At 72.1% G+C, this 56,625-nt stretch carries 55 protein-coding genes and 1 pseudogene (1 of these 56 only partly in view); 29 read left to right on the top strand and 27 right to left on the bottom strand.

The genetic code is table 11. The features are described 5' to 3' along the window. Together ACLQ2X_RS05535 and ACLQ2X_RS05530 are read left to right on the top strand one after the other, a co-directional pair. A protein-coding gene (locus ACLQ2X_RS05535) for an SCO6745 family protein (RefSeq protein WP_425679835.1) crosses the window boundary here: on the top strand, positions 1–80 show its 3' portion. Its footprint begins 661 nt before the window's first position; 80 of the gene's 741 nt are visible here — the last part of the coding sequence; the start codon falls outside the window, past its left edge; it ends in the stop codon at positions 78–80. Between the two features lie 41 nt (positions 81–121). Further along, complete coding sequence (locus ACLQ2X_RS05530; RefSeq protein ID WP_425679834.1) at positions 122–1,084, top strand: GNAT family N-acetyltransferase; 963 nt, start codon at positions 122–124, stop codon at positions 1,082–1,084. Positions 1,085–1,158: 74 nt separating this feature from the next. On the opposite strand, the gene ACLQ2X_RS05525 is transcribed toward ACLQ2X_RS05530, so the two are convergent. Beyond that, positions 1,159–1,614 (bottom strand): gamma-glutamylcyclotransferase, encoded by a 456-nt coding sequence (locus ACLQ2X_RS05525; protein ID WP_425679833.1) that lies wholly within the window; start codon positions 1,612–1,614, stop codon positions 1,159–1,161. Between the two features lie 103 nt (positions 1,615–1,717). On the opposite strand from ACLQ2X_RS05525, the gene ACLQ2X_RS05520 reads away from it, so the two are divergent. Further along, positions 1,718–3,121, top strand: coding sequence for an NAD(P)H-quinone dehydrogenase (locus ACLQ2X_RS05520; protein ID WP_425679832.1), 1,404 nt, complete (start codon positions 1,718–1,720; stop codon positions 3,119–3,121). Positions 3,122–3,130: 9 nt separating this feature from the next. Here ACLQ2X_RS05520 and ACLQ2X_RS05515 read toward each other — a convergent pair. The 3 genes and pseudogenes from ACLQ2X_RS05515 to ACLQ2X_RS05505 form a co-directional block, all read right to left on the bottom strand. Beyond that, positions 3,131–3,963 (bottom strand): annotated as a pseudogene (locus ACLQ2X_RS05515) (SDR family oxidoreductase). A gap of 138 nt (positions 3,964–4,101) precedes the next feature. Beyond that, entirely contained in the window at positions 4,102–4,293 is a 192-nt protein-coding gene (locus tag ACLQ2X_RS05510) for a hypothetical protein (RefSeq protein WP_425679831.1), read from the bottom strand. A 30-nt stretch (positions 4,294–4,323) separates the two neighbouring features. Beyond that, positions 4,324–4,944 carry a DedA family protein gene (locus tag ACLQ2X_RS05505; protein ID WP_425679830.1) on the bottom strand — a complete coding sequence of 207 codons (621 nt, stop codon included), beginning with the start codon at positions 4,942–4,944 and terminating at the stop codon, positions 4,324–4,326. Positions 4,945–5,407: 463 nt separating this feature from the next. Here ACLQ2X_RS05505 and thrS point away from each other — a divergent pair, with 463 nt between their 5' ends. Continuing rightward, entirely contained in the window at positions 5,408–6,664 is a 1,257-nt protein-coding gene (gene thrS, locus ACLQ2X_RS05500) for a threonine--tRNA ligase (RefSeq protein WP_425680021.1), read from the top strand. A gap of 70 nt (positions 6,665–6,734) precedes the next feature. On the opposite strand, the gene ACLQ2X_RS05495 is transcribed toward thrS, so the two are convergent. From ACLQ2X_RS05495 to ACLQ2X_RS05480, 4 genes are all read right to left on the bottom strand, one after another. Further along, the gene (locus ACLQ2X_RS05495; RefSeq protein ID WP_425680020.1) at positions 6,735–8,693 is read right to left on the bottom strand and encodes an ABC transporter ATP-binding protein; all 1,959 of its coding nucleotides are present in this window, start codon (positions 8,691–8,693) and stop codon (positions 6,735–6,737) included. A 205-nt stretch (positions 8,694–8,898) separates the two neighbouring features. Next, positions 8,899–10,632 (bottom strand): ABC transporter ATP-binding protein, encoded by a 1,734-nt coding sequence (locus tag ACLQ2X_RS05490; RefSeq protein WP_425679829.1) that lies wholly within the window; start codon positions 10,630–10,632, stop codon positions 8,899–8,901. Further along, entirely contained in the window at positions 10,626–11,153 is a 528-nt protein-coding gene (locus ACLQ2X_RS05485) for a MarR family winged helix-turn-helix transcriptional regulator (RefSeq protein ID WP_425679828.1), read from the bottom strand. The genes ACLQ2X_RS05490 and ACLQ2X_RS05485 overlap by 7 nt, the downstream gene beginning before the upstream one ends. 55 nt (positions 11,154–11,208) lie before the next feature. Next, positions 11,209–11,715, bottom strand: a complete 507-nt coding sequence (locus ACLQ2X_RS05480) for a MarR family winged helix-turn-helix transcriptional regulator (protein ID WP_425679827.1) — start codon at positions 11,713–11,715, stop codon at positions 11,209–11,211. A gap of 55 nt (positions 11,716–11,770) precedes the next feature. Between ACLQ2X_RS05480 and ACLQ2X_RS05475 the strand changes: the two genes are divergently transcribed. After that, positions 11,771–13,393 (top strand): DHA2 family efflux MFS transporter permease subunit, encoded by a 1,623-nt coding sequence (locus tag ACLQ2X_RS05475; RefSeq protein ID WP_425679826.1) that lies wholly within the window; start codon positions 11,771–11,773, stop codon positions 13,391–13,393. A gap of 45 nt (positions 13,394–13,438) precedes the next feature. On the opposite strand, the gene ACLQ2X_RS05470 is transcribed toward ACLQ2X_RS05475, so the two are convergent. Next, positions 13,439–14,878 carry a GuaB1 family IMP dehydrogenase-related protein gene (locus ACLQ2X_RS05470; protein ID WP_425679825.1) on the bottom strand — a complete coding sequence of 480 codons (1,440 nt, stop codon included), beginning with the start codon at positions 14,876–14,878 and terminating at the stop codon, positions 13,439–13,441. A 125-nt stretch (positions 14,879–15,003) separates the two neighbouring features. Then, positions 15,004–16,755 (bottom strand): acetyl/propionyl/methylcrotonyl-CoA carboxylase subunit alpha, encoded by a 1,752-nt coding sequence (locus ACLQ2X_RS05465; protein ID WP_425679824.1) that lies wholly within the window; start codon positions 16,753–16,755, stop codon positions 15,004–15,006. A gap of 133 nt (positions 16,756–16,888) precedes the next feature. On the opposite strand from ACLQ2X_RS05465, the gene ACLQ2X_RS05460 reads away from it, so the two are divergent. From ACLQ2X_RS05460 to ACLQ2X_RS05445, 4 genes are all read left to right on the top strand, one after another. Continuing rightward, positions 16,889–17,491: a PadR family transcriptional regulator gene (locus ACLQ2X_RS05460; RefSeq protein ID WP_425680019.1), complete on the top strand. Its 603-nt coding sequence runs from the start codon at positions 16,889–16,891 to the stop codon at positions 17,489–17,491. Positions 17,492–17,608: 117 nt separating this feature from the next. Beyond that, on the top strand, positions 17,609–18,568 hold the full coding sequence (locus ACLQ2X_RS05455) for an ATP-binding cassette domain-containing protein (protein ID WP_425679823.1): 960 nt from the start codon (positions 17,609–17,611) through the stop codon (positions 18,566–18,568). Positions 18,569–18,585: 17 nt separating this feature from the next. Further along, complete coding sequence (locus tag ACLQ2X_RS05450) at positions 18,586–19,341, top strand: ABC transporter permease (RefSeq protein WP_425679822.1); 756 nt, start codon at positions 18,586–18,588, stop codon at positions 19,339–19,341. Positions 19,342–19,405: 64 nt separating this feature from the next. Beyond that, on the top strand, positions 19,406–20,692 hold the full coding sequence (locus ACLQ2X_RS05445) for an MFS transporter (RefSeq protein WP_425679821.1): 1,287 nt from the start codon (positions 19,406–19,408) through the stop codon (positions 20,690–20,692). An 18-nt stretch (positions 20,693–20,710) separates the two neighbouring features. Here ACLQ2X_RS05445 and ACLQ2X_RS05440 read toward each other — a convergent pair whose 3' ends face one another. The 5 genes from ACLQ2X_RS05440 to ACLQ2X_RS05420 form a co-directional block, all read right to left on the bottom strand. Beyond that, entirely contained in the window at positions 20,711–21,364 is a 654-nt protein-coding gene (locus tag ACLQ2X_RS05440; protein WP_425679820.1) for an O-methyltransferase, read from the bottom strand. 9 nt (positions 21,365–21,373) lie between these two features. After that, complete coding sequence (locus tag ACLQ2X_RS05435) at positions 21,374–22,030, bottom strand: Maf family protein (protein WP_425679819.1); 657 nt, start codon at positions 22,028–22,030, stop codon at positions 21,374–21,376. A 10-nt stretch (positions 22,031–22,040) separates the two neighbouring features. Further along, positions 22,041–23,180 (bottom strand): S8 family serine peptidase, encoded by a 1,140-nt coding sequence (locus ACLQ2X_RS05430; RefSeq protein WP_425680018.1) that lies wholly within the window; start codon positions 23,178–23,180, stop codon positions 22,041–22,043. A 1,360-nt stretch (positions 23,181–24,540) separates the two neighbouring features. After that, a complete protein-coding gene (locus ACLQ2X_RS05425) occupies positions 24,541–24,996 on the bottom strand; it encodes a hypothetical protein (RefSeq protein ID WP_425679818.1) in 456 nt (151 codons plus the stop codon). A 96-nt stretch (positions 24,997–25,092) separates the two neighbouring features. After that, entirely contained in the window at positions 25,093–25,305 is a 213-nt protein-coding gene (locus ACLQ2X_RS05420; RefSeq protein WP_425679817.1) for an acyl-CoA carboxylase subunit epsilon, read from the bottom strand. 91 nt (positions 25,306–25,396) lie between these two features. On the opposite strand from ACLQ2X_RS05420, the gene ACLQ2X_RS05415 reads away from it, so the two are divergent. Beyond that, entirely contained in the window at positions 25,397–27,403 is a 2,007-nt protein-coding gene (locus ACLQ2X_RS05415) for a protein kinase domain-containing protein (RefSeq protein WP_425679816.1), read from the top strand. A gap of 88 nt (positions 27,404–27,491) precedes the next feature. Beyond that, positions 27,492–27,704: a hypothetical protein gene (locus ACLQ2X_RS05410; RefSeq protein ID WP_425679815.1), complete on the top strand. Its 213-nt coding sequence runs from the start codon at positions 27,492–27,494 to the stop codon at positions 27,702–27,704. 61 nt (positions 27,705–27,765) lie between these two features. On the opposite strand, the gene ACLQ2X_RS05405 is transcribed toward ACLQ2X_RS05410, so the two are convergent. Beyond that, positions 27,766–28,518 (bottom strand): GH25 family lysozyme, encoded by a 753-nt coding sequence (locus ACLQ2X_RS05405; protein WP_425679814.1) that lies wholly within the window; start codon positions 28,516–28,518, stop codon positions 27,766–27,768. Between the two features lie 147 nt (positions 28,519–28,665). Here ACLQ2X_RS05405 and ACLQ2X_RS05400 point away from each other — a divergent pair, with 147 nt between their 5' ends. Both ACLQ2X_RS05400 and ACLQ2X_RS05395 read left to right on the top strand, forming a co-directional pair. Further along, positions 28,666–29,409, top strand: a complete 744-nt coding sequence (locus ACLQ2X_RS05400; protein WP_425679813.1) for a M50 family metallopeptidase — start codon at positions 28,666–28,668, stop codon at positions 29,407–29,409. Positions 29,410–29,472: 63 nt separating this feature from the next. Then, positions 29,473–30,456 (top strand): ketopantoate reductase family protein, encoded by a 984-nt coding sequence (locus ACLQ2X_RS05395; protein ID WP_425679812.1) that lies wholly within the window; start codon positions 29,473–29,475, stop codon positions 30,454–30,456. Between the two features lie 10 nt (positions 30,457–30,466). Here the strand turns inward: ACLQ2X_RS05395 and ACLQ2X_RS05390 are convergent, their stop codons facing one another. Continuing rightward, positions 30,467–32,050 (bottom strand): acyl-CoA carboxylase subunit beta, encoded by a 1,584-nt coding sequence (locus ACLQ2X_RS05390; protein WP_425679811.1) that lies wholly within the window; start codon positions 32,048–32,050, stop codon positions 30,467–30,469. A gap of 97 nt (positions 32,051–32,147) precedes the next feature. Between ACLQ2X_RS05390 and ACLQ2X_RS05385 the strand changes: the two genes are divergently transcribed. Next, positions 32,148–33,020 carry a biotin--[acetyl-CoA-carboxylase] ligase gene (locus ACLQ2X_RS05385; RefSeq protein ID WP_425679810.1) on the top strand — a complete coding sequence of 291 codons (873 nt, stop codon included), beginning with the start codon at positions 32,148–32,150 and terminating at the stop codon, positions 33,018–33,020. Positions 33,021–33,159: 139 nt separating this feature from the next. Then, positions 33,160–33,729, top strand: a complete 570-nt coding sequence (locus tag ACLQ2X_RS05380) for a PH domain-containing protein (protein ID WP_425679809.1) — start codon at positions 33,160–33,162, stop codon at positions 33,727–33,729. 72 nt (positions 33,730–33,801) lie between these two features. Here ACLQ2X_RS05380 and ACLQ2X_RS05375 read toward each other — a convergent pair whose 3' ends face one another. Next, complete coding sequence (locus tag ACLQ2X_RS05375) at positions 33,802–34,497, bottom strand: GtrA family protein (protein WP_425679808.1); 696 nt, start codon at positions 34,495–34,497, stop codon at positions 33,802–33,804. Positions 34,498–34,557: 60 nt separating this feature from the next. Next, the gene (locus ACLQ2X_RS05370; RefSeq protein WP_425680017.1) at positions 34,558–35,094 is read right to left on the bottom strand and encodes a GtrA family protein; all 537 of its coding nucleotides are present in this window, start codon (positions 35,092–35,094) and stop codon (positions 34,558–34,560) included. Positions 35,095–35,582: 488 nt separating this feature from the next. Here ACLQ2X_RS05370 and ACLQ2X_RS05365 point away from each other — a divergent pair, with 488 nt between their 5' ends. The 4 genes from ACLQ2X_RS05365 (at position 35,583) to ACLQ2X_RS05350 (ending at position 40,383) form a co-directional block, all read left to right on the top strand. Next, a complete protein-coding gene (locus ACLQ2X_RS05365) occupies positions 35,583–37,424 on the top strand; it encodes a phosphoenolpyruvate carboxykinase (GTP) (RefSeq protein ID WP_425679807.1) in 1,842 nt (613 codons plus the stop codon). 40 nt (positions 37,425–37,464) lie between these two features. Next, a complete protein-coding gene (locus tag ACLQ2X_RS05360) occupies positions 37,465–38,331 on the top strand; it encodes a hypothetical protein (RefSeq protein ID WP_425679806.1) in 867 nt (288 codons plus the stop codon). Positions 38,332–38,420: 89 nt separating this feature from the next. Then, complete coding sequence (locus ACLQ2X_RS05355; protein WP_425679805.1) at positions 38,421–39,581, top strand: geranylgeranyl reductase family protein; 1,161 nt, start codon at positions 38,421–38,423, stop codon at positions 39,579–39,581. Between the two features lie 31 nt (positions 39,582–39,612). Further along, positions 39,613–40,383 carry an isoprenyl transferase gene (locus tag ACLQ2X_RS05350; protein WP_425679804.1) on the top strand — a complete coding sequence of 257 codons (771 nt, stop codon included), beginning with the start codon at positions 39,613–39,615 and terminating at the stop codon, positions 40,381–40,383. 33 nt (positions 40,384–40,416) lie between these two features. On the opposite strand, the gene otsB is transcribed toward ACLQ2X_RS05350, so the two are convergent. From otsB to ACLQ2X_RS05335, 3 genes are all read right to left on the bottom strand, one after another. After that, positions 40,417–41,241: a trehalose-phosphatase gene (gene otsB, locus ACLQ2X_RS05345; protein ID WP_425679803.1), complete on the bottom strand. Its 825-nt coding sequence runs from the start codon at positions 41,239–41,241 to the stop codon at positions 40,417–40,419. Between the two features lie 67 nt (positions 41,242–41,308). Next, positions 41,309–41,662 (bottom strand): hypothetical protein, encoded by a 354-nt coding sequence (locus ACLQ2X_RS05340; protein WP_425679802.1) that lies wholly within the window; start codon positions 41,660–41,662, stop codon positions 41,309–41,311. 162 nt (positions 41,663–41,824) lie between these two features. Beyond that, the gene (locus tag ACLQ2X_RS05335; RefSeq protein ID WP_425679801.1) at positions 41,825–42,265 is read right to left on the bottom strand and encodes a helix-turn-helix domain-containing protein; all 441 of its coding nucleotides are present in this window, start codon (positions 42,263–42,265) and stop codon (positions 41,825–41,827) included. 264 nt (positions 42,266–42,529) lie between these two features. On the opposite strand from ACLQ2X_RS05335, the gene ACLQ2X_RS05330 reads away from it, so the two are divergent. From ACLQ2X_RS05330 to ACLQ2X_RS05300, 7 genes are all read left to right on the top strand, one after another. Continuing rightward, positions 42,530–42,871: a hypothetical protein gene (locus ACLQ2X_RS05330; protein WP_425679800.1), complete on the top strand. Its 342-nt coding sequence runs from the start codon at positions 42,530–42,532 to the stop codon at positions 42,869–42,871. Positions 42,872–42,908: 37 nt separating this feature from the next. Next, on the top strand, positions 42,909–43,340 hold the full coding sequence (locus tag ACLQ2X_RS05325; protein ID WP_425679799.1) for a hypothetical protein: 432 nt from the start codon (positions 42,909–42,911) through the stop codon (positions 43,338–43,340). Between the two features lie 354 nt (positions 43,341–43,694). Next, positions 43,695–45,101, top strand: a complete 1,407-nt coding sequence (locus ACLQ2X_RS05320) for a PhoH family protein (RefSeq protein WP_425679798.1) — start codon at positions 43,695–43,697, stop codon at positions 45,099–45,101. Between the two features lie 199 nt (positions 45,102–45,300). After that, positions 45,301–45,999, top strand: a complete 699-nt coding sequence (locus ACLQ2X_RS05315) for a lytic transglycosylase domain-containing protein (RefSeq protein ID WP_425679797.1) — start codon at positions 45,301–45,303, stop codon at positions 45,997–45,999. 103 nt (positions 46,000–46,102) lie between these two features. Beyond that, complete coding sequence (locus tag ACLQ2X_RS05310) at positions 46,103–46,759, top strand: rhomboid family intramembrane serine protease (protein ID WP_425679796.1); 657 nt, start codon at positions 46,103–46,105, stop codon at positions 46,757–46,759. 107 nt (positions 46,760–46,866) lie between these two features. Then, the gene (locus ACLQ2X_RS05305; protein WP_425679795.1) at positions 46,867–47,835 is read left to right on the top strand and encodes an NAD(P)/FAD-dependent oxidoreductase; all 969 of its coding nucleotides are present in this window, start codon (positions 46,867–46,869) and stop codon (positions 47,833–47,835) included. Between the two features lie 58 nt (positions 47,836–47,893). Then, complete coding sequence (locus ACLQ2X_RS05300) at positions 47,894–49,471, top strand: hypothetical protein (protein WP_425679794.1); 1,578 nt, start codon at positions 47,894–47,896, stop codon at positions 49,469–49,471. 36 nt (positions 49,472–49,507) lie between these two features. Here ACLQ2X_RS05300 and ACLQ2X_RS05295 read toward each other — a convergent pair whose 3' ends face one another. Then, on the bottom strand, positions 49,508–50,194 hold the full coding sequence (locus tag ACLQ2X_RS05295) for a TetR/AcrR family transcriptional regulator (protein ID WP_425679793.1): 687 nt from the start codon (positions 50,192–50,194) through the stop codon (positions 49,508–49,510). Between the two features lie 141 nt (positions 50,195–50,335). On the opposite strand from ACLQ2X_RS05295, the gene ACLQ2X_RS05290 reads away from it, so the two are divergent. Beyond that, positions 50,336–51,271, top strand: coding sequence for an NAD-dependent epimerase/dehydratase family protein (locus ACLQ2X_RS05290; protein ID WP_425679792.1), 936 nt, complete (start codon positions 50,336–50,338; stop codon positions 51,269–51,271). Here the strand turns inward: ACLQ2X_RS05290 and ACLQ2X_RS05285 are convergent. Together ACLQ2X_RS05285 and glpX are read right to left on the bottom strand one after the other, a co-directional pair. After that, positions 51,268–52,263: a DMT family transporter gene (locus ACLQ2X_RS05285; RefSeq protein ID WP_425679791.1), complete on the bottom strand. Its 996-nt coding sequence runs from the start codon at positions 52,261–52,263 to the stop codon at positions 51,268–51,270. The genes ACLQ2X_RS05290 and ACLQ2X_RS05285 overlap by 4 nt on opposite strands. Then, positions 52,260–53,291, bottom strand: a complete 1,032-nt coding sequence (gene glpX, locus ACLQ2X_RS05280) for a class II fructose-bisphosphatase (protein WP_425679790.1) — start codon at positions 53,289–53,291, stop codon at positions 52,260–52,262. The genes ACLQ2X_RS05285 and glpX overlap by 4 nt, the downstream gene beginning before the upstream one ends. Before the next feature lie 162 nt (positions 53,292–53,453). On the opposite strand from glpX, the gene ACLQ2X_RS05275 reads away from it, so the two are divergent. Together ACLQ2X_RS05275 and ACLQ2X_RS05270 are read left to right on the top strand one after the other, a co-directional pair. Further along, positions 53,454–54,140, top strand: a complete 687-nt coding sequence (locus ACLQ2X_RS05275) for a DUF4245 family protein (protein WP_425679789.1) — start codon at positions 53,454–53,456, stop codon at positions 54,138–54,140. An 89-nt stretch (positions 54,141–54,229) separates the two neighbouring features. Continuing rightward, on the top strand, positions 54,230–55,069 hold the full coding sequence (locus ACLQ2X_RS05270; RefSeq protein ID WP_425679788.1) for a hypothetical protein: 840 nt from the start codon (positions 54,230–54,232) through the stop codon (positions 55,067–55,069). A 137-nt stretch (positions 55,070–55,206) separates the two neighbouring features. Here the strand turns inward: ACLQ2X_RS05270 and ACLQ2X_RS05265 are convergent, their stop codons facing one another. Further along, positions 55,207–55,419, bottom strand: coding sequence for an exodeoxyribonuclease VII small subunit (locus ACLQ2X_RS05265; RefSeq protein WP_425679787.1), 213 nt, complete (start codon positions 55,417–55,419; stop codon positions 55,207–55,209). A gap of 12 nt (positions 55,420–55,431) precedes the next feature. Beyond that, on the bottom strand, positions 55,432–56,625 hold a 1,194-nt coding region (gene xseA / locus ACLQ2X_RS05260; protein WP_425679786.1), incomplete at its 5' end, for an exodeoxyribonuclease VII large subunit.

Below are 56,625 nucleotides of genomic sequence, written 5' to 3'. Positions count from 1 at the left end.
TCCGCGCCCTCGACGCGGCCGAGGGTGCGGAGATGCTCGGTCTGCTCGGCGCCGCCCGGCCGCGGGCCCGCGGCGGATAAATGGGAGGCGGGTCACCGGTCCGGCTGCCAGGATCGGCGGCGTGACGCTCCCCGTCGGGTGGACCGCCCGCCGCCCCACCGTCGACGACGTGCCCGCGATCCTGGCGGTGGTGCACGCCGCCGACAGGTTCGCCATCGGCTACCCCGACTTCGACGAGGAGGACGTACGGTCCGCGCTGACCGCCCCGTTCGTCGACCCGGCCCGCGACTCCTGGCTGGTGACCGACCCGGACGGCGAGGCGGTGGCCTGGTCGATCCTGGCCAACCCGAGCGGGGTGGGCCGGGAGTGGGTGGACGTCCTCGTCGACCCCGACCGCGGCGCCGACCTGCGCGCCCCACTGCTGGCCCGGCTGCTGGACCGGGTGGCCGAACGGGCCGCCGAGCGTGGCCTGCCCGCGCTGACCGCCCGCACCGGGGCGTACGCGCCGGAGACCCGGTGGGCGGGCGAGCTGGTGGCGGCCGGGTTCACCCGGGTCAAGCGCTACATCCGGATGAGCCGGCCGCTGGACGACCTGCCCGCCGAGCCGCCGCCCCCGCCCGGCGTGACGGTCCGGGCGTTGCACGCCGACGACGAGCAGGACCTGCGGCTGTTCCACCGCATCCACGACACGGCGTTCCGGGACACGCTCGACCACGATCCGCTCGACTTCGACAGGTGGCGGGAGCTGCTCCCGTCGTACGGCAAGGTCTGGGACGAGTGGTTCCTCGCCGAGGTCGACGGCGAGCCGGCCGGCGCGTTGCAGTCCTCCGACCAGGCGGTGGAGCAGGGCACGGGGTGGGTGCGGACGCTGTCGGTGCTGCCCGCCCACCGGCGGCGGGGGGTGGGCGCGGCGCTGCTGCGCCGGGCCTTCTCGGTGTACGCGGCGAAGGGCCGCTCCCGGGCCGGGCTGGGCGTGGACCTGGCCAACCCGACCGCGCCGGTCACGCTCTACCGCTCGGTCGGGCTGGCGGAGGAGCGCTGGACCGACATGTACGAGCGCAGCGTGCCCGCCACGGCGGTGTGACCCGGGACCCCCGGGCCGGGGCCGCCCGGCGCGCGCGGGTGCGCGCGGCGCACACTGTCCGGGTGGGAGACGCGCTATGCGGACGCGGTGCCGGTGGGGCGGGACCGCAGGTCGGTGACGTAGTCGTCCGGCGCGCCCGCCTTCTCGGCCGCGTTGGCGATCTCCGACAGGTACCACGACGTGGGCAGACCGCCCTCGTAGCCGTCGAAGACGTACACCCACGCGGTCACGTCGCCGTCCAGCGTCGAGACGCGGACGGTCAGCTTGCGGTAGGTCTCGGCGGTCACGCCCTCGATCTCGTCGAGCTGCGCGGCGTCGTAGGGGTGGATGTCGTAGAGGGCCACGAAGACCCGGTCACCGGGGGACTCGACAACGGTGCTGACCGAGCCTTCCCACCCGATGATGTCCTCGCCCGCGAAGGTGAGCCGCCAACCCTCCAGCCAGCCGGTGCCCACCATCGGCGAATGCGGGCAGTAGGCGCGCATGCGGGCGGGATCCAGGTTTGAGCCGTAAGCGGCGTAGAGACCCACGGCGACGACGATAGCCCGCCGGACCGGTGGGGGAGAATACGACAGAGCGTGTCGGACGCGACGGGGAGAAGAAAGTCACTGTGAGCGTGGAGAGGACGGCTCAGTGAGCCAGATCGTGATCATCGGCGGCGGACCGGCCGGCTACGAGGCGGCCCTGGTCGCCGCCCAGCTCGATGCCGGGGTCACCGTGGTCGAGGCGGAGGGCGCCGGCGGTGCCTGCGTGCTCTCCGACTGCGTACCCTCCAAGACCTTCATCGCCAGCTCGGAGGTGGTCACCGGCTATCGCGGCACCGAGGAGTTCGGGGTGCACTCCGACGGCCTGGAAGCGGTCACGGTCGACGCCCGGGCGGTGCACGAGCGGGTCAAGCGGCTCGCCCTGGCCCAGTCCGCGGACATCCACACCAAGCTGGTGAAGGCCGGGGTGGAGTTCGTCTCCGGCACCGCCCGGCTCGGTGAGGACACGCTCGGCCACACCCACCGGGTGCTCGTCACCCCCGCCGACGGCGGGCCCGAGTACTCGATCGCCGCGTCGACGGTCCTGGTCGCCACCGGCGCGACCCCGCGCCAGCTCCCCACCGCCGTGCCTGACGGCGAGCGCATCCTGACCTGGCGTCAGGTGTACGACCTGCCCGAGCTGCCCGAGCACCTGATCGTGGTCGGCTCCGGCGTCACCGGCGCCGAGTTCGCCAGCGCCTACCTGGCCATGGGCGTCCAGGTCACGCTCGTCTCCAGCCGCGACCGGGTGATGCCGCACGAGGACGCCGACGCCGCGATGGCGATCGAGCGGGTGTTCCGCAGCCGGGGCATGACCATCCTCAACAACTCCCGGGCCGAGGCGGTGCGGCGCACCGGCGACGGGGTGGAGGTGCTGCTGTCCGACGGCCGCCAGGTCAGCGGCTCGCACGCGCTGATCGCGGTCGGCTCGATCCCGAACACCGCCGACCTGGGCCTGGCCGAGTACGGCGTCGACCTGGCCCGGGGCGGTTACGTCACGGTCGACCGGGTCTCCCGCACCAACGTCCCGGGCATCTACGCGGCCGGCGACTGCACCGGCGTGCTGCCGCTGGCCAGCGTCGCGGCCATGCAGGGGCGGATCGCCATGTGGCACGCGCTGGGCGAGGCGGTGCGCCCGCTGCGGCTGCGTACCGTGTCGGCAAACGTCTTCACCGACCCGGAGCTGGCCACTGTCGGCGTCTCGCAGGACGAGGTGGACGCCGGCAAGACCCCGGCCCGCCAGGTGATGCTGCCGTTGTCCGGCAACGCCCGGGCGAAGATGGACGACCTGGCCGACGGCTTCATCAAGCTGTTCTGCCGGCCGGCGAGCGGCCAGGTGGTCGGCGGCGTGGTGGTGGCGCCCAAGGCGAGCGAGCTGATCCTGCCGATCACCATGGCGGTGGAGAACAACCTCACCGTGAACGAGCTGGCCCACACCATCACGATCTACCCGAGCCTGTCCGGTTCGATCACCGAGGCCGCCCGGCAGCTCATGCTGCACGAGCTGGAGTGACCCGGCCGGTCAGCGGAACGCGTCGGCGTGGTCGGCGACCCACTGCGCGTACGTGCGGGCGGGACGGCCGGTCAGCCGGACGACGGTGTCGGTGACCGGCTCGGGCGTGTCGACGAACGCGGCCCAGCCGGCGAGGGCGGCGTCGGCGAAGGCCAAGTCGCCAAAGGCCGCGGCGAGGACCTCGCGGGCCTCCGCCACCGGCTGCTCCGACCAGTGCAGCTCCCGGCCGACCACGCGGCCGATGGTGTGTACCTGATCCTGCTGGGTCAGCGACTCCGGTCCGCTGAGCAGGTATCGGGCGCCGGCGTGGCCGTCGGAGGTCAGCGTGTCCACGGCCACCTCGGCCAGGTCCCGCTCGTGGATCAGTGACCGGGCCGCCGCCCCGTACGGCCAGCGCACCGCGTCGCCGAGGCGGAGCTGTTCGGCCCACATCAGCGTGTTCGACGCGAAGCCGACCGGTCGCAGGAAGGTCCACTCCGCGCCGGATGCCTCGACCGCCCGCTCCACCAGCCCCCAGAACGTCTCCGGCCAGTCGGCGCCGGGAGCGGAGAGGTACACGATCCGGGGTACCCGGGCGGCGATCGTACGGGCCACCTCGCCGGCGGTGGCCCGGCGACCGCCGGGTCGGTGAACGGCCAGATCAGGAAGACCGCCTCCACCCCGTCGAGGTGGGCGGCCAGCGACACCGGGTCGGCGAGGTCCGCGGCCACCACCTCGACCGCGGGCGGCAGGTCGGCGGAGGCCGGGTCGCGGCTGACCGCCCGGACCTTCTCGCCCCGCGCGGTCAGGATCGACACGACCTCCCGGCCGACCGTGCCGGTCGCCCCCGTCACCATGATCATCTGTGCCTCCTCGGTCCGCCGGGCACCTGCCCGGCTCACCAGGACGCTAGGAGCTGAAGGAAGGTTGAGGTCAACTCCCCGGCGCGGCGTTGTGCCACGCGGCGCGGTGCCACGCCACCGGAGATCGAGCGGTGGCGGTCACCGATCGTGCTGGTCACCCCGGCCCGGTTCCGAACCCTGTCGATCGTCCGTCGACCCGACGTCGTCGATGGCGGCCAGCATCTGGTCCCGCATCTCCTCCCGCCGCGCCACCCGAACCGGCTCGTCCCAGGTGGGGTCGACCCTCTTGGCCGCGCTCCCCGTCTCCGGTCCCTGTCGTCCGTCGCTCACTGCCGTGCCTCCTTCTGTTCGTTGCGGTGCTCAGTCGACGTGGGCCTCGGCGGTGGCCGGGTCGCGGCCCTGTCGGGTGCTGATCCAGGTCATCGCCCACCCGGCGAGCGCGAATCCGGCCGCGGCCAGCCCGCCGACCAGCAGCAGCCGCCATGGCGAGTGGGTGAGGGCGGCACCGCCCAGGTGTCCCACGAGCGTGCCGTAGCCGGCCCAGGCGATGGCCGCCGCCGCCTCGTACGGCAGGAACAGGCGGTACGGGTAGCGGCTGCGCCCGGCGGAGAAGCAGGCCGCCATCCGCCCGCCGGGCACGAAGCGGCAGAGCAGGATCACCAGCGGCCCCGGTTCACGCAACCGGCGGGTGACACGGGTCACCGCCCGGCGGGCCCGCCCCGGCGACGTGACCCGGGCCGCCCGGCGGGTGGGCGTGGTGCGGCCGAGCAGATAGCAGGCGAGATCCCCGAGGAAGACACCTGTCGCGCCGACCGCGATGGTGAGCGGGAGGTCGAGCACGCCGTAGACGGTCAGCGCCCCGCTTGTGATCATGATGAGCTGGGTCGGCACCACCGGCACGAAGGCGTCGGCGATCAGCAGTGCCATCAGTAGCGCGTACGCCCACAGGGGTGACGCGACGTCAGCGATGAGTTGGGCCACGACCGTCACCTCGCCGGGGTTCTCCGTTCGACCGGACCGAGCCTGACGTGGCGGCCCTCGTCACCGCGACCTGCCCCGACGCGCGGTGACCGGCGACACCTGCGGGCCGCTCGGGTGCAACGAGGCAGCTCGGTGCGGGGTGACGGGTCGCCGGTGCGCCCACGCGGGGGCGGGGCGGCGAATCGACGAAACCCGGCGTACCGTTGACGGGACGCGGTCCCGGAGTCGTCGGATCCCCCGTTCCCGATGCTCTGGCCGCGGCGGGTCGCCGGCAGGTCCCGTGCTGGCGACCCGCACCCACTCTCCGAAATCCAGGTGCGGTGTCGCCGCCCGCACGCCTACCGTGCCGGTATGCGCAGTGCGGAGATGACGACGACGCCGGGTGTTCCCGGCGCGCCGCACTGACGTTTCCGTCGACGAGGCCCCGGGGCGATCCGCTCCGGGGCCTCGCGGCGTGCCGGTCCTGCTCGCCTCCGGGTCGTACCCGAACGAGGAGAGCGACATGATCGACCACCGTAGGCTCGGCCGGGAGCTGGAGCTGTTCGTCTCCGACCCGCTCGCGGGCGCCGGACTGCCGATCTGGCTGCCGGCCGGCGCCGCCGCCCGGCACGCCGTCGAGGAGTACGTCCGCGAGGTGGAGCGCCGGGCCGGCTACCGGCACGTCTACTCGCCGCCGCTGGGCAAACGGGAGCTGTTCGAACTCTCCGGGCACCTGGGCTACTTCGCCGACGACATGTTCCCACCGATGCGGCTGAGCGCCGACGACGAGTTCGTGCTCCGCCCGGCGCTGTGCCCGCACCACGCGCTGGTGTTCCGGTCGCGCGGCCGCTCCTACCGGGAACTGCCGCTGCGGGTCGCCGAACTGGGCGGGATGTACCGTGCGGAGCGTTCCGGGGTGCTCGGCGGCCTGTCCCGCGTGCGGGCCATCTCGCTCAACGACGCGCACAACTTCTGCGCGCTGGAACAGGTCGGCGACGAGGTCCGGCAGGTCCTGCGGCTGATCGGCGAGGCACACGCCGCGCTCGGCGTCCGCCCGGCCGGGGTCCGGCTGTCGCTGCGCGGGCCGGGCCGGCGGTACGTGGGGGACGACGCCGACTGGGCGCGGGGCGAGGAACTGCTCCGCGCCGCCCTCGACGGGGTGGACGTCGTCGAGGCGCCCGGTGAGGCCGCGTTCTACGGCCCGAAGATCGACATTCAGATCGTGGACCCGGCCGGCCGGGAGTCGACCATCTCCACCGTGCAGGTCGACTTCGACAAGCCGGAGCGGTTCGACCTGTCGTACACCGACTCGGACGGGCGCCGGAAACGGCCCGTGATGGTGCACCGGAGCCTGGTGGGCAGCATGGAACGGCTGTTCGCGTACCTCATCGAGGTGCACGAGGGCGCGTTCCCCGCCTGGTACGCGCCGGTGCAACTGCTGCTGCTCCCGGTCGACGACGGCCAGGCCGAGGCGACCGCCGGGCTGTGCCGCCGGGCCGAGGCGGCCGGGCTGCGGGTGGAGGTGGACGACTCCGGTTCGCTGGGCGCCCGGGTCCGGGACGCGACCCGCCGGCGCGTCCCGTACGTCGGGGTGGTGGGCGCCCGGGAGGCGGACGGCGGGTCGGTCTCGTTGCGACTGCGCGACGGGCGGGTGCTCGCCCCGATGCCCGCCGCCGAGGCGGTGGGGCTCATCAACGACGTGGTCGCGAACCGGTCGGCCGGGCTGCTCCCGCCGCGGTGATCCGGGCCCGCCCGGGTGCCGGCGGGGCACCCGGGCGGCACCCGGTGTCGGACCCGTCGACGACGCCACGTCAGTTCCCGACCGGTGTGCCGGCGCGCGCCCCGGCCGCCGGGCCGCCGGGGGCCGGGATCTCGTCGGAGATCACCGCGCCGGTGAACTGCGCCCGGTACAGCCGGGCGTACGCACCGTCGGCGGCGACGAGCTGGTCGTGGGTGCCCTGCTCGACGATGCGGCCCTGCTCCATCATCAGGATCAGGTCGGCGTCGCGGATGGTGGACAGCCGGTGCGCGATGACGAAGCTGGTCCGGTCCGACCGCAACGCCGCCATCGCCCGCTGGAGCAGCACCTCGGTGCGGGTGTCCACCGAGCTGGTCGCCTCGTCCAGGATCAGCAGCGCGGGCTCGGCGAGGAACGCCCGGGCGATGGTGATCAGCTGCTTCTCCCCGGCGCTGACGTTGCTGCCCTCCTCGTCGATGACCGTGTCGTAGCCGTCGGGCAGGCTGTGGACGAACCGGTCCACGAAGGTAGCCCGGGCGGCGGCCAGGATCTCCTCCTCGGAGGCGTCCGGCCGTCCGTAGGCGATGTTGGCCCGGATGGTGCCGCCGAACAGCCAGGTGTCCTGGAGCACCATGCCGATCCGGCCGCGCAGGTCGTCGCGGCGCATCGTGGCGATGTCCACCCCGTCCAGGGTGATCCGCCCGGCGTCCAGCTCGTAGAACCGCATCACCAGGTTGACCAGGGTGGTCTTGCCGGCACCGGTGGGCCCGACGATGGCCACCGTGTGGCCCGGCTCGGCGACCAGGGACAGGTCGTCGATCAGCGGCTTGTCCGGGTCGTACCGGAAGGAGACGTGCGCGAACTCGACCCGCCCGTGCGGGTCGGTGATCCGGGCCGGCTCGGCCGGGTCGGGGCTCTGCTCGCCGGCGTCGAGCACGGCGAAGACCCGCTCGGCGGAGGCCACGCCGGACTGCAACAGGTTGGCCATGGACGCGACCTGGGTGAGCGGTTGGGTGAACTGCCGCGAGTACTGGATGAACGCCTGCACGTCACCGAGGCTCATCGAACCGGAAGCCACCCGCAGGCCGCCGACCACCGCGATGGCGACGTAGCTGAGGTTCCCGATGAAGAACATCGCCGGCATGATCAGCCCGGAGACGAACTGCGCCCCGAAGCTGGCCCGGTACAGCTCCTCGTTCTTGGCGTGGAAGGCGGCCTCGACCTCCTTCTGCCGGCCGAAGACCTTGACCAGCTCGTGCCCGGTGTACGCCTCCTCGATCTGGCCGTTCAGCTCGCCGGTGTGCTTCCACTGGGCGATGAACCTGCCCTGCGACCGCTTGGCGATCTGGGTGGTCACCACCACCGACAGCGGCACCGCGACCAGGGCCACGAGCGCCAGCAGCGGCGAGATCCAGAACATCATCCCGAGTACGCCGACGACGGTGAGCAGCGAGGTGAGCAGCTGACTGAGCGTCTGCTGGAGCGTCTGCGACACGTTGTCGATGTCGTTGGTGACCCGGCTCAGCAGCTCGCCCCGGGGCTGCTTGTCGAAGTAGGGCAGGGGCAGCCGGTTCAGCTTGTCCTCCACGTCGGCGCGCAACGTCAGCACGGTGCGCTGCACCACCCCGTTGAGCACCCAGCCCTGCGCCCACATCAGCAGGCTGGCGCCGACGTAGAGCGCCACCGCGAACGCCAGCACCCGGCCCAGCGCGGCGAAGTCGATGCCGACCCCGGGCACCACGTCCATCCGGGCCAGCATGTCCGCGAAGTTGCCGTTGCCCGAGGCGCGGGCCGCCGCCACCGCCGCCTCGGCGCTGGTGCCCGCCGGCAGTTGCCGCCCGATCACCCCGGTGAAGATCAGATCGGTGGCGTGGCCGAGCACCTTCGGCCCGACGACGCTGAGCCCCACGCTGGCCAGCGCCAGCGCCAGCACACCGCCGAGCTGCGTCCGGTGCGGCCGCAGCCGCCCCAGCAGCCGGCGCGCCGACGGCCCGAAGGTCATCGCCTTCTCCGCCGGCATGCCCATGCCCATGTGCGGCGGACCGCCCCCGGGTCGGCGCCCCGGCGGAGGCAGCCGCTGCGGCTCCTCGCTCTTCTGCTCCGGGACCGACGCGCCCACGCCGCCCCCCTCGGCCGGCGACTGCGGGGCTCGCAACCCCGGCTCACTCCTCGCGCTCACGCTCGTCCCCCGTTCGTTCGCGACTGCGGGGCTCGCAACCCCGGCTCACTCCTCGCGCTCACGCGGTCACCTCCGCCGTCTGCTGCGACGCGACGATCTCGGCGTACGTGGGACAGTCCGCCAGCAGTTCCTCGTGTCGTCCCATGCCGACGACACCCCCGTCCTCGAGCACGATGATCTGGTCGGCGTCGATGATCGTGGAGACGCGCTGTGCGACGATCACCACCGCCGCGTCCGCGGTGACCGGCTTGAGGGCGGCCCGCAGTCGGGCGTCCGTGCCGAGGTCGAGCGCGGAGAAGGAGTCGTCGAAGAGGTAGATCTCCGGCTGGCGGACCAGCGCACGGGCGATGGCGAGTCGTTGCCGCTGCCCGCCGGAGACGTTCGTCCCACCCTGCGCGATCGGCGCCTCCAGCCCCCCGGGCATCTCGGCGACGAAGTCACGCGCCTGGGCGATCTCCAGGGCCGTCCACAGCTCGGCGTCGGTGGCGTCCGGGTTGCCGTAGCGCAGGTTGCTCGCCACCGTGCCGCTGAACAGGTACGGCCGTTGCGGCACCAGCCCGATCCGCCGCCACAACTCCTCCGGGGCCAGATCGCGTACGTTCACGCCGTCGACCAGGACCGCCCCGGCGGTCGGGTCCACCAACCGGGGGATCAGCGTGAGCAGGGTGGTCTTGCCGGCACCGGTGGAGCCGATGATCGCGGTGGTCCGGCCCGGGCGGGCGCGGAACGAGATGTCGTGCAGCACCGGGGCGTTGGCTCCCGGGTACTGGAAGCCGGCGCCGCGCAGTTCCAGCTCGCCGTGCCCGGAGACCTCGGTCACCGGGTCGGCCGCCGGCACCACCGAGGAGTCGGTGTCCAGCACCTCCTGGATGCGTTCGGCGCAGACCGCCGCCCGGGGCACCATCATCAACATGAAGGTGGCCATCATGACCGCCATCAGGATCTGCATCAGGTATTGCAGGAACGCGGTGAGCGCGCCGACCTGGATCTCGCCGGAGTCGACCCGCGCCGCACCGAACCAGAGCACCGCGACGCTGGAGACGTTGAGTACCAGCATCACCAGCGGGAAGATCAACGCCTGGAGCCGGCCGATCCGCAGTGCGGTCGCGGTCAGGTCGGTGTTCGCCACCCGGAAGCGGTCCGCCTCGTACGGCTCGCGGACGAAGGCGCGAACCACCCGGATGCCGGTGATCTGCTCGCGCAGGACCCGGTTGACGGTGTCGATCCGGGTCTGCATGAGCCGGAAGCCGGGCACCATCCGGCGGATGATCAGGCCAAGCGCGACGGCCAGCACCGGTACGCAGACAAGCATCAGCCAGGAGAGCCCGACGTCCTCGCGCAGCGCCATCACCACGCCGCCGACGCTCATGATCGGCGCGGCGACGAGCATCGTGCAGCTGAGCAGCACCAGCATCTGCACCTGCTGGACGTCGTTCGTGTTGCGGGTGATCAGCGACGGTGCGCCGAACCGGGCGACCTCGCGGGCGGAGAAGCTGTTGACCCGCCGGAAGATGCCGCCCCGCACGTCCCGGCCGAAGGCCATCGCGGTCCTCGCGCCGAAGTAGACGGCGGCGATCGAGCAGGCGATCTGGAGCAGGCTGACCAGCAGCATCCAGCCACCCGTACGCAGGATCTGGTCGGTGTCGCCGCGGGCGACGCCGCGGTCGATGATGTCGGCGTTGAGGCTGGGCAGGTAGAGCGCGGCGATGGTGCCGACGAACTGGAAGGCCACGACGGCGGCCAGCGGTGATCGGTACGGGCGGAGGTGGCTGCGGAGCAGGCGGATCAACACGGTTGGCTCCCCGTCGGCGGCTCGGTGTCGGACTCGCTGTCCCGGTTCAACCGACGGAGGTCTCCGTCGGACATGCCGGTGATGATGTCGATCAGGAACTCCTGGATCACCGCCCGTTTGGCCGGGTCGGCGTCGACCGACGTCAGCGGCCGGTCGCTGTGGATCATGTCGATGATCGCGCGGGCGTTCTCGGTGCCCTTGTCGGTCAGGGTGAGCCGGACCGTGCGGCGGTCGTCCGGATCGCGACGCCGGCTGACGAAGCCGTCGCGTTCCAGGGTGTCGACGATGCCGGTGAGGGTCGCCGGCCGGACGAAGCACCATCCGGCCATCTCCCGGTGGGTGGCGTCGCCGGCGTGCAGCAGGACCATCAGCACCCGCATGCCGGCGGGGGTGAGGCCGTGATGCTCGGCCAGGTAGCGCCCCCAGTGCTGTTCGACCACGTGGCCGGCGATGGACAGCAGTCGGCCGAGGGGCGCGTGGCGCAGCGCCTCGGGGAAGGGGACGAGCGGGCCGGGATTCACGGGCATCAGGTTAGCTCCGGAACCATCAGGCCCCAAACGATTTCTGAGGAACCCCTCAGCCGCGACTGCGCGGTGGTTCCTCCGGCGCGGTGGCGACGTACTCCCGCATCACCTCGGCGACCTCGCGCAGGAATGCGGCGGTGGCCTCGGCCTGCTCGGGGGTGAGCCGGGAGACCGCCCGGTCGACGCCGACAAGCATCGGGCGCAGCGCCTCCAGCACCTCGCCGACCGCGCTCTCGGTCACCTGGAGGCTGAGTCGCCGCCTGTCGTGCGGGTGCGGGGTGCGGGCGACGTGCCCCGCCTGCACCAACCGGTCCACGAGTGTGGTGGCCGAGGCGGACCGGATGCCGAGCCGGTTGCCGAGCTCGACCGGGCCCAACGGTTCGGGGCTGGAAATCAGATGGTCGATGGCCGCGGCGTCGGTGGGCCCCAGGCCGAGCCGGCGGGCCAGCGCCGCGCGGGTGTCCCCGGCGGTCCGCAGCACCTCGCGCAGCGCCCTGGAGGCGTCGCTGCGCGGCGGCGCGCCCGGCGAGGCGTCTCCAGTTGACGGCGCCCGTTCCATGAGATAAAGCTAGCATATCGAGTAGCTAGAAAATCTAGCTAAACGGGGAGGCGCAATGCGCGGCGACGGACGGGGGCGCTGGCTCGGGCTGCTGGCCCTCAGCCTCGGTGTGGCGATGATCATCGTCGATGCGACGATCGTGAACGTCGCGGTTCCGCAGATCATCCGGGACCTGGACATCACCTCCGCCGACGCCCAGTGGGTGCAGGAGGCGTACACCCTGGTCTTCGCGGCGTTGCTGCTTGTCGCCGGCCGTTTCGCGGACCGGTCCGGGCGGCGTCGGATGTTCCTCGTCGGTGTCGTCGTCTTCGCGGTGGCAAGCGTGCTGGCGGCGCTCGCCGGCTCGGGCGAGACGCTCATCGCCTCCCGGGTCCTCCAGGGGATCGGCGGAGCGATGATGCTGCCCACGTCGCTGTCCCTGCTCAACGCCAACTTCACCGGGCGGGAGAAGGGCATCGCGTTCGCCGTCTGGGGCTCCACGATCGGTGGCGCGGCCGCGCTCGGGCCGCTGCTCGGCGGCTGGCTCACCACCACGTACTCCTGGCGGTGGGCGTTCGGCATCAACGTGCCGGTCAGCCTGGCCGTGATCGGGGCGACCCTGCTCCTGGTCGGCGAGTCCCGCGACGACCGGGCCGACCGCGGTGTCGACCTGATCGGCGCGTTGCTCTCCGTGGTCGGCATGACCGGGGTGGTCTTCGCGCTGATCGAAGGTCGCACCTACGGCTGGTGGGAGCGGGAACGGCCGTTCAGCCTGTTCGGCCTGGACTGGACCGCGAGCATCTCGCCGGTGCCGGTGGCCGCGCTCCTGGGACTCGTCGCGCTCGGCGCCTTCCTGGCCCATCAGGTCCGCCGCAACCGGGCCGGCCGGACCGCGCTGCTCGACCTGTCGCTGTTCGGCATCGGCTCGTTCCGCAACGGCATCCTGGCCGCCGCGATCGTCAGCCTGGGCGAGTTCGGCCTGCTCTTCGCGCTGCCCCTGTGGTTCCAGAACGTACTGGGCTACAGCGCCTTCCGGACCGGCCTGGCGCTGCTGCCGCTCGCCGTCGGCAGCTTCCTGGCCAGCGGCATCGGCGCGCCGCTGACCCAACGCTGGGGCGCGGCGCGGGTGGTCCAGCTCGGCGTCGCCGCCGAGCTGGTCGGCGTGGCCGGGCTCGGCTTCGTGGTCGCGCCGGACACCCGCTGGTGGGCGCCGCTGGGCTTCCTGTTCGTCTACGGCGTCGGGGTCGGCCTGGCCACCGCCCAGCTCACCGGCGTCTCCCTGTCCGAGGTGCCGGTACGGCTCAGCGGGCAGGGCTCGGGTCTGCAGAGCACCGCCCGGCAGGTCGGCTCCGCGCTCGGCATCGCGGTGCTCGGCACCGTCCTCTTCGCCGGCCTCGGCGGCCTGCTCGGCGGCCGCCTGGCCGACCAGCCCGGCGTCAGCCCGGAGCAGCGCGACCAGGTGGTGACCGCGGTCAAGGAGAGTGCGGGCGCGGCGATCACCGGGCTGGAGGCGGACCCCCGGACCGCGCCGCTCGCCGAGGAGGCGAAGCAGGCGTTCTCCGACGCGACCCGGTACGCGGCCTTCGCCGGGGCCGGTTTCCTGCTCCTCGGTCTGGTGGCCTGCCTGCGCCTGCCGACGGTGCGCGCCGAGGAGACCGGGGACGCGCCACCGGCCGAGGCGACGCCCGCCCGGAGCTGATCCGGTCGGCCCCGCCGCTGCCAGGCGCGCGGGGCCCGGCCGGGATCACCAACTCGTCGGCAGCGGCATCCCCTCGGTGTAGCCGGCCGCGCTCTGCACACCGACGAGCGCCCGCTCGTGGAACTCGTCGAGGGTGCGCGCGCCCGCGTAGGTGAACGCGCTGCGCACCCCGGAGATGATCTCGTCGATCAGGTCCTCGACGCCGGGACGGTTCGGGTCGAGGTACATCCGGGCCGAGGAGATGCCCTCCTCGAAGATCGCCTTCCGGGCGCGGTCGAACGCGCTGTCCTCGGCCGTACGGGCGCTCACCGCGCGCGACGAGGCCATGCCGAAGCTTTCCTTGTAACGCCGCCCGTCGGCATCGGTGTAGAGGTCGCCTGGGGACTCGTAGGTGCCGGCGAACCAGGAGCCGATCATCACGTTGGAGGCGCCCGCGGCCAGCGCCAACGCCACGTCCCGCGGGTGCCGCACACCGCCGTCGGCCCAGACGTGGCGGCCCAGCGAGCGGGCCGCCGCCGAGCAGTCGAGCACCGCGGAGAACTGCGGGCGGCCCACCCCGGTCATCATCCGGGTGGTGCACATCGCGCCGGGCCCGACGCCGACCTTCACGATGTCCGCGCCCGCCTCGACCAGATCGCGTACGCCCTCCGCGGTGACCACGTTCCCGGCCGCCACCGGGACCGGCGGGTCGAGCCGGCGCACCGCCCGCAGCGCCTGCATCATCCGCTCCTGATGCCCGTGCGCGGTGTCCACCACAAGCGTGTCCACCCCAGCCTCCAGCAGGGCGGCGGCCTTCCCGGTGACGTCGCCGTTGATGCCCACCGCGGCGGCCACCCGCAGCCGACCCCGGTCGTCCACGGCCGGCTTGTAGAGCGTGGCGCGCAGTGCGCCCGGCCGGGTCAGCACCCCGACCAGGCGGCCCGCGCCGTCCACCACAGGCGCCAGCCGGCGCCGGCCCGCCGACAGCCGGTCGAATCCGGTACGCGGGTCCGCGTCCGCGGGCACCGTGTGCAACTCGGTCGACATGACGTGCCGGACCTGGGCGAAGCGGTCCACCTCGACGGTGTCCGCCTCGGTCACCACACCCATCGGCCGGCCGTCGGCGTCGACGACGACCACCGCGCCGTGCGAGCGCTTGGGCAGCAGGTGGATGGCGTCGCCGACGGTGTCGGTGGGGCCGAGGGTGATCGCGGTGTCGTGCACCAGGTGCCGCTGCTTAACCCAGCCGACCACGGTGGCGACGACCTCGATCGGGATGTCCTGCGGGATCACCGCGATCGCGCCGCGTCGCGCCACCGTCTCGGCCATCCGCCGGCCGGCGACCGCGGTCATGTTGGACACCACGAGCGGGATGGTCGTGCCGGTGCCGTCGGTGGTGGACAGGTCGACGTCGAGCCGGGAGCCCACCTCGGACCGGTTGGGCGCCATGAAGACGTCGTTGTAGGTCAGGTCGTGCGCGGGGACCGCGCCGTGAAGAAACCGCACCCGGCCATCATTCCCGCCCGGCGGCACTCCCGCCGCCGGTGGTGGTCAGCACCACCCGGCCCGCGCGGGTCAGGAAGGGGCCCTTCCTCTACCGCAGGCGTTAAGAAGGGGCCCTTCCTTACGCGTCAGGCGATGGTGCAGATCGCGGCACCGGCGGTGATCACCGCGCCGACCTCGGCGGCCAGCCCGCTGACCGTGCCGGCCTTGTGCGCGTGTAGCGGCTGCTCCATCTTCATCGCCTCCAGCACCACGACGAGGTCACCCTCGGCGACCTCGTCGCCGTCGGCCACGGCGATCTTCACGATGGTGCCCTGCATCGGGGAGGCGAGCGCGTCGCCGCTGACCGCGGCGCCCGCCTTGCCCCCGCCGCCCCGCCGGGCGGGCTTCTTCGCGGCGGGCGCGGCAGCCGCCGTACCCGCGCCGAGGCCGGCCGGGAGGACCACCTCCAGCCGCTTGCCGCCCACCTCGACCACGACGGTCTCGCGTTCGGCCGGGGCGTCGGTGGCGACCGCGGGGGCGGCGAACGCCGGCACGGTGTTGTCCCACCCGGTCTCGATCCACCGGGTGTGCACGGTGAACGGCTCTGCGGTGAACGCCTCGTCCCGGATCACCAGGCGGTGGAAGGGCAGCGCGGTGGCCATGCCCTCGACCACCATCTCGTCGAGCGCCCGACGGGCCCGCTCCAGCGCCTCGGCACGCGTCTCACCGACGATGATCACCTTGGCGAGCAGCGAGTCGAAGTTGCCGCCGATCACGTCGCCGGCCGAGATGCCGGTGTCCACCCGGACGCCGGGACCGGAGGGCAGGCGAAGGGCGGTGACGGTGCCCGGGGCGGGCAGGAAATTGCGGCCCGGGTCCTCGCCGTTGATGCGGAACTCGATGGCGTGCCCGCGCGGAGTCGGGTCCTCGGTGAAGCGCAGCTTCTCTCCGTCGGCGATGCGGAACTGCTCGCGGACCAGGTCGATGCCGGCGGTCTCCTCGGTCACCGGGTGCTCGACCTGGAGGCGCGTGTTGACCTCCAGGAACGAGATGGTGCCGTCCGCGCCGACCAGGTATTCCACCGTGCCGGCGCCGTGGTAGCCGGCCTCCCGGCAGATGGCCTTGGCGCTGTCGTGGATCTGGGCGCGCTGGGCGTCGGTGAGGAACGGCGCGGGCGCCTCCTCGACCAGCTTCTGGTGGCGGCGCTGCAACGAGCAGTCCCGGGTGCCGACGACGATGACGTTGCCGTGCTGGTCGGCCAGTACCTGTGCCTCGACGTGGCGGGGCTTGTCGAGGTAGCGCTCCACGAAGCACTCGCCCCGGCCGAACGCGGCGACCGCCTCCCGGGTGGCCGACTCGAACAGGTGCGGGATCTCCTCCATGGTGCGGGCGACCTTGAGGCCGCGCCCGCCGCCGCCGAAGGCCGCCTTGATGGCCACCGGCAGGCCGTGGTCGGCGGCGAACGCCGTCACCTCGCCCGCGTCGGCCACCGGGTCCGGGGTGCCGGGGACCAGCGGCGCGCCGGCCCGCTGCGCGATGTGCCGGGCGGTGACCTTGTCGCCCAGGTCACGGATCGCCTGCGGGGTGGGGCCGATCCAGGTCAGCCCGGCGTCGAGGACGGCCTGGGCGAAGTCGGCGTTCTCGGAGAGGAACCCGTAGCCGGGGTGCACCGCGTCGGCGCCGGCGCGGGACGCGACGTCGATCAGCTTGTCGATGCGCAGGTAGCTGTCGGCGGCGGTGTCCCCGCCCAGGGCGTACGCCTCGTCGGCCAGGGTGGCGTGCAGGGCGTCCCGGTCGGAGTCCGCGTAGACGGCGACGCTGGCCAGGCCGGCGTCGCGGCAGGCGCGGATGACGCGGACGGCGATCTCGCCGCGGTTGGCGATGAGAACCTTGCGCACCTTGGTGGCTCCTCCCGGGAGGTCGTTGCCGGGAGTGTATCGGCCGAGCTGGGCGGCCTAACGATCGCTCAGTGTGGGATGCCGCACTGTAGTCAAACTTGGTTATTACGCTTGCCCGGTGTCAGCGACGCGGATGATGATTCTCGGTCTGGTCAGGTGGATGCAGCCGGTGCACGGCTACGACGTGCGCCGTGAGCTGTTGAGCTGGAGCGCGGACAAGTGGGCCAACGTGCAGCCTGGGTCGATCTACCACGCGTTGCGCAAGCTCACCGAGGAGGGGCTGCTGCGGACCGTCTCGGTCGAGCAGGTGGGCGCGCGCCCGGCCCGCACCACCTACGAGGTGACGGCGAAGGGGGAGGACGAGTTCGAGACCCTGCTGCGGGCGCAGTGGTGGCAGGTCAACGAGTCGCCGGACCCGTTCACGGCGGCGTTCTCCTTCCTGCCGGCGATGCCGCGCGAGGAGGCCGCCGCGGCCCTGCGGAACCGGGCGAACCTGCTCCGCGCCGGGGTGGAGTCGATGCGCGCCTCGCTCGACTCGGACTGGGTGCGCAACCGCAGGCCGGTGCACGTCGGGTGGATGTTCGAGCTGTGGCTGGGCCGGGCCGAGGCGGAGATGCACTGGTGCGAGCGGATCGCGGACCGGATCGAGTCCGGGGTGTCGTACCTGCCCGCGGGGATGGAGCGGGACGACGTCCGGCCGGGCGGGGGGTCGACCGACGTGGGTGACACGGAATAATCAACGTTGACCATAGAAGCTATATCGCGATACCGTCAGCGCAATCGCGGGGAGGACTGCGTCTCCTCGCGGACGATCGGCGGCCGGTCAGGCCCGCCCGGACGACCAGGAGCAGACATGATCGAGACCAGGGGGCTGCGGAAGTCGTACCGCTCCCGCGCCGGTCGCCAGACGAAGACCGTGGACGCGGTACGCGGCGTCGACCTCGACGTCGCCCAGGGGGAGATCTTCGGGTTCCTCGGGCCCAACGGCGCCGGCAAGACCACCACCCTGCGGATGCTCGCCACCCTCATCGAGCCGGACGGCGGCCAGGCCACCATCGCCGGGGCCGACCTGCGCAAGGACCCGGCCGAGGTGCGCCGCCGCATCGGTTACGTCGCCCAGGGCGGCAGCACCTGGGACGAGTCCACCGCCCGCGAGGAACTGGTGCTCCACGCCCGCCTCTACGGCATCTCCAAGACCGACGCGCACCGGCGCGCCGCCCGCGCATTGGACGCCTTCGAGCTCAGCGAGTACGCCGACCGCAAGTGCAAGACCTACTCCGGCGGTCAACGCCGGCGGGTGGAGATCGCACTCGGCATCATCCACGAGCCGAAGATCGTCTTCCTGGACGAGCCGACCGCCGGCCTCGACCCGCAGAGCCGCGCGCACATGTGGGACGAGATCCGCCGGCTCCGGGCCGAAGGCATGACCGTCTTCATCACCACGCACTACCTGGACGAGGCGGACGCACTCTGCGACCGCATCGCGATCATGGACCACGGCGATTTGGTCGCCGAGGGCACGCCGGCCGACCTGAAGCGGGAGATCTCCGGCGAGGTGCTGCTCGTCGGCCTGGACACCGCGAGCACCCCGCAGGCCGCCGAACTGCTCGACACCGAGGCGTACGTCAGCAAGCTGGAGACCGTCGACGAGGGCGGCCTGCGCCTCTACGTCGACGAGGGCGCCACCGCCATCCCGCAGGTGCTGCGCCGTCTCGACCACGCGGGGGTGGGCCTGCGCTCGATCGAACTGCACCGCCCCAGCCTCGACGACGTCTTCCTGACCAAGACCGGCCGCTCGCTGCGCGAGTCCTGACCACCGGAGAAGCTGTCATGAAACTCGCCCGCGACACCTGGCTGATCTTCCAGCGCCAGACGCTGCTGCTCGTGCGCAACCCGGTCTGGATCTTCGTCGGCGTCTTCCAGCCCGTCATGTACCTGCTGCTGTTCGCCCCGCTGCTCAAGCCCGCGCTGAACGCGCCGACGCAGGCCGCCGCGTACAAGATCTTCGTGCCCGGCCTGCTGGTGCTGCTGGCCATCTTCGGCGGACTGTTCCAGGGCTTCGGCCTGATCGCCGAGTTGCGCGCCGGGGTGATCGAACGCTCCCGGGTCACCCCGGTCAGCCGGCTCGCCCTGCTGCTCGGCCGTTCACTGCGCGACGTGGTCTCGCTGCTCGTGCAGGCCGTCATCATCACCCTGCTGGCGCTCCTGTTCGACCTGCGGGTCTTCCTCGGCTACCTGCTGCTGGCCTACCTGCTGCTCGCGCTCATCGCGCTGATGACCTCGGCCGCCTCCTACGGCGTCGCCCTCAAGGTCAAGAGCGAGGACGCGTTGGCCCCGCTCATGAACACCGTCGCGCAGCCGGTGCTGCTGCTCTCCGGCATCCTGCTGCCACTCACCTTCGCCCCCGGCTGGCTCCAGGGCGTGGCCCGGTGGAACCCGTTCTCCTGGGCGGTCGAGGGCACCCGCGCGCTGTTCGACGGCGACCTCGGCAACGACCGGGTCTGGCAGGGGCTGGGCATCATCGCGTTCCTCGCCGCCGCCGCCGTGGTGTGGGCGGCCCGGCAGTTCGCGCGCAGCGTCCGCTGAGGAAGGGCGAGAGCTACCTCTCGGCATCGGCGGGGCACCGGCTCGGCGCGCGTAGCGTAGGCCGGTGCCCCGCCTCACCCGTGACCGGATCACCTGGCTGGCCTACGCCCAGCTGGGGCTGTGGGGCTTCTTCCTCTACGGGTTCGGTCCGGTCGTACCCCTGCTCCGGGACGAACAGGGCACCAGCGCCGCGGTCGCCGGCCTGCACAGCACCGGCATCGCGGTCGGCGCGCTGGTCGGCGGCGCGCTGTTCGCCCCGATCGCCCGCCGCTTCGGTCGCGGCCCGGCCATCTGGCTCGGCCTCACCGGCGTGGCCGTCGGCGTCACCGGGCTCGGCCTGCTCCACCCGCTGCCCGCTACCATCGCCGCCGTAGCGGTCGTGGCCACCGCCGGGATGTTCGTCATCAGCGGCGTCAACGTGGTCCTCACCGCCCGCCACGGCCGCGCCGCCCCCGCCGCGCTCACCGAGGCCAACGCCGCCTGCGCCGGCATGGGCATCCTGGCGCCGCTCGTCATCGGCGCGGGCGTCGACTCCGGCGTGGGCTGGCGACCGGCGATGGCCGTCGAGGTCGGGCTGATCACGGTGCTCGCGGCGGTCGCGCTCACCTTCCGGGTACGCCTGCCGAAGCGCGCCCCCGCTGCCGCGGCTGCCGGCGCGCCGGTCCCCGCCACCACCTCGGTGTCCGCCCTTCCTGTCTCCGCCCCGGCCGGGGCACCCGAGATCGTGGACAGTCGTCGTTCCGGCGGCGCGACGGAAACCGCGCGAGATCCGGACGCGGACCGGAGGCGGCTGCCGCGGGCGTACTGGATCGCCTGGGTTCTCATGTCGGTCACCGGATCGATCGAGGTCTGCCTGTCGCTGTGGACCGCCGACGTGCTCCGGACGCATTCGGGGTTGAGTGCCGGCGGGGCGTCGGCGGCCGTCGCGGCGATCGTCTGCGGCATGTTCGTCGGCCGGGCCGTCGGTGGCCGGGCGGCGTTGCGCTGGCCGCCGGTGCCGCTGCTGCTCGGCGCGCTCGCCGTCTCGCTTGCCGGATTCGCGCTGTTCTGGGCCAGCCCGGTCGGCTGGCTCGCGGTGATCGGCCTGGTCGTGCTCGGGCTGGGCAACGCGCTGCACTACCCGCTGGCCATCTCCATCGCGTTGGCGGTGGCCGGGCCGGCCGCCGACCGGGCGGCCGGCTGGTCCGCGTACTCGATGGCTGTGGGTTTCGGGATCGCGCCGGTCGCGCTGGGTTGGGTGGCCGACGGCGTGGGGCCGCACCTGGCCTTCCTGTTACTGCCCGGCTTCATCGCGCTGGCGGTGTCGCTGACCGTACGGCTGGGCCGCGCCCTGCGTCCCGCGCTCGCGTGATCACGCCACCTCGGCGGTTCAGCGCACCCGGGCGAGCGTGACACCGTCGGCGATGGGGAGCATGACCGCTTCGACGCGCACGTCCGCGACCACCTGGTCGTTGAACGCGACGATCGCCCGGTCGGCCTCGTCGCGCGGGGCGAGCACCCGACCGTCGCGCAGCGTGTTGTCGACGGCGATGACCGCGCCGGGCCGCATCCGGGGCACCAGTTCGTCCCAGTAGAGCGGGTACCCGACCTTGTCGGCGTCGATGAACGCGAAGTCCAGGTAGCGCTCCCGGGGCAGTTCGCGCAGCGTGTCCGCGGCCGCGCCGATGCGCAGTTCGATCCGGTCGGCGACGCCCGCGCGCGCCCAGTACCGCCGGGCCACACCTGTGTACTCCTCGGAGATGTCGAAGCAGGTCAGTCGGCCGTCCTCGGCGAGCCCGCGGGCGATCGCCAGCGAGGACAGGCCGGTGAACGTGCCCACCTCGACGGCCTGCCGTACGCCGAGCAGCCGGGTCAGGAAGGTGAGGAACGCGGCCTGTTCCGGTGCCACCTGCATGGTGGCCTCGGCCGGCAGGGCGGCGAGGGTCTCCTCGGCCAGGTCTCGCACGATCTCGTCCGGGGCGGACCCGTGGGCCACCAGGTAGGCGTGCAGTTCCGGGGTGAGCGGTAGCGGCTTCGTCGTCATGCCCGGACGTTAGCCGAGATGTTCGATTTCTTGGCCCCCGGGCGCGGCCTTCGTCCACAGGTCCACGATGCTCAACTCCAGGTCGGTGAGCAGGCGGCGCAGCAACGGCAGGGACAACCCCACCACCGTGCCGGGGTCCCCTTCGATCCCGGTGAGGAACGCCCCACCCAGCCCGTCGATGGTGAACGCGCCGGCCACCGCCAGCGGCTCACCAGTCGCCACGTACGCGGCGATCTCCTCGTCGCTGACGTCGGCGAAGTGCACGGTCGTCGAGGCGACCGCCTCCGCCCGGGTTTCGTGCACCACGTCGATCAGACAGTGCCCGGTGTGCAGTACGCCGCTGCGACCGCGCATCCGCTGCCACCGCCGGGTGGCGTCCGCCGGGTCGGCCGGCTTGCCCAGGATCTCGCCGTCGAACGCGAGCACCGAGTCGCACGCGAGCACCAGCGTGCGCTCGTCCGGGCTGGGCCGCAGGCGGCCGAGCACGGCCTGCGCCTTGAGCCGGGCCAGTTCCAGGCACAACTCCTCGGCGCTGTCGCTGACCACCTGCGACTCGTCGACCCCGCTCACCAGCACGTCGGGCTCGATGCCGGCGGCCTGGAGCAGCTTGCGGCGGGCGGGACTCTGCGAGGCGAGCACGAGGCGCAACGGTACGGAGGTCGACACCCCGCCGACGCTACCGGCTGATCCTCGGCGGCGGGTCGTCGGCACGTCGGTGTCGCCGCCGTCGCCAGAACAGGTATCCACCGCCAGCGGCCACCAGCACGCCCAGGGTGGCGAGCCCGCCGGCCGAGGCGCTGTCGTCACCCGTGTCGGGGGCCGCCGTCGCCGCCGTCGAGGCGGGGGGAGTGACCGCGGAGGACTCGAACCCGAGTGGGGGGACATCGGCGGTGAGGGCGGCGACCAGGTCGATGACGCCGTAGCCGTACTGGTCGTCCCGGCCGGGAGGTCCCTTGTCGACGGCGGTGGCGGTCAGGCGGTGCGCGACCTCTTCGGCAGGGAGGTCGGGGAACTTGGAACGGATGAGAGCGGCGGCCCCAGCAACAATCGCCGTGGCATCCGACGTGCCATTACTCCGACGATACCGGCCTCCAAGGCCGGTGGTGTAAATGTCGACTGCAGGAGCGACAACATCCACATCTGCCCCAGAAACGGAGAAACTGGCTTGGTTGCCCCGCCTATCTATTCCGCCAACAGCAATTACGCCCGGCTCCGTTGCTGGATAGCTGACCGAACTCTCGCTTGGCGCATTACCGACGGCGGCTACTACGACGATATTTGCTTTCAGTGCGTCGCTGACCGCGGCCTGCATGCGAGGGGTAAGCGTGCTTGCGGCAGAGATGCTTATAACATCTGCGTGCCGGGTTGTTGCATACTCGATGCTGGCTGCTAAATCGTCAGGTTGTCCTAGTCCATTCGCCGGCGTGTCACGGATCGGGAGGATCTTAGACTTCGGTGCGATTCCGAGCACCCCTACGCGGCCGCCTCGGCCATGCGCCGCGATGAGGCCGGCCATCCCGGTCCCGTGACCGTTCGCGTCTCGGAAGCCGTCTCCGCTTCCACCCAGAATAATGTCTGCTCCGCGAAGTAGATTGCTCGCTAGATCTGGGTGGGCCTCTACCCCCGTATCAGGAACCGCTACAACGGTGCCTTCGCCTTGACTGAACTGATGAGCTTCACCGACTTTCAAGAAGCTCAGATGCCACTGATCACTCCTCACGCGCTCGGACCCATCTCTAGCCGATGGCGACGTCACCGTTGGCGAGCCGGTCGCCAAGAAGATCGCGAGTGAAGTTGTCAAGCTTCTTGCTAGCAGCGAAGTGCGGGGGATCACCGCTCAAAACCGATTGCAGGGCCCGGATCGATAGGCCCTTCATTGGGCGGTTCCAAAACGGGCTCGACGCCACGTTGAACTGCCCAAGGGTTGTCTGGGTCCCATCGTTGTTCGGATATTCTGGCGATGTCCTTGCTGTGCTGCCTGCCGTGTGGAGTGGGAGTGCTGGGAGCGCCGCCGAGGGGAGTCAGGCCGGGAGCGCCCAGGTTAGGTCCTCTACCGGAGCTTGGCCGAGAACCTGCAGATCCTGCTGGCGCAGTACCGGCTGAACCTCCTCCAATAACTCCGCCTAAGGGATTGACGCGCTTCGTCGGGCTTCCTGATCGAGGCTGATTTATTGAGGCGCCAGGAATCATCCCATTGGATGCGGGAGGATGCGGGGGCGGCTGTTGGCTAGCGATCCTCCTAGCAGCTGCGCCGGTTCCGATTGAAGTGGGTCCGGTGCCCTGGCTGGGTTTTGGGGTGAGGGGGGTGCTCGCGGCACCAGACTGCGTATTGGGGAGAGCGGAAGGCCCAGCTGATGGTGGCGCCGGGTGAACGGCAGCGCCTGAACCCGCGTTGCCGAGAATTGGACCTCCGCCTATAACGGAGCCGGTGGCAGCGCCATTCTGTTTAATCGGCAAGTTCGCCGAAGGGCTTGTTTTGCGTATCGGGCCTGGAGCGGTCGGTGCAATCGGAACTGCAACAACAGGAGGAATGATTGGTGCCGGGACTGAGGCAAGATATGGATCGGACGAGCTTTGGTCTGCCCGTGGCGTAGGGCGCGCTGGTGCTGGGGCTGGAGGGCGTTGGAGCATCACCTGGGCCTGCTGGAGTTCGCCGCTCAACCCCGTCATCAACCCCCGCGCCCGTATGTTCAACTGTTCCAGGTCGTCGTCCGTGACCGGGGGACGCTCCGGCAACCGGCTGCCCGCCACGGCCTTCGGGTCGGCGATCATCGCCTCGTACGCCTGCTTCCGCGTGCGCTTGGTCACGTACTCCTCGTGGAGGGGTTGTAGCGCGGCGCGTGCGCTGCCGATGGCGCGGGCGGCGGCGGCGAGCGCGTCGTAGTTCGCGGCGGCGGCGTCGTGGGTGCGTTGCACGCGGTCGATGAGCTGGTCGAGTTCGCCGATGTACGCCCGGGCGGCGGCGTTGGTCTCCGGCGGCCACGCCCCGGCGAGAGCGCGACGGTATTCCTGAAGCCGGCTCAGGTGGGTCAGTGCCAGGTCGCAGACCTTGCGCCACCCGGCGACCTGCTTCCACTGGCCGGTGGTGTCCTGATCCTGGAGGCAGGCCCACATGTTGAGCACGTTCATCAGTGGCCAGTCGGTCAGCCCGGAGGTGCGTCCGCTGCCCCGCTCGATCATGGCTGGATCACCTGGTTCTGCTCGGCGGTGGTCGGGTCGGCGAGTGGCGGCATCGGGCGGGCGACCACAGTGGAGGTCGCGTCGGCGAGGTCACGTTCGACGCCGGCGACCCGGGCGGAGGAGAACGCGTCGGAGTCGGAGTAGCGGGCGGCGATGCGGCCGGCGGCGTCGGCGAGCCTGTCGGTGGCGGGTGCCAGGTCCCACACGGCGCTGACCGCGGCGATCTGCGTCTCGTGGTGGGCCTGGAGGAAGTGGACCAGCTCGATGAAGGCGTCGGCCGGGTTGGGCACCGGGGCCTTCATGTCGTCGGCGATGTAGGACAGGTGGGGCGCGTAGTTGCGGGCCACCTCGTCCTGCAGCCGGTCGGCGAACTGCCGCATCTGCCGGATGTCGGCCTCGATGCCGCCGTAGTTACGCAGCCAGCCGGCTGGCTGGTTGTCCTCCGGGATCATCGGGCCTCCCTGTCACCACGCGGTTTCCCTCAGTGAGGTTAGTGGTTCCGCGCGGTTCCCGGCAGCCCCGCTCGGCGGTCGCCTGCCGGAAGGGCGTCAGCGGGGTAGGCCGGAGGCCCGCCACGCGCCGGGGCCCGCCGTCGGCCCGGCCAGGGCGGGACGGCCGCTGCGTGCCCACTGCGACACGGGGGCGGGCGCGGCGACCTGGACGGGGCGGGTGCGTGCCACGATCGCACCGACCAGAGCGGCCAGCTCCTCGGCGGTGGGCACGCCACGGACGATGCGGAACAGCGGCTCGTCGGCAGACATGGGCCCAGGGTACGCGGCGCGAATTCGACCTTCGCCGTACAGTGGCGTGCCGGCGGTGTAGGCGTGGCAGCGGCCGGGTACGGTCTCTGCGATGTCGAACCCGCTTCCCCAACTCGTCGCCGATCGGTACCGGCTCATCACGCCGCTCGGTCAGGGCGGCATGGGCCGCGTCTGGAAGGCGCGGGACGAGGTGCTGCACCGGGACGTGGCCATCAAGGAACTGGTGCCGCCGCCCGGCCTGACCCCGGACGAACGCCGCGAGATGCGCGAGCGGTCGCTGCGGGAGGCGCGGGCCATCGCCCGGCTCAACAACGTCAACGTGGTCCGCATCTTCGACGTGCTGCGCACCGACGGCGACCCGTGGATCGTCATGGAGTACGTCGCGTCGAAGTCGTTGCAGGACACCATCGCCGAGGACGGCCCGGTCTCGGTGGCCAAGGCGATCGACATCGGCCTGGGTGTGCTCGGCGCGTTGAACGCCGCGCACAAGGCCGGCGTCATGCACCGTGACGTCAAGCCGGGCAACGTGCTGCTCGGTGAGGACGGTCGGGTGGTGCTCACCGACTTCGGCCTGGCCACCATTCCCGGCGACCCGAACGTGACCCGCACCGGCATGGTGCTGGGCTCGCCCGCGTACATCTCGCCGGAGCGGGCGCGCGACGGCACCGCCGGGCCGGAGGCCGACCTCTGGTCGCTGGGCGCGACGCTCTACGCCGCCGTCGAGGGCAAGTCGCCGTACGCGCGCCCGTCGGCGATCGCCACGCTGGCCGCGCTCGCCACCGAACCGATGCCGCCGCCGCGCAACGCCGGGCCGCTCAAGCCGGTCCTCCAAGGGCTGCTGCGCAAGGACCCGGAGGAGCGGATCACCGCCGAGGTGGCGGAGCGCATGTTGCGCAAGGCCGGCGGCCGGCGGGCCAGGGGCATCTCGCTGCTGGACGGCGTACGCCGCCCGGGGCCGAACGGTCCGCGGGCCCCGCGACCGCCGCTGGTGCCGGCCCCGCGACCGGCCGACGACCAGGCCGAGCACGCAAGCACCTCGGCGTCCGGGATCGCCGCGGCCGGGGGTACGGCTGCCGCGGTGACCGCGGCGGCGAACGCGCCCGGCCCGGACGCCGACCCCACCGCGAAGGTGCCCGCGCCGGCAGCCGAGCCGACGGCGAAGCTGGACGCGGCGCCCCCGGTGCGCGAACCGTCGATCGACGACACGCGGCTCGACGACGAGGCCCGGTCCGACGACGCCGCCCCGGTGCTTGACGAGACGCGGCTCGACGGGGAGCCGGTGGCCGCCGGTCCGGCGCCGGTGAGCCCGGCCACGACCGGTTCCGCGCCGGTGGGCCCGGCGTCGTCTGCCGGCCGGGCGACCGTGCTGCCGGGTGCCAAGCCCGCGCCGAACCGGCGCAACCTGCTGATCGGCGCGCTTGTGCTGTTGCTGCTCGTCGGCCTGGTGGTGGCCGTGCCGCTGCTGGGCGGCGGGGGCGACGAGGACGGTGACCCGCCGACGGCGGGCACCTCCGCCGCGTCCGAGGCCCCGGCCGGGCCTGGTGGTAGCGCCGCGCCTGGTGGCAGCGCCGTCCCGAGCGCGCCGCCGAGCAGCGCCGCACCCAGCCCCACCCCGTCGGCGCCCAGCCCGTCGGCGTCGAGCTTCGCGTTGCCGGCCGGCTGGCGCTACTACACCGGCTCGAACGGTTTCAAGGTGCCCATCCCGAACGGCTGGCGGGCCCGGCCCAGCGGCAACCAGGTCGTGCTCTTCGAGGCCGGCGGCGCCCGACGGGTGCTGCTGGTCGAGTGGACGTCCAGTCCGGAGAAGGACGCGGAAGCCGACTGGTGGGACAAGGAGCCCAAGCGGCGCAACTACGTGACCAACTACCAGCGAATTGGCATCACCCGGTGTGACGGCTACTACCGGACCTGCGCCGATTGGGACTGGCTGGAGACGCGCAACAGCGGCACCCGTTTCCACGTGCGTAACCGGGGCTTCGTGCCGGCCACCAACCGGGGCTTCGCGCTGCGCTGGGAGGTGCCGGCGAAGGACTGGGACGCCAACCTGGCCAACTGGGAGATCATCACCAAGGGTTTCGTGCCGGACCGCCAGAACTGAGCCGGGAATACCGCGCCCGCGAAACTGACTCGCATGACTTTCCGTAGTTGGGGGTATGAATACCTCCGACGACGGAAGGAGGCGCGACATGGGTTACCGACGTAGGGACGCGGGCCCGCGGTTGGCACTGTGGATGCTGATCGCGCTCGGCGACGTCGTTCTGCTCCTGATCGCCGCCGGGCTGTCCGCGCCGGTCGCGGTCCTCGGCGTGCTGACGCTCACCCTCGGCGGTGTGGCGGCGTGGCGTCTGCTGCGGCGGACCGCGGTGCCCGTGCCGGCCGCCGCGCGCCGCAGAGCCTGAACGACGTACCAGACCACAACGGGACCGCCCCTGACGAGGCGGTCCCGTTGTGGTGCGTAGGTCAGGTGTTGTTGGCCAGGGCGATCAGCCGGCTGCGGTCACCGTTCCAGTAGTTGCGGTCGACGTTGCCGCTGATCCCGGAGACGGCGCCGCTGCTGGTGTACTGCCAGAAACTCCAGAACGGGGCGCCGGCCGGCAGGGTGCCGGGCGCGCTGGCCCAGCGGGCGACCCAGAGCGGGTGGTTGGCCCACGGGCCGGTCCAGCTGCCGGTGCACTGGTTCCACCAGCTCGCGGTGGTGTAGATGACCGCGTACCGGCCGGTGCGGGAGCGGTAGGTGTTGAGGAAGGCCTGGATCCAGTTGCGCATGCCCGTGGTGCTCAGGCCGTAGCAGTAGCCGCCGCTGTACGGGTTGCCCTCCATGTCCAGCGCGGCGGGCAGCGTACGGCTGTCGGCGGACCAGGCGCCGCCGTTGCTGGCCAGGTAGTTGGCCTGGGTGGAACCGGCGGAGATGTTCGGCCGGGCGAAGTGGTACGCCCCGCGGATCACCCCGGCGTTGTACGCGTTGACGTAGTTCGCGTTGAAGTTCGGGTCCTTGTAGCTCGTGCCCTCGGTGGCCTTGATGAAGGCGAACTGGATGCCGGAGTTGCGCACGCTGGTCCAGTTGATGCTGCCCTGGTAGCGGGAGACGTCGATCCCCGGCGTGGTCGCGGCGGCGGCCGGTCCGGCGGTCGCCACGAGGGCCACGGCCGCGGTGGCGGCAGCGGCGAGGCCGGTGGCGAGAAGCCTGCGTACGGAGAGTCTGGTACGGGCCATTGTTGCCTCCAGAGGGCGTCATCGATTGACATCCATCATTGGAGCTTCCCGCCCTTGATCGCAACCTGTGAAAAGGAAACTTTCATCTTCACCTGAGGTGACCCGGCCTGTCCCATCGCGGTCCACCGGCCGGTAGGCTCCCCGCCCATGCCCCTGACCGACGGCCTCACCACGTTCTGGGACACCCTGACCAGCGCCCAGCCCGACCCGCCGCCGCTGCTGGTGGCACTCACCGCTGCCGTCGCGCTCGTGGTGGTCGCCACCCGGCTGCCCTGGCGGATCGCCCGCAACGCGGTGACCATCGCCCACGAGGGTGGTCACGCGCTGATGGCGCTGCTCACCGGCCGGCGGCTGCACGGCATCCGGCTGCACTCCGACACCTCCGGGCTCACGCTCTCCGCCGGACGCCCCACCGGGCCGGGCATGATCCTCACGCTGCTCGCCGGCTACGTCGCCCCGTCGCTGCTCGGCCTGGCCGGGGCATGGCTGCTGGCCGGCAACCGGATCACCATGCTGCTCTGGGTCGCCGTGGCGCTGCTGCTGGCCATGCTGGTGCTCATCCGCAACGTGTTCGGCGCGCTGTCGGTGCTGGTCACCGGTGGCGTGGTGCTCGCCATCTCCTGGTACACCCCACCCGAGGTGCAGGCCGCGTTCGCGTGGACCTCGGTGTGGTTCCTGCTGATCGGCGGTGTACGGCCGGTGTTCGAGCTGCACCGGGAGCGCGGCCGGGGCCGCGCGCCCCAGTCCGACGCCGACCAGCTCGCCCGGCTCACCCCGTTCCCGGCGCTGTTCTGGGTCGGCCTGTTCCTGCTGGTCAGCGTCGGCGCGCTGGTCGCCGGCACCCTGCTGCTCGCCGGCCCGATCCTCACCGAGATCGGCATCACCGGCTGATCCCGCCCGCGACACGTCCCCGCCCGGGAGCGGTCCGTGCCGGCGCGGGGCAGAATCGGACCCGTGAGATACGTGATCATCGGGGCGGGCGCGGTCGGCGGCACCATCGGCGTACTCCTGGGGGAGAGCGGGCACGACGTGACGCTCGTCGCCCGCGGCGCGCACCTGGATGCGCTGCGGGAACGCGGCCTGATGCTGCGGACGCCCCGGGGCACGATCACCGGCCGGCTGCCGGCGGTGGCCGGGCCGGACGGCCCACCGCTGCCGGCCGACACCGTGCTGATCCTCACGACCAAGTCACAGGACACCGTGGCGGCGCTCACCACCTGGGTGGACACACCGGTCGAGGGTGGCGGCACCGCCGGCGGTCGACTGCCGGTGGTGCTCGCCCAGAACGGCGTGGCGAACGAGCCGGCCGCGCTGCGCCTCTTCGCCCGGGTACACCCGGTCTGCGTGTGGCTGCCCGCCACCCACCTCGAACCGGGCGTGGTGGCCGCCAACGGACACCCGCACCCGGGCATGCTGCACATCGGGCGCTACCCGAGCGGCGCCGACGACACCAGCCGCGCGGTCGCCGCCGACCTGACCGCCGCCGGGTTCGCCGTCCCGGTCCGCGACGACGTGATGCGCTGGAAGTACGGCAAGCTGCTGGCCAACCTCGGCAACGGCCTCCAGGCGCTGCTCGGCCGGGACGTGCCGGAAGCCCTGTCCCAGCGGGTACGCGCCGAGGGCGAGGCCGCGCTCGCCGCCGCCGGCATCGCACACACCACCGTCGAGGAGGAGGCCGCCGAACGCGGTGACCTGGTGACGCACCGGCCGATCGACGGGCAGACACGCTCCGGCGGCTCCACCTGGCAGAGCCTCGCGCGGGGCGCCGGGTCGGTCGAGACCGACCACCTCAACGGCGAGATCGTGCTGCTCGGGCGTTTGCACGGGGTGCCCACGCCGGCCAACGCGGCGGTGCAGGCCGCCGTGCGCCGTGCGGCCCGCGACCGGATCCCGGCCGGCGGCTTCCCGCCTGCCGAGCTGGAGAAAATGATCGGCTGAGCCGGGTCGGCTACAGCGGGATGTTGCCGTGCTTCTTCGGGGGCAGCGTCTCGCGCTTGGTCCGCAGCACCCGCAACGCCCGCACGATCTGGGTACGCGTCTCGTGCGGCGGGATCACCCCGTCGATGTACCCGCGCTCGGCGGCGATGTACGGGTTGGCGAGTGTGTCCTCGTACTCGGCGATCTTCTCCGCCCGGACAGCGGCCGGGTCCTCCGCGTTGGCCAGCTCGGAGCGGTAGAGGATGTTCACCGCGCCCTGCGCGCCCATCACCGCGATCTGCGCGGTCGGCCAGGCGAAGTTCAGGTCCGCGCCCAGGTGCTTCGAGCCCATCACGTCGTACGCGCCGCCGTACGCCTTGCGGGTGATGACGGTGACCTTCGGGACGGTGGCCTCGGCGTACGCGTAGATGAGCTTCGCGCCGCGGCGGATGATGCCGTCCCACTCCTGGCCGGTGCCGGGCAGGAAGCCGGGCACGTCCACGAACGTCAGCACCGGGATGTTGAACGCGTCGCAGGTGCGCACGAACCGGGCTGCCTTCTCCGACGCGGCGATGTCCAGCGTGCCGGCGAAGTGCATCGGCTGGTTCGCCACCACGCCCACCGGGCGGCCCTCGACCCGGCCGAAGCCGATCACGAGGTTCTGCGCGTACAGCGGCTGGACCTCCAGGAACTCCCCGTCGTCGAGCACGTGCTCGATCACCCGGTGCATGTCGTACGGCTGGTTGGCCGAGTCCGGGATCAGCGTGTCCAGTTCCCGGTCCTCGTCCGTGACGTCGAGGTCGACGTCGACGGGGAAGACCGGCGGTTCGTCCAGGTTGTTCGACGGCAGGTGCGACAGCAGCGCCTTGACGTACTCGATCGCGTCCTCCTCGTCGGTGCCGAGGTAGTGCGCGTTGCCGCTGCGGGCGTTGTGGGTGCGGGCGCCGCCCAGTTCCTCCATGCCCACGTCCTCACCGGTGACCGTCTTGATCACGTCGGGGCCGGTGATGAACATGTGCGAGGTCTGGTCGACCATCACGGTGAAGTCGGTGACCGCCGGGGAGTAGACCGCTCCACCCGCGCACGGACCCATGATCAGGGAGATCTGCGGGATGACGCCGCTGGCCCGCACGTTGCGGAAGAAGATCTCGCCGTAGAGGCCGAGCGACGCGACGCCCTCCTGGATGCGCGCGCCGCCGGAGTCGTTGATCCCGACGACCGGGCAGCCGATCTTCATGGCCAGGTCCATCAGCTTGACGATCTTCTCGCCGAACACCTCGCCGAGGGAGCCGCCGAAGACGGTGAAGTCCTGCGCGAAGACGCAGATCTGCCGGCCGTCCACGGTGCCGTACCCGGTCACCACACCGTCGCCGTACGGGCGGGTCTTCGCCAGCCCGAAGTTGGTGGAGCGGTGCCGGGCGAAGCCGTCGAGCTCGACGAAGGAGCCCTCGTCGAGGAGCATCTCGATCCGCTCGCGGGCGGTCTTCTTGCCCCGCGCGTGCTGCTTCTCGACCGCGCGCGCCGACCCGGCGTGCACCGCCTCGTCGACCCGTCGCTCCAGGTCCGCCAGCTTGCCGGCGGTCGTGTGGATGTTGGTCCCGGTCTCGGTAGTCACCCGTGGAATATAACGATGGTTCAGCTGGGTGAGGCTGTGCAGTGCGCCTCACCGCGTCCAGGGGCCCCGGCCGGGGCGGGGGCCGTAGGCTGGCGGGATGCCCGGCTCGCCGTACACCGATCTGGACCGACCGCCGCTGTCGGCGGCCCGGCTGCGGCGCGCGCTGACCGCCCCGAACGGGCCCTGGCACCGGCTGGAGGTGCTGGCGGAGACCGGTTCGACGAACGCGGACGTGGTGGCGGCGGCGCGCTCCGGCGAGCCGGAGGGCCTGGTGGTGGTCGCGGAACGGCAGACCGCCGGCCGGGGCCGGCGGGGCCGGGTCTGGCAGTCGCCGCCGCGCGCCGGCCTCGCCACGAGCGTCCTGCTCCGGCCCGGCGAGGCGGTCGCCGAGCGTGGCTGGTCGCCGGTGCCCGCGACCGGGTACGGCTGGATGCCGCTGCTTGCCGGTGTCGCGCTGGTCGAGGCGGTACGCCTGCTGGCCGAGGTGGACGCCCGGCTGAAGTGGCCCAACGACCTGCTGGTGGACGGCGCGAAGTGCGCCGGTGTGCTGGCCGAGGCGGTGCCGGGGGAGACCGACCGGCCGGCCGCGATCGTGGTCGGGATCGGCCTGAACGTGACGCTGCGCGCCGACGAGCTGCCGGAGAACCCGACCGGGCTGCCGGCGACCTCGCTGCGGCTCGCCGGGGCCACCGCCACCGACCGGGACCCGCTGCTGCGGGCGCTGATGCGCTCGCTCGCCGACTGGTACGCGCGCTGGCGCGACGCCGGGGGTGACGCGGTGGCCAGCGGGTTGCGCGAGGCGTACCTGGGCGCGTGCGCCACGGTGGACCGGCAGGTGCGGGTGCTGTTGCCGGACGGCCGCGCCGTGCACGGCACCGCCACCGGGGTGGACCCGGACGGGCAGCTGCTGGTGAACGCGGACGGCACCACCCTGCGCCTGGCCGCCGGCGACGTCCTTCACCTGAGGTGAAAGGAAGGGCCCCTTCTTAACGCCTCCGGTAGAGGAAGGGCCCCTGCTTAACAACTCCCGCCGCCGCCCGCGCGGCCGATGCCGCCGGGATGCGCCGACCGGCTACGGTCAGCGCGTCCGGTTTCGCGAGGAGGTTCCCGTGGCGTTCCCCGAAGACGTGCTCACCGAGGACGAGCACGTCGTGCTGCACCTGCACCCGCATTGGAAGGGGCTGATCCGGCCGATCCTGGTGCTGGTGCTCACCGTCGCGGCGGTCGTGGCCGGTTGGCTCCTGCTGCCCACCGGCGGTGGCGCCACGATCGCGCTCTACGCGATCGCCGGGGTCGGTCTGGTGCTGGTCCTGTGGTTGGGCCTGTGGCCGTTCCTCGTCTGGCGCACCACGCACTACCTGTTCACCAACGAGCGGGTGCTGCTGCAGGAGGGGGTGCTGTCGCGCAACCGGCGGGACCTGCCGTTGAGCCGGATAAACGACCACGCGATGCACCAGCGGTTCGTCGAGCGGCTGTTGGGCTGCGGCACGTTGACCATCGAGTCGGCGGGTGAGCGCGGCCAGTCGGTGCTGCGGGACGTGCCGGGCGTGGACCGGGTGCAGACGAAGCTCTACGAGCTGGTCGAGGCGCACCACGACAAGCACAGCCTGGGTGACGGCGAGATGCGCGAGATCCTCGCCGACATGACCGAGGGCAAGTCCTTGCGCGACCAGCCCTGACCTGACCTCCCCGGCCCGGTCGACCTGGCCACGGGCGGGGCGTCGGGACCGGGCATCGGGACCGGGCGTCGGTCAGTGGCGAGCGCGACGGGGTTGAAGCTGGGCGGCGAGTTCGGCGTCCAGGTCGGTGCCGAGGGGACCGCCCAGGCCGGCTTCGGCCGGGGCGGAGCGGCCGCGTGGCGGGGCGTAGTCGCCCGCCCGGCCGGCGCCCACCGGCGGCTCCTCCTCCTCCAGTTCGCTGACCGACTCGGCCAGCTCGGCCACCGGGTCCATCTCGGCGACGTTGTCCCACTCGTCGCGGGGCACCGAGTGCCAGGTCTCCTCCGCGTGCTGGGGGACCGGCTGGAAGACGAACGTACGGTAGGACCAGAAGCGGAACAGCGTGGCGAGCAGGACCCCTACCGTCTTGGCCACGTTCAACGCCAGCAGACCGTGTACGCCGAGGCCGTACTTGGCCAGCGCCAGCACGCCGAGTTCGATGATCAGGCCGGCGCCATTGAAAAGGAAAAACAGGACGTATTCCCGCCGGAGCGCCGATTTCGGGCGGTCCCGGTACGTCCAGTGACGATTCATCAGATAGGACGTGATCGTGGCGACAATGGTCGCGATCACTGTCGCTTTCAGCTGGCCGTCGCGGAAAACGGTAAGTGCCAGCGCATTGAACACCGCGTAATTGATGACGGTGTTGATGCCGCCGACGACGCCGAACTTGAGCGCCTCATGGATGAACTTCTGCCAGCGCACGGACAGCAGACGGACTCCAGGCATGTGGAACACCTTAGGCAGCGGGCAGGGCCGACGGCCCGGCGGGTCGGGATGGGCGGTGGCTCACGCCTCGGACTCTCGGTCGTGGTTCGGAGCCGGAACGTGTGGTGTTCCCGCCTCGACGAAGACGAACCGTCGGTACGACCAGAACCGGAAGAGCGTGCCGATGCCGGTGCCGACGATGAAGCTGGCGATGTTGTCGGCCAGCGGGGTCTGGAACACCTCGGGCCAGATCGTGCCCAGCCCGTAGTGACTGATACCCAGGCAGGCCACCGCGATGCCGAGGCCAACCCCGTTGAAGAAGAAGAACAGCCCGTACTCGCGTGCGGGGTTGGAGCGCTGCCGGTGCCGCCAGGTCCAGAACCGGTTGCCGAGGAAGGCGACGGTCGCGGCGATGACCGTGGAGATGGTCTTCGCCACCAGCGGGGGCAGGCCTCGGCCGCTGGACAGGTAGTTGAAGAGGGCGAAATCCACCACGAACGCCAGCCCGCCGACGGTGGCGAACTTGCTCATCTCCTGGATCAGGTGACCGAAACGGTCGCGCAGAACCCCGATCGGACCCCGACGGGTCTGCGGGGCCCCGGGTTGGTCCCCGGTCATCGTCGCGGCCACCCGCAGAGAGTACCGGGTGTGGGGTAGCCGGGCGGTCCGCAACGGCGAGTCGGACGCGCCGTGGCGCGGCGGACACAAGGGGCTGACCGCCCTCTCGGAACGGCGCCGCCGGTTTCCGGGTTCCGTGAGCAGAGCGTAACCGCGGGTGCGAATCTGTGCAGCGGATCACGGAATCGTCTTTCACGACACGTCCGTGCGCTTCCGTCGATCGCGCGCCCCGGGTGCGCCCGCGGCGTAGCGCGCGTCGAAGGTTCACCGCAGGATTTGCGTGAAACTGCGCGGGAAAGCGGGTATCAGATCGTGAAGCCGCAGCGTGGCCGTACCTTGTGCAGTTGTTCACAACCGGTCCCACTGACTGACGGGGCAGTCCGGTTTACGCTGAGGCCAATCCCAGGTTTCCACGACGGCGGCGCACTTGCCCGCCAGAACTCGTGCACCCCATAGATCGGTCAGCGTCGACCACAAGGAGATGTGACATGGTTGCTCCGGCTGTAGTTCGGGGTATCGACCAGGCCCCGACGTCCCACCCCAAGCTGCTCGCCTGGGTTCGTGAGGTCGCGGAACTGACCACCCCCGACCGTGTCGTCTGGGTGGACGGGTCTGATGAGGAGTGGGCTCGCCTCACCGACGAGCTCGTCGAGAGCGGCACCCTGATCCGGCTGAATCCGGAGAAGAAACCCAACTCCTTCTACGCCCGCACCGACCCGACGGATGTCGCCCGGGTCGAGGAGCGGACCTTCATCTGCTCCGCCGACGAGGCGGACGCCGGCCCCACCAACAACTGGATGGCGCCGGCCGAGATGAAGCGGACGATGACGGAGCTGTACCGCGGCAGCATGCGCGGGCGCACGATGTACGTCATCCCGTTCTGCATGGGCCCGGTGGAGGCCGAGAACCCCATGTTCGGCGTCGAGATCACCGACAGCCCGTACGTGGTGGCCTCGATGCGGATCATGACCCGGATGGGGTCGGCGGTCCTGGAGGCGATGGGCGACGACGCCGACTTCGTGCACGCGCTGCACTCGATCGGGGCGCCGCTGGCCCCGGGTGAGCAGGACGTGGCGTGGCCGTGCAGCGAGACCAAGTACATCTCGCACTTCCCGGAGAGCCGGGAGATCTGGTCGTACGGCTCGGGCTACGGCGGCAACTCGCTGCTCGGCAAGAAGTGCTACTCGCTGCGGATCGCCAGCGTGATGGGGCGTGACGAGGGCTGGCTGGCCGAGCACATGCTCATCCTCAAGATCACCTCGCCGGAGGGTCGGGTCTACCACGTCGCGGGCGCGTTCCCGTCGGCCTGCGGCAAGACCAACCTCGCCATGCTGGAGCCGACCATCCCGGGCTGGAAGGTCGAGACCATCGGCGACGACATCGCCTGGATGCGGTTCGGCGAGGACGGCCGCCTGTACGCGGTCAACCCGGAGTACGGCCTGTTCGGCGTCGCGCCCGGCACCGACTGGAAGACCAACGCCAACGCCATGCGGACGCTGGACCGCGGCAACTCCATCTTCACGAACGTGGCGCTGACCGACGACGGCGACATCTGGTGGGAGGGCATGGGTGAGCCGCCGGCGCACCTGATCGACTGGAAGGGCAACGACTGGACGCCGGAGAGCGAGGGCCTCTCCTCGCACGCGAACAGCCGGTTCTGCACCCCGATCACCCAGTGCCCGATCCTGGCCGAGGACTACTACAACCCGAACGGCGTGCCGATCGACGCGATCCTGTTCGGCGGCCGGCGGCGGGACACGATCCCCCTGGTCACCGAGGCACGCGACTGGGTGCACGGTGTCTACATGGGCGCGACGCTCTCCTCGGAGACCACCGCCGCGGCCTCCGGCGCGGTCGGCGTGGTGCGCCGCGACCCGATGGCCATGCTGCCGTTCATCGGCTACCACGCCGGCGACTACTTCCGGCACTGGATCGAGATGGGCAAGGGCTCCGACGGCGACGAGGCCAAGCTGCCCAAGATCTACTACGTCAACTGGTTCCGCAAGGACGCCGAGGGCAACTTCCTCTGGCCGGGCTTCGGTGAGAACTCCCGCGTGCTCAAGTGGGTCATCGAGCGGCTGGAGGGTCGGGCCGAGGCCGTGGAGACCCCGATCGGCATGGTGCCGGCGCAGGACGCGCTGGACGTCGAGGGCCTGGACATGACCCCGGAGGACGTCCGGATCGCGCTGAAGGTCGACCCGGCGGAGTGGCGCAACGAGCTGCCGCTGGTCACCGAGTGGTTCGAGAAGTTCGGGGACAAGCTCCCCGGCGTGCTCTGGGCCGAACTGGACGCGCTGCGCGCCCGGCTGGACGCGGAGCCGCAGAAGTAACAGGTGTGCCGATTGCCCGCACCGGGCACCATCGGATGCCATGAGGACGGCCGTCGAACCTGTCGAGGTCCGGCGGCCGTCCGCCGTCCGGGCACTGACCACGCTGCTCGCGGTCACCGCGGCGGCCACCGTCGTGGTCGAGCTGCTCAACTACTGGTACGCCCCGGAGCAGGAGTTCGGTCTCGCCGTCCGCACGGGTTGGGCGATGCTCCGGTCCCTCGGCTTCCTGGCCCTCATCGGGCACGTCCGCCGAGGGCGGGTGGTGGCCCGCCCGTTCGGGTTGATCCTGGCGGTGACCACGGTCTTCGCGGTGGGCCGCCTGGTCGTGCCCCGGGCCGGGGTGCCCGCGCTGCCCGGCCTGCTCGGCTTCGCCGTGCTCACCGCGCTCTGCGTCGCCGTGGTGGTGCTGCTCTACCGCTCCGAGACGGTCCGCGCGCATCTGGTCCGGCACCGCAAGGGCCTGGTCGTCGAGGGCGGGACGATCTCCTGGCGGGAGGTGACGCCGAAGCGTCCGCAGGCGAACGCCTGGCTGCTCACCGCCCGGGTCGCGGCGTTCACGTACAGCCCGCTCACGCTGGTGCCGGCGCTGGTGGCCACCGGGGCGGTGCTGGACGGGCGGGTCGTCGCCGTGCCGGCGCTGCTGCTCTGGTTCGGCGCCGGCATCGGGGTCAGCTACGCGGTGCTGTTCTGCACCGCGTTCCTGCTGCGCGGTCGGGCGTGGGCCCGCCGCGCGCTCGTGGTCGTCACGGTGGGTGTGCTCGCGCTCGACCTGCCGCTGTGCTGGTGGCTGCTCGGCACCGACGGCCTGGTGCGGGACGGCGCCCCGCTGGTCACGGCCGCCGCCCTCTGCCTCTGGTCCCTGCACCGCGCCACCCGCGGCCCCGGCACCTCCGCCCCACCCCGTTGACCATGTAGTCGGCGGCCCGCCTCGACCTCCCCGATCGCCGCAACCCAGATCGACGCCCCTGGCGGGTCCCGGCGGGGGAGGATGAGCGGGTGTGGGACGTGGTGGTGGTGGGGGCGGGGCCGGCCGGAGCGGCGGCGGCGCTCGGCGCGCGGCGGGCCGGGGCGGCGCGGGTGCTGCTGCTCGACCGGTCCGACTTCCCCCGTGACAAGGCGTGCGGGGACGGTATCGCCGCCCACGCGCTTGACGTGCTCGCCGAACTGGGCGTGACCGACGCGGTCGACGGCTACCCACCCCTGCCCGCGCTGCGCCTGGTCGGCCCCGGCGGCGGCACGGTGGCCCGGCCGCTGCCCCGGCCCGCCTACACGGTCCCGCGGCGGGTCTTCGACGCCCGCCTGGTGCGGGCCGCGGTGGCCGCCGGCGCGGAGCTGCGACGGCACACCGTACGCCGGGTGGAGGTGACCGCCGAGGGGGTGCTGCTGGACGGGGAGCTGTCCGCCCGGGCCCTCGTGGGCGCGGACGGGGCCGGATCGGTGGTACGCCGGGCACTCGGACACCCGGTCAACCCGGACCGGCATCTGGCGTTGGCCATCCGCGGTTACGCGCCGGCACCGCCCGGCCCGCCCGAGCAGCTGATCGTCACCTCGGGAACCCGCTGGCCCGCGTACGCCTGGGCCTTCCCGATCGGTGACGGTCGGGCGAACGTCGGGTACGGGGAGGTGCTGCGCGGCGATCCGCTCAGCCGCGCGCGCCTGCTGGAAGGGATGGCCGCGCTGTTGCCCGGCGTCGACCCGGCGACGGTCACCGACCTGCGGGCGCACCACCTGCCGCTGTCCACCCACCGGCCGACGCCCGGCCGGGGGCCGGTGGTGCTGGCCGGGGACGCGCTGTCGCTGATCAACCCGTTCACCGGCGAGGGCATCTTCTACGCGCTGCGCTCCGGCGCGCTGGCCGGCGCGGCGGCGGCCCGGGCCCCGGCCGACGCCGCCCGCGGGTACGCCGCCGCGCTGCGCGCCCGGCTCGGCGTGCACCTGCGGCACAGTTCCGTCACGGCGTGGCTGGCCCGGCGGCCCTGGTTGGTCGACGCGGCGGTGGGCGCCGCCGGGCGCGACGAGCGGGTCTACCGCACCGTGGTCGAACTGGGGCTGGGCGACGGCCGGCTGGACGCCCGTACCCTGGCGGCGATCGCCGTGGACGTGCCGCGCCCACGCCGGAGCGCCCGGCCGTCCCGCGATGCGCCACCGCGACGCTGATCTTTCGCGGGGGTCGCTACCCTGCAAGGTGATGACTCTGCGGAAACTCCTCTACTCCGTGTACGAGCGCCGATTGACGGCGAAGCTCGCGGGCAAGCCGGTGCCCGCGCACGTCGGCGTGATGTGCGACGGCAACCGCAGGTGGGCCCGCGAGATGGGCTTCGTCGACCCGAACGACGGCCACCGGATGGGCGCCGAGCGGATCAAGGAGCTGTTGCGCTGGTGCGACGTGGCCGGCGTCGGGCACGTCACGCTCTGGCTGCTCTCCACCGACAACCTGACCCGCCCGGCCGCCGAGCTGGACCCGCTGCTCCAGATCATCGAGGACCTGACCACCGAGCTGGCCGAGGAGGGCAATCCCTGGCGGCTGCGCATGGTGGGCGCGCTCGATGTGCTGCCGGCGCAGCACGCCGCCGCGCTCAAGGCCGCCGAGGAGCGCACCCGCGACCGCGACGGCGGGGCTCAGGTCAACATCGCCGTGGGGTACGGCGGGCGGCGCGAGATCGCCGACGCGGTCCGCTCGCTGCTGCTGGAGCACGCGGCGAACGGCGGCACCCTGGAGGAGCTGGCCACGTCGCTCGATGTGGACCACATCTCCGAGCACCTTTACACGAAGGGGCTGCCGGACCCGGATCTGATCATCCGGACCAGTGGCGAGCAGCGGCTCTCCGGTTTCATGCTCTGGCAGAGCGCGCACTCGGAGTTCTACTTCTGCGAGCTGAACTGGCCCGACTTCCGCAAGGTCGACTTCCTGCGCGCGTTGCGTTCCTACGCCACCCGCCAACGCCGCTTCGGCGCCTGACCTGAGACCCGCCGGGTCTCAGGCCCGGTGGCCTCAGGTCAGGTGGGGCAGGGCGGCGGTGAGGAAGTCACCCAGGGCGGCCGGGGAGTCCAGGGTCAGGTCGGCGGCCTCAGCGACGTCGCGACCGGTCTCCGGGTTGGCCACGGCGACGCAGACACCGATGAAGTCGGGGTCGGCGGCGGCGCGGGCGCGCAGCGCGGCGAACGCCTTGATGTCCGAGACGTCGTCGCCGAAGTACCAGGCGCCGCCGGCGTCCCGGACCGCCTCGCCGATGACCATGCCCTTGTCCCGGTCGACCGGGGGCCTGAGTTCCAGCACCATCCGGCCGGCCTGGCAGCGCAGGCCCAGCCGTTCGGCGTGGGCGCGACCCCACTCCTGCACCAGGTCGCCGAGTTCCGGCGCGGTACGCCAGTGCAGGGCGACCGAGAGTCGCTTGAACTCGACGAGCGCGCCGGGCGGCAGTTCGGCGCGGGCCTGCTCGGCCAGCTGGGCCATGGTCGGCACCCAGGGCAGGGCGGCCGGCTCGGTGACCGTCTCACCGCCGCCGTGGCTGTGCTCCAGGCCGTAGAGCCCGTACAGGTCGACGCCGGCGAGGCCACCGAGGTGGTCGCGGAGGAAGTCCACCGGCCGGGCGGAGACGATGGCGATCCGGTTGACATGCGGGGCGATCGCCGTCAACGCGCCGAGCACGTTGGGCGCGGGGGCCACGGCGGTGGGATCGTCGTCGACCGGCGCCAACGTGCCGTCGAAGTCGAAGAAGAGGACCACGTCGCCCGCGCGGGAGGCGGTGGCACGCCAGGCGTGTTCGGCGTCCAACGGGGTTTGCGGCTGGTGGTTGCCCAGATTCAACGGCGGCACGCGCGTCAGCGTACCCCGCGCCGGGCGGCGTATTCATGGCCCAGAGGTGACGTCGACGCGTCGGGTGTCAGCGTTCGGCGGCTCCCCGTCCCCGGCGCCCGAACGGCACCACGGCCGCGTCCTGCCCGTGGCTGAGCAGGTAGCCCTCCACGAAGCCGGTGTTGCGGTCGCCGGTGTGCGCCTCGATCTCGTTGAGCCGCGCCACCAGGAACTCGGTGAGCGCGCTGACCCGGTCGTTGAGCCGATCGTGCAATTCGGCGACGACGGCGAGGATCACCGCGGTGCCGGCGGTGGTGAGCGCGAGCAGGTTGACGACCAGGGGAAGCTGCCCGCCGTCCAGTACGCCGATCACCACGTTGCCGGTCACCCACGATGTCAACGACACCACCGCGACCACGACTGCCAACCATTTCAGGGTCATGGACAGACCCCTCCTTCTGTCCCGCAGGGCTGGGTTCGGCTGTGTCCCGTCCCCCCGCCGACGACGAGCCCCTAGCAGTACAAACGTGGACGCTAGCCGGTCCGATCCGTCCCCGAGGGGAAACAATCCGGTCCGGTCTTCCGTTCTTTCGCCATCTGAGAACTAGCTGGCCTGTTTTCCCTGGTCCCGGGCAACAGCGGGGAGGGTGGGCCGGTATGCGAGGTAACGAATGGTTTCCCGGATGTGGAACTTCTCCGCGTCCGAGACGTTCGGGTCGACCAGCCGGCGCAGGAGGGCCTCCACGTCCGGGTCCATCGGGGGCGGGGCGGGAGCGGTGCCCGGGCCGGCCGCCCGATCCCAGCCGAGTGCGGTGAACGCGGTGGTCGGGTCGAGTCCGAGTCCCTCGCAGAACGCGACCACCCGTTCGGCTTCCGGATCGCTCGCCCAGTCGCCGCGTACCCAGCGGTTGATGGTCTGGCGGGATACGCCGGTGCGGCGGGAGACCTCGGTGCCGCTCCAGGCCCGCAGGGCTCGGGCGTCGTCAAGTGCGCGCCGGACGAAGGTGGCGAAGCCGATCTTCCGTGCGTTGGTCGTCTCGGTCACCCCGTGACGGTACGGCCAGTCGGAGGCGTAGGGCCCTCCCGGCGCGCTGCTGTCACGCCGACGGGACGGTGGGGAGCTGTCATTAACTAACGATCCAGTGCTGCTCAAGAGGGGTGCCACGCAGTCAGAATAGGTCGACGACGGGATGGCCTCAACGAACCGAAAAGCTGATATTGTCACGCCCATGAGACAACTTACGGTGTGTCACGTGCTTGAGACCACGAGTGCTCACATGCGTCACTCCGCGGGTGTCGAGGGGGTCTCGTGACCGAGCTCGCGACCCGCGCCCAGGCCTTCGGGCTGATCGCGGAGGGGGTCTCCGCCGGACTGAGCGCGCCCTGGCGTCTCTACCTCGCCAGGGGCTGTCGATACCTGTCACTCAGCGTCGGTGACCGGGCCGAGTGGGACGCCTGGCGGACCCACCTCGGCTGTCCCGAGCTGAGCGTCCGGGTCTACGACTCCGGCGGCGACATCCGCCGGGCATCCGTGGCCGAGGTGATCGTCGACGAGTGCCGGATCAGCGTGGAACTGATCGAGGAGGTCGGCACCGACGACCTGGAACGGCTGCTGGTGGTCGACCCGCTCCCCGAGGCGGACGACAGGTGAGCCGGGGCGCGTGGCGCCGGGCCCCGGAGGTGGCCGGGTGAGTCCCATCCTCGCCGTGGTCCTCGTCCTCACGCTCGGCTCCACCTGCTACGCCGCCGGCCGGCTGCACGGCCAGCTCAGCTATCGCATCGGCTACCGGTTCGGCTACCGGCAGGGCTATTTCGACGGCGACCGGGGGGCCTGGAACCGCCGCCGGCGCGACGCCCGGGCCGCCATCGCCTCGGCGCTGGCCGGCCCCGACCCGGCCCCGGTCACGTCGGTCGGGCGTCCCGCCGCGCCGTTCGCCGGCACCGCCGCGCCCGCCGCGGTCACCGCCCGGGCCGGCACCGCCGCGACCGCGCGGGTCTCCGCGACCGCCCACCTCGGCGGCGGCGCGCTCGGGCGCGCCGGCACGACGTACACCGGGTCGTCCTTCGCCGCCGACGGCAGCGGACCCCGGGCCGGCACCCTGGTCCGCCGGCAGGGCTGAGGCCGGACGCCGGAACGCGGCGCCGCCGTCCACGACGGACGGGCGCCGTTACAAGCCCCGTCACTGCGGTGGCGGTGGGGCCGGCCGGTCGGGATGCGCGCAGGGGGCATGCATCCCGACCGGCCCTCGGTGGTGTCCGCGGGCACCGGGCGACGCTCCGCGATGATCCAGCTACCCCCTAGCCGAGCGGCCGGGCGGCGATTAGCGTCTAGACATGGCGCGGGGCCTTCCCGGGCCATCCGGACAGCCCGGACCTGCGACCTCGCGCACGGGGCCCGCATCCGACCCCGTGTCCGCCGGGCACCGGAAGAGGCGGAACTCGGGTGGCCGGGTGCCCATCCGCGGAGCAGGCCTGTGACCACTCGCCGTACCCCCGCCGGAGCCGAGCAGACCCCGGCCTCGACCGCCACCACCCGCCGGACCACCCGCAGTCGCCGGAGCGCGACTGTCGAGGCCGAGGAGCCCCGACCATCGGGCCAGGCCTTCGTCCTGGACACCTCGGTCCTGCTGTCCGACCCCGCGGCATTCCACCGGTTCGCCGAGCACGAGGTGGTGCTGCCGCTGGTGGTCATCTCCGAACTGGAGGGCAAGCGGCACCATCCCGAGCTGGGTTGGTTCGCCCGTCAGTCCCTCCGCATGCTCGACGAGCTGCGGGTGCGGCACGGTCGGCTGGACCGGCCGGTGCCCGCCAACGAGCAGGGCGGCACGTTGCGGGTGGAGCTGAACCACACCGACGACGGCGTGCTGCCGCCCGGCTTCCGCAACGAGTCCAACGACGCCCGCATCCTGTCGGTGGCGCTCAACCTGGCCGCCGAGGGGCGTGCGGTGACGCTGGTCAGCAAGGACATGCCGCTGCGGGTGAAGGCGGCCTCGGTGGGCCTGCGGGCGGACGAGTACCGGCACGGCCAGGCCAGCGACCCCACCTGGACCGGAATGGCAGAGATGGACCTGGCCGAGGAGGAGATCGGCAGGCTGTACGCGGGCGAGGCCCTCGACGTCGACGCGGCGGCCGGGCTGCCCTGCCACACCGGCCTGGTGCTGCACTCGTCGCGTGGCTCGGCGTTGGGCCGGGTGCTGCCGGACAAGACGGTTCGTCTGGTGCGCGGCGACCGGGAGGCGTTCGGCGTGCACGGGCGCTCGGCGGAGCAGCGCGTCGCGCTCGACCTGCTGTTGGACGAGTCGATCGGGATCGTGTCGCTCGGCGGTCGGGCCGGCACCGGCAAGTCCGCGCTGGCGCTGTGCGCCGGCCTGGAGGCGGTGATGGAGCGCCGCCGGCACAAGAAGGTCATCGTGTTCCGGCCGCTGTACGCGGTGGGCGGTCAGGAACTCGGCTACCTGCCCGGCTCCGAGTCGGAGAAGATGTCGCCCTGGGCGCAGGCCGTCTTCGACACCCTGGGTTCGGTGGTGCACGAGAACGTGCTGGAGGAGGTCACCTCGCGCGGGTTGCTGGAGGTGCTGCCGCTCACCCACATCCGCGGGCGGAGCCTGCACGACGCGTTCGTCATCGTCGACGAGGCGCAGTCGCTGGAACGGGGGGTGCTGCTCACCGTGCTGTCCCGGATCGGCCAGGGGTCGCGGGTGGTGCTCACGCACGACGTGGCGCAGCGGGACAATCTGCGGGTCGGCCGGCACGACGGGGTGACCGCGGTGATCGAGGCGCTGAAGGGGCATCCGCTCTTCGCGCACGTCACGCTCAGCCGATCGGAGCGTTCTCCGATCGCCGCGATGGTCACCGATCTGCTGGAGGACATCCCCGGCTGACGCTAGTTTTTGCCAGAATTCGTCTGTATTCATAGTGTGGCGCAGATCACTTTTATGCCCTCCGGTTTCCCAGCCGCCTCACTGTGCGCAATGGTGGTCCATCGAGCGCCACCAACCACTGGCGGGCGCTCACGGCACCTGCCGTGGCCGCCCCCGGCCACCCGCGTGCCTGTCCCTGCCCCCGACGAAGGGAAACTTCGTGAGTCGGCTTTGGAGCCGGTTGGGTGCCCGAACGGCCGCTGTCGCGCTGCTTTCCGTGGGCGTCGCCGGCGGCTTCTATCTGGGTGAGGATCGCGAAGCCCAGCAGCAGGGCCTGACCGCACAGGTCGGCCTGGAGGTCGACCGGGCGGAGCACGCGTACCAGCGTGAACTCCAATCCGACCACCGGGTGGACGTGGCCCTTCAGCGGGCCGCCGAATACCAGGCGAAGCAGCGGGCCGCCGCGGCGGCGAAGGAAGCCGCCGAGCGCGCCAAGCGCGCCGAGGCAGCCGCCGCGACCCGGAAGAAGCGGGCCGAGGAGAAGGCGAAGGTCGACGCCGAGGCCGAGGTGAAGAGCAAGCCGTACGAGGGGCCGATCCCGTCCTCCTGCGCCGAGTACAGCGGCAACCGGAAGGTCGGTTGCGCCATCATGCTCGACGAGGGCTTCGGCATCGACCAGTTCCCCTGTCTGGACAAGCTCTGGACCAAGGAGAGTGGCTGGAACGCCAAGGCGGAGAACCGGTCCTCCGGGGCGTACGGCATCCCGCAGGCGCTGCCGGGCAGCAAGATGGGCTCGGTCGCCGACGACTGGCGGACCAACCCGGCCACCCAGATCAAGTGGGGCCTCAACTACATCGAGGGCCGGTACGACAACCCGTGCGGGGCGTGGCAGAAGTCGCAGAGTTCGGGCTGGTACTGACGTCGTGACGACGGCGGGACACCGGGGGAGACCCGGGTGTCCCGCCGTCGCCGTCTGCGGGCCCGACTGGCGGCCCGCCGGATTTGCTGATAGCTCTTGGTAGGTGACCTGGCACGACGGCCCACGCGGCGACCCCCACCGGTTCGGCACCGATGCCTTCTACGCGGCGTTGGGCCGGGCCTTCGTCGCGATGTGCGCGGTCGTGCCGGTGCTGTTCCTCATCGAGGCGCTCGACGTCGGCCTGCGGCTCGGCCTCGACGTCACCGCCGGCATCATTCCGCAGCGGATCCAGGGCTTGGACGGTGTGTTCTTCTCGCCGTTCCTGCACGCCGGCTGGAACCACCTCTACAGCAACAGCATCCCGCTGATCCTGCTCGGCACGTTCGTGCTGGCCGCCGGCACCCGCCGCTTCCTCTGGTCCACCCTGGTGATCATCCTGGTCAGCGGGCTCGGCGTATGGTTCACCGGCTCGCCCAACTCGGTGGTGGTCGGCGCCAGCGGCGTCATCTTCGGCTACCTCGGCATGCTGCTCACCCGGGGTGTGGTCGAGCGCAGCTGGTGGAACTTCGCCGTCGGGCTCCTGGTCGGGTTGCTCTACGGCTGGCAGCTGCTGGGCATCCTCCCGACCGACGAGCGGATCTCCTGGCAGGGGCACCTGTTCGGGCTGCTCGGCGGCGTGGTCGCGGCAATCCTGTTCCGCCGCCGCAATGACAGCGGCGAACCGGACCGCCTCGGCTCACCCGGGTTGACGCTGCCCTGACGCCACGGCGACGCGTCCGCGGGACATGCTTGCCCACGGCCGGTCCGCCCGCCTACCGTTTCCGCATCAGCACGGGTGTGCGCCGGAGCGGAAAGTGACGGTACGCCATGCGCGAGGTCGATGTCGCCGTGATCGGGGCCGGTCCCGCCGGGCTGTTCGCCGCCTACTACGCGGGCTTCCGCGGGCTCTCCGTCGCCGTGGTCGACGCGCTGCCCGAGCCCGGTGGCCAGGTCACCGCGATGTACCCGGAGAAGCTGATCCTCGACGTCGCCGGGTTCCCCGCGATCAAGGGCCGGGAGCTGGTCGCGAATCTCGTCGCCCAGGCCGCGCCGTTCGGTCCCGCATACCTGCTCGGCGTACGCGCGGAGAAGCTGTCCCACCGCGACGGGCGGCCTGTGCTCGGCCTGGCCGGCGGCACCCAGCTCGGCTGCGGCGCGGTGGTGGTGACCGGCGGGCTGGGCAGCTTCACGCCCCGACCGCTGCCCGTCGCGGAGAGCTTCACCGGCGGCGGGATCATCTACTTCGTACCCCAGCCCACCGAACTGACCGACCGGCACGTGCTCATCGTGGGGGGTGGCGACTCGGCGTTCGACTGGGCGGCCACGCTCGCCCCGCTGGCCCGGTCGGTCACCCTGGTGCACCGGCGGGACCGCTTCCGGGCACACGCGGCCACCGTCGAGCGCGTCCGCGGGCTGCCGGTACGCGTCGTGGTCAACGCCGAGGTGAGCCGGCTGTACGGCGAGGAGCACGTCACCGGCGCCGAGCTGACCGTACGCGGCGGTGCGGTCGAGACGCTGCCGGTGGACACCGTGGTGGCCGCGCTCGGCTTCACCGCCGACCTGGGCCCGCTCGCGGAGTGGGGGCTGAGGCTGGACCGGCGGCACATCCTGGTGGACAGCGCGATGGCCACCAACCTGCCCCGGGTCTTCGCGGCCGGCGACATCACCGAATATCCGGGCAAGGTCCGCCTGATCGCCACCGGTTTCGGCGAGGCGGCCACCGCCGTCAACAACGCGGCGGTCGTCATCGACCCGACCGCGCACCTGTTCCCCGGCCACTCGTCCGACGGGACCTGACGCTCGATCCACACCGGGATGTGATCCGGGCGAGATCACGCCTGCCCACGATGGACCGATGACGCCTGCCGAGTCGCGCTCGCCCTCACCCGACGGTGCCCGCGCAGCGCTGGCCTGGTTGGGCCACCCGGTGACCGTGCTGGCGCTCGTCGTACTGGTGGTGAACGACCATGTGCTGAAGGCGGCCCATCCCGGGCTGGTCACCGGCAAGGTGAGCGACGTCGCGGGTCTGGTGTTCGCACCGGCGTTGGTCGCGGTGCTGGTCACCCTTGTTTTTCCCCGGCTGCGCGCCCGGGTCGTGGCGGGTGTCGGCCTGGTTGCGGTGGGGGTCGGTTTCGCCGTGGTCAAGGCCGACGCGCACGTCGCGTCGGTCGCTTCGGAGTTGTGGAGCGTGGTGAGTGGGCCGTCGTTGATCCGGGCCGACCTGACGGACCTGCTCACCCTGCCGGCGCTGGCGCTGGCGGCGTGGACGTGGCGCCGGGCCCGGCGGGACGCGGTGGGCCGCCGGGCGGCCCGGCTGGTCCGGCTGGTCGTGTTGCTGCCGGCGGCCGTGGTCGCCGTGGCGGCCACCAGCCCGGCTGTGTATCCGGACGCGGTGGGCGCCACGGTCTTCGACGGACGGTTCGCCGCGGGAGTCGGGGACCTGCCACCCCCGGACGAGAACAGTATCCCCTGGTACGTCGCGGTCAGCGACGATGCCGGGGTGACGTGGCGCGACCCCACAGCCGCCGAGGAGGTGGCGCTGCGTGAACGCCCGAGAACCACGACCGCGTCGGATCGCCGGGTCTGCTCGCCCGCCGCCCCACAGCGCTGCTACCGCCTGTCGCCGGGGCTGATCCGGGTGGAGGAGAGCGACGACGCGGGTCGGACGTGGCGGCTGTCCTGGGAGGTCACCGAGAGGCAGCGTGAGCTGCTGAAGGCACGACACGAGGAGATCGGGCCGAACGGGGCACGGGTCACCGGTCAGGACCTGGCGGTGCTCGACGTGCCCGGTGGGCGGCACGTGGTCCTGGTGGCCAACGGTCGGGACGGGTTCGCGTTGCGCGACGCCGACGGCAGATGGCAGCGCATCGGTTTTCCGGAGAACTGGCACGCCGTCGAGCCGCCGCCGCTGGGTCGAATCTCACCTGGCGACCGGCACAACGATCCGCTGCTGGCGGTCCTGCTGGTCGTCAACCTGGCCGCCGTGGTCCTCGCGGTGTCCGGCGCCCGGGCCGCGCGGACGACCGGCGGCTCTGTGCTGCCGATGGTGCTGGGCTCGCTCCAGGCCGTTGCGGCACTGCTCCTGTTGATGATCTGGCTCAACGACGGGTCCGTGATGCTGCCGGTGCAGGTCGTGGGCTGGGCCGGGCTGCAACTGGCCAGTCTGGTGCTCGGGTCGAGACCGAGTGCCGCGCGGAGGATGCCCGGCCGCTGGGTCGCGGAGGTGCTGGCGGCCGCCGCGCTCACGTCGGCGCTGGCCGGTGCCGTGCTGACCGGGTGGCTCTATGGCCGCCCTCTGTACGCCGCGACCGCCGTGGTCCTCGCCCTGCTGGGCGCGGTGCCCGGGCTGCTGCTCGGGTGGCGGGCGGCCCGCGTGATCGGGCCGCCGCCGTCACCTCGCGACCCGCCGTACCCGTCGCGGGCCCCGGTGTAGCGACCGTGGCTGCCCGGCCCGCCCGGCCGACCGGCGTCAGGGCAGGCCGATCAGGTCGGCCGTCAGACCGATCTGGTGGTCGAAGTACTCGTCACGGTGTGGCAGCGCCCGGTTGATCCGGCCGAACAGCTCGAAGCTGATCAACCCGAAGAGCTGGGTCCAGCCGGCCATGCCCCGGGCCAGCAGCGCTGGCGGCAGGTCCATGCCGATCAGCTCGACCATGTCGGCCACGTCACCGTGCAGCGGCTCGGGCAGTTCCTCGCCGGGCGGGTCGAGCCGGCCGCCGGCCAGACCGTCGCGCAGGATGCCGATCAGGGTCAACGGTGGGCGCTGGGCGGGCTCGACGGTCTCGTCCGGGGCCGCGTAGCCGGGGACCGGGCTGCCGTAGAGCAGCGCGTACTCGGCGGGGTGGTCCAGCGCCCAGGCGCGGGCGGCCCGGCAGGCGGCCAGCCAGCGGCCGCGCAGGTCGGCCTGGTCGGCGGCCGCGTCGGCCGCCTCCACGGCGTCACCGAGCGCGTCGTACGCCTCCAGGATCAGCGCGGTGAGCAGGTCGTCGCGGCTCGGGAAGTAGCGGTAGATCGCCGAGGAGACCATGCCGAGGTCGCGGGCGACCGCCCGCAGGGACAGGTTGGCGCCGTCGGTGGCCAGGTGCCGGCGGGCAACGGCCTTGATCTCTTCGATCATCCCGGCGCGGACCCGGGCGCGGAGCGAGGGAGCGACCATACCCCCACTGTGCCACGGATGAGAGCGGCAATCAAAATAGAGAGCACTGCTCTTGACGCGCGGCACCCGCCTGAGTCATGCTCTGTTCCGAGAGCGGTGCTCTCGATTCGAACAGCTGCTTCAGCGAAGGTGGACCCTGTCATGGCCCTGCACGTGATCGTCGGCGCCGGCCCCGTCGGCACCGCCACCGCCCGCCTCCTCGCCGAGCGCGGCGACCAGGTACGGGTGGTCACCAGGAGCGGCACCGGCCCGGAGCACCCCGCGGTCGAGCGGGTGGCCGCCGACGCCGGCGACGCCGACCGGCTCACCGCCCTGACCGAGGGCGCGGTCGCGCTGTACAACTGCGCCAACCCCGCGTACCACAAATGGGCGACCGACTGGCCGCCGCTCGCCGGCGCCCTGCTCACCGCCGCCGAGCGCAGCGGCGCGGTGCTCGCCACCGTCGGCAACCTCTACGGGTACGGCCCGGTCGACGCCCCGATGACCGAGGCGAACCCGCTCGTCGCCACCGGCGTCAAGGGGCGGGTCCGCAACCGGATGTGGGCCGACGCACTCGCCGCCCACCATGCCGGCCGGGCCCGGGTCATCGAGGTACGCGGCTCCGACTACATCGGGCTGGGTGGCGCCTCGCTGCCCATGATGGTGCTGCCCAAGGTGCTCGCCGGGCAGCGGGTGTTCCTGCCGGTCGACTGGGACGCGCCGCACACCTGGACCTACGTGCCCGACGTCGCCCGTACCCTGGTGGCCGCCGCCAGCGAGGCGCGGGCCTGGGGTCGGCCGTGGCACGTGCCCAGCGCCCCCGCGGTGTCCATGCGGACGCTTGCCGACGGGGTGGCCGCGCGGGCCGGCACGCCGGCACCACGGCTGACCCGGATGCCCTACCCGGTGCTCTGGCTCGGCGGGCTGGCCGACCCGTTCGCCCGGGAGCTGCGGGAGACCGCCCACCAGTTCGGCGGACCGTTCGTGCTGGACTCCACCGCCGCCACCGCCCTGTTCGGAATCGAGGCGACGCCGCTGGACCGGGTGCTCGACGACATGGTCGTGGGCCTGCGCAACCCCACCCCGGTCGCTGGTTAGGACGGGATCCCGCCCGGTCGGCGGGTGGGAGTGGACGCGGCGACGAGAACGGCCACCAGGGTCAGTGCCGCACCGAGCAGCGTGTCCAGCCCGGGGTGCGAGGCGGCGGTCGGCAGCACCAGGTCCAGCAGCACCGCGCCCACGACCTGCCCGGCGATCGTGGCCAGGCCGAGCAGCAGCACGCCGGTGAACCGGACCAGGGCGGCGGCCAGCGCGATGAACACGATGCCGAGCGGGCCACCGAGATAGAGCCACGGCTCGTCCGGGAACGCGCCGGCCGGCCGGCCCCGCACCGCCAGGTCCACCGCGAGGGCGACCAGCAGCGCCGCCGTACCGACGGTGAAGTTGACGAGTGTGGCGGTCATGGCGCTGCCCGCCGCCGCGCGGACCCGGCCGTTCACCGCCTGCTGCCAGGCGATGCCCACCCCGGCGGCCAGCGGCAGCAGGGCCAGGGCCAGCGTGCCCGGGTCGCCGAGCCGGTCGCCCACCGCCAGCAGCACGGCCAGCACGGTGAGCACGGCGCCGACCAGCCGGTTCGGGGTGACCGGCTGTGGACCGGTCGGGCCGATGCCGGCCCGGTCGACGAGCAGGCTGCTGCCGGACTGCCCGGCCACCACCGCGACGGTGAAGACGGCCACGCCGAGCGTGCCGATCGTCAACCCCTGGGTCGCCACCAGGAGCGCGCCGCACGCCCCACCCAGGCACTGCCACGGCCGTAACGTGCCGGCGCGCAGCGCACCCCGCAGGGCGGCCAGTCCCCGCCGGCCACCGGCGGTGGCGGGGACCAGCACCAGCAGGATCAGCAGACCCACGCCGAACGAGACCACCGCGGCGGCGATCCCGTCGGCCAGCCGCACACCCAACTCGCCGTTGATCCGGGACTGGACGGCGACCATGACACCCGAGGCGGTGGCCAGCCCGACACCGGCGATCCGTCGCCCGGTCGACAGCACAGGCGGTGTCGGTGGTGCCGCCGTCCCGGTCGTGCTCACTCCTGCTCGGCCAGCGGGCGCCCGTCGAAGTCGATCGCCGAGTAGAGGGCGAGCTTCTCCAACCGGTGGTACGAGTCGATCACCCGGATCGTGCCGCTCTTGGAGCGCATCACGATCGACTGGGTGTACGCGCCGCCGGACCGGTAGCGCACGCCGCGCAGGAGGTCGCCCGAGGTGACGCCGGTGGCCACGAAGAAGCAGTTGTCGCCGGTGACCAGGTCGTCGGTGAACAGCACCCGGTCCAGGTCGTGCCCGGCGGCCAGCGCCTTCTCCCGCTCCTGCTCGTCCTTCGGCCACAGCTTCGCCTGCATCATGCCGCCCATGCACTTGAGCGCGCAGGCCGCGGTGATGCCCTCCGGGGTGCCACCGATGCCCATCAGCACGTCCACGTCCGACTCGCCGCGGGCCGCCGCGATGGCACCGGCGATGTCCCCGTCGGAGATGAACCGGATCCCGGCCCCGGCCCGCCGGATCTGCCTGACCAGATCCTCGTGGCGCGACCGGTCGAGCACGCAGACCGTCACCTCGGCGGTGTCGGTGCCCTTGACCTTGGCGATCCGACGGATGTTCTCGGCCACCCCGGCGTTGATGTCGACCACGTCGGCGTACATCGGGCCGACGGCCAGCTTCTCCATGTAGAAGACCGCGCTGGGGTCGAACATCGCGCCACGCTCGGCCACCGCGAGCACGGCGAGCGCGTTGGGCATGCCCTTGCTCATCAGCGTGGTGCCGTCGATCGGGTCGACCGCGACGTCCACCTCGGGGCCGGTCCCGTCGCCGACCTCCTCGCCGTTGAAGAGCATCGGGGCGTTGTCCTTCTCGCCCTCGCCGATCACCACGACGCCGCGCATCGGAATCGAGTTGATCAGCTTTCGCATGGCGTCGACGGCCGCGCCGTCGCCGCCTTCCTTGTCGCCCCGACCGACCCAACGGCCGGCGGCCATCGCCGCGGCCTCGGTCACCCGGACCAGATCGAGGGCGAGGTTGCGGTCGAGATCCTGGGGCGTCCGCGTCCTGGTGGTTGTCATGGCGGCCTCCTCCTCGCGACATTGCGGGGTGGACCGGCGGGAGTTGCGGCCGTCGGCCGCCGCCGGTTTTGTCGCTGATCCTCACACGATCTCAGGTTCGCCGTCCCGGCGGGGCGTAGGAGGCCAGGATCACGTCCCACGGTGGGCTGCGACAATGGCCGGGTGGAGCCCGCACAGCCTGCCGACCGCGTACCGACCGACGCCACCCCGCCGCAGGGGCAGCCGCCGGTGCGACCGGACACCGACCCGGCCCCGCCGCCCGGGGAACCCGCGCTGGTCGACCCGGAGCCGGTCGACCCGGAGCCGACCGACGCCCCGCCGCCCGCACACCCGGGCAAGGCCCGCTCCGAGCGGTCGCCGAAGGACATGCTGCTGTCCCTGCTGATCCTGCTGGTCCCCATCGCGCTGCTGCTCGCCTTCTACCGCGGATTCCTCGGCGGCGACTCGCCGGCCACCGTCGACCCGGCGCCCGCGCTGGAGCAGGCGCGCGCGGCCAACGCCTTCCCGGTCAGCGCGCCGACCGGGCTGGGCTCCGACTGGCACACGATCAACGCCCGTTTCCGGACCGGCTCGGACGGCTCGACGCTGCGGATCGGGTACGTGACTCCGGAGGGGCGGGGCGCACAACTCGTGGAGAGCAACGTCGCGGCGGAGAAACTGCTGCCGGTGGAGCTGCCCGAGGGGCAGCCGCAGGGAGCGGCCGACCTGCCCGACGGGCTGAGCTGGCAGCGCTACACCGCTCGGGGCAACGAGCAGGCGCTGGTCCTGCTGGAGCCGAACCGCACCGTGATCGTCGTCGGGGACGCCGGGGAGGCGGAGCTGCGCCGGCTCGCCACGTCGCTGCGCTGACCGCCCAACGGATGATCGGGGATTGCGGAACGCCGCTTCCGGGAACAGAAGGGACATCGAGCCCGGACGACCCACCTGGAGAGGTTGACGTGAAGATACGACGCTTCAGCGCCACCGCGTTCGCCGCGGCGCTGCTCATTCCCGGCCTGGCGGCCTGCAACAGCAGCGGGACCACTTCCGACGCCTCCGCGACCCCGAGCGCCTCCGGCAGCGTCGCACCGAGCGCCACGGCGTCCAGCAGCGCGGCCAAGCAGGCCCTGCTGGACTCCACGAACGCGATCCGCGAGGGGAACTTCAAGTTCTCCATGACGGGCGCGGGGTCCACCGCGGAGGGCCAGGTGCACGAGCCCAGCCAGAGCGCCGACATGCGGATGACGATCGGCGACCCGTCCTCGGACCTGATGATGAGGCTGGACGTCGTCCACGCCAAGCCGGACAGCTGGGTCAAGCTGGAGCTGGGCGGCACGGCGGCGACCCAGATCCCCGGCGTGAAGAACCTCAACACCGGCAAGTACCACCACCTCGACCAGAACCGGATCAAGGGCAACCGGACGCTGGGCTTTGACTTCGAGAAGCTCGACCCGGCCGGCAGCGCCGTGCTCACCCAGGGCATCACCGAGGTGCGGCAGACCGGCGAGGGCGCGTACGAGGGCACGGTCGACGTGTCGAAGGCCGCCGAGGCCAACTCCCTGGACCCGGCCGTGATCACCGCGCTCGGCGCGCAGGCCCAGACGGTGCCGTTCACCGCCAAGCTCGACGCGCAGCGCCGGCTCAGCGAGATGGTGCTCAAGATCCCGGCCGCCGGCCAGAACGCCGCGCAGGACCTGAAGATCACCTACACCGACTACGGCAACGCCGCCCCGGCGCAGAAACCCCCGGCGGCCCAGGTCGTCGAGGCCCCCGCCGAGCTGTACGGCCTGTTCAACTGACCTGAGTCCGGAACTGACCGACGACAAACCCCGCGCGACACCTACGGTTTCGGCGATGTACCTCAGAGGCGTCATGACGCCTCTGAGGTACATCGCTTTCTACCGTGGTTTCCGCCGAACGGTTCCGGCGGCAAGCCTCACTCCTCGGTGCGCTGCCGCGCGGCGTCGATGCGGGCGCGCGCGCCGTCCAGCCAGCGCTGGCACACCGCGGCGAGTTGCTCGCCACGCTCCCAAAGGGCCAACGACTCCTCCAGCGAGGTCCCGCCCGCCTCCAGCCGCTCCACCACCGAGGCCAGCTCCGCGCGGGCCTGCTCGTAGCTGAGCTGCTCGTCCTTGGTCGTCCCGGTCATCGGTCCCCTTCCTCAGCCGTCGACGGTGGCGGTCAACTCGCCCTCGGCGAGGCGTACCCGCAGTGGATCACCCTTGGCTGCCTCGGACGCGGCGCGGACGACGTGGCCGTCGGCGCGTTGCACGATCGCGTAGCCGCGCTCCAGGGTGGCCGCCGGGGACAGGGCACGCAGCCGGGCCAGCGTGTGCCGCAGGTCGTCGGTGGCGCCGCGCAGCCGGTGCTCCAGGCACCGGCCGGCACGGTCCCGCAGCGCGCTCACCTCGACCGCCCGCTGCTCGACCATCACCTGCGGCCGGGCCAGCACCGGACGGGAGCGCAGCAGGTCGACCCGGTGCTGCTCCCGGTCGACGAGGTGATGCACGGCCCGCTCCAGCCTCGACCGGGCCTGGCCGATCAGGCGCATCTCCTCGGTCAGGTCCGGCACGATCCGTTTCGCCGCGTCGGTGGGGGTGGAGGCGCGCACGTCCGCCACGTAGTCGAGCAGCGGCGTGTCGGTCTCGTGGCCGATCGCGCTGACCACCGGCGTACGGCAGGCGAAGACCGCCCGGCACAGTGCCTCGTCGGAGAACGGCAGCAGATCCTCGATGCCGCCGCCGCCCCGGGCGATGACGATCACCTCGACCGTCGGGTCGGCGTCGAGCACCTTGAGCGCGCCGACGATGTCCGGCACCGCGCTCGGCCCCTGCACCGCCACGTTGACCGTGCGGAAGTCGACCGCCGGCCAGCGGCGGCGGGTATTCGTCAACACGTCCCGCTCGGCCGCGGAGGCGCGTCCGGTGATCAACCCGATCCGACCCGGCAGGAACGGCAGCCGCCGCTTGCGGGCCCGGTCGAACAGGCCTTCGGCGGCGAGCAGCTTCTTGAGCTTCTCCAGCCGGGCCAGCAGCTCACCGAGGCCGACCTGACGGATCTCGTCGGCGCGCAGGCTCAGGGTGCCCCGCGCGGCGTAGAACTCGGGCTTGGCGTGCAGCACCACCCGGGCGCCCTCGCGCAGCTCCGGCGCGCCCGCGTCGAGCACGTCCCGGTTGGTGGTGACGGTCAGGCTCAGATCGGCCGACGGGTCGCGCAACGTGAGGAAGACGGTGCCGGCCCCGGGGCGGCGGCTGATCTGCGCCACCTGGCCGTCGACCCACACCCAGCCGAGCCGGGCGATCCAGGCGCCCACCTTCTGGCTGACCACCCGGACCGGCCACGGCTCCTCGGACGT

Origin of the sequence: Micromonospora sp. DT31, assembly GCF_049841795.1 — a bacterium.
Taxonomy (GTDB): domain Bacteria; phylum Actinomycetota; class Actinomycetes; order Mycobacteriales; family Micromonosporaceae; genus Micromonospora.
Note: the sequence above shows the minus strand (reverse complement) of the source record. Positions and strands in the feature narration are given on the sequence as shown.

Excerpts from the sequence above, each read along its gene's own strand:
- ACLQ2X_RS05370 (WP_425680017.1), bottom strand. The coding sequence starts at position 35,094 with ATGACCGGGGACCAACCCGGGGCCCCGCAGACCCGTCGGGGTCCGATC.
- ACLQ2X_RS05480 (WP_425679827.1), bottom strand. The coding sequence starts at position 11,715 with ATGGAACGGGCGCCGTCAACTGGAGACGCCTCGCCGGGCGCGCCGCCG.
- ACLQ2X_RS05340 (WP_425679802.1), bottom strand. The coding sequence starts at position 41,662 with ATGACCCTGAAATGGTTGGCAGTCGTGGTCGCGGTGGTGTCGTTGACA.
- ACLQ2X_RS05300 (WP_425679794.1), top strand. The coding sequence starts at position 47,894 with ATGACGCCTGCCGAGTCGCGCTCGCCCTCACCCGACGGTGCCCGCGCA.
- ACLQ2X_RS05365 (WP_425679807.1), top strand. The coding sequence starts at position 35,583 with ATGGTTGCTCCGGCTGTAGTTCGGGGTATCGACCAGGCCCCGACGTCC.
- ACLQ2X_RS05350 (WP_425679804.1), top strand. The coding sequence starts at position 39,613 with ATGACTCTGCGGAAACTCCTCTACTCCGTGTACGAGCGCCGATTGACG.
- ACLQ2X_RS05400 (WP_425679813.1), top strand. The coding sequence starts at position 28,666 with ATGCCCCTGACCGACGGCCTCACCACGTTCTGGGACACCCTGACCAGC.
- ACLQ2X_RS05450 (WP_425679822.1), top strand. The coding sequence starts at position 18,586 with ATGAAACTCGCCCGCGACACCTGGCTGATCTTCCAGCGCCAGACGCTG.
- ACLQ2X_RS05455 (WP_425679823.1), top strand. The coding sequence starts at position 17,609 with ATGATCGAGACCAGGGGGCTGCGGAAGTCGTACCGCTCCCGCGCCGGT.
- ACLQ2X_RS05375 (WP_425679808.1), bottom strand. The coding sequence starts at position 34,497 with ATGCCTGGAGTCCGTCTGCTGTCCGTGCGCTGGCAGAAGTTCATCCAT.
- ACLQ2X_RS05290 (WP_425679792.1), top strand. The coding sequence starts at position 50,336 with ATGGCCCTGCACGTGATCGTCGGCGCCGGCCCCGTCGGCACCGCCACC.
- ACLQ2X_RS05265 (WP_425679787.1), bottom strand. The coding sequence starts at position 55,419 with ATGACCGGGACGACCAAGGACGAGCAGCTCAGCTACGAGCAGGCCCGC.
- ACLQ2X_RS05385 (WP_425679810.1), top strand. The coding sequence starts at position 32,148 with ATGCCCGGCTCGCCGTACACCGATCTGGACCGACCGCCGCTGTCGGCG.
- ACLQ2X_RS05440 (WP_425679820.1), bottom strand. The coding sequence starts at position 21,364 with ATGACGACGAAGCCGCTACCGCTCACCCCGGAACTGCACGCCTACCTG.
- ACLQ2X_RS05295 (WP_425679793.1), bottom strand. The coding sequence starts at position 50,194 with ATGGTCGCTCCCTCGCTCCGCGCCCGGGTCCGCGCCGGGATGATCGAA.
- glpX (WP_425679790.1), bottom strand. The coding sequence starts at position 53,291 with ATGACAACCACCAGGACGCGGACGCCCCAGGATCTCGACCGCAACCTC.
- ACLQ2X_RS05475 (WP_425679826.1), top strand. The coding sequence starts at position 11,771 with ATGCGCGGCGACGGACGGGGGCGCTGGCTCGGGCTGCTGGCCCTCAGC.
- ACLQ2X_RS05410 (WP_425679815.1), top strand. The coding sequence starts at position 27,492 with ATGGGTTACCGACGTAGGGACGCGGGCCCGCGGTTGGCACTGTGGATG.
- ACLQ2X_RS05495 (WP_425680020.1), bottom strand. The coding sequence starts at position 8,693 with ATGGGCATGGGCATGCCGGCGGAGAAGGCGATGACCTTCGGGCCGTCG.
- ACLQ2X_RS05405 (WP_425679814.1), bottom strand. The coding sequence starts at position 28,518 with ATGGCCCGTACCAGACTCTCCGTACGCAGGCTTCTCGCCACCGGCCTC.
- ACLQ2X_RS05460 (WP_425680019.1), top strand. The coding sequence starts at position 16,889 with ATGATGATTCTCGGTCTGGTCAGGTGGATGCAGCCGGTGCACGGCTAC.
- ACLQ2X_RS05305 (WP_425679795.1), top strand. The coding sequence starts at position 46,867 with ATGCGCGAGGTCGATGTCGCCGTGATCGGGGCCGGTCCCGCCGGGCTG.
- ACLQ2X_RS05360 (WP_425679806.1), top strand. The coding sequence starts at position 37,465 with ATGAGGACGGCCGTCGAACCTGTCGAGGTCCGGCGGCCGTCCGCCGTC.
- ACLQ2X_RS05415 (WP_425679816.1), top strand. The coding sequence starts at position 25,397 with ATGTCGAACCCGCTTCCCCAACTCGTCGCCGATCGGTACCGGCTCATC.
- ACLQ2X_RS05425 (WP_425679818.1), bottom strand. The coding sequence starts at position 24,996 with ATGATCCCGGAGGACAACCAGCCAGCCGGCTGGCTGCGTAACTACGGC.
- ACLQ2X_RS05420 (WP_425679817.1), bottom strand. The coding sequence starts at position 25,305 with ATGTCTGCCGACGAGCCGCTGTTCCGCATCGTCCGTGGCGTGCCCACC.